The sequence below is a fragment of the Aurantiacibacter spongiae genome (assembly GCF_003815535.1).
Taxonomy (GTDB): domain Bacteria; phylum Pseudomonadota; class Alphaproteobacteria; order Sphingomonadales; family Sphingomonadaceae; genus Alteraurantiacibacter; species Alteraurantiacibacter spongiae.
Genome location: NZ_RPFZ01000001.1, coordinates 1,133,846 through 1,189,129, shown reverse-complemented (window position 1 = coordinate 1,189,129; position 55,284 = coordinate 1,133,846). Strand labels below are relative to the sequence as shown.

56 protein-coding genes and 1 tRNA gene (2 of these 57 only partly in view) are annotated in these 55,284 nt (G+C 67.7%); 31 read left to right on the top strand and 26 right to left on the bottom strand.

Annotation, left to right across the window (positions count from 1 at the left end):
* A protein-coding gene (locus EG799_RS05770) for a glycosyltransferase family 4 protein (protein ID WP_123879362.1) crosses the window boundary here: on the bottom strand, positions 1-743 show its 5' portion. Its footprint begins 424 nt before the window's first position; only the first 743 of its 1,167 coding nucleotides appear in the window; it begins with the start codon at positions 741-743; its stop codon lies off the left edge, out of view.
* 289 nt (positions 744-1,032) lie between these two features.
* Between EG799_RS05770 and EG799_RS05765 the strand changes: the two genes are divergently transcribed.
* From EG799_RS05765 to EG799_RS05715, 11 genes are all read left to right on the top strand, one after another.
* A complete protein-coding gene (locus EG799_RS05765) occupies positions 1,033-3,219 on the top strand; it encodes a polysaccharide biosynthesis protein (RefSeq protein ID WP_123879360.1) in 2,187 nt (728 codons plus the stop codon).
* Entirely contained in the window at positions 3,216-4,463 is a 1,248-nt protein-coding gene (locus EG799_RS05760) for a DegT/DnrJ/EryC1/StrS family aminotransferase (protein WP_123879358.1), read from the top strand. The genes EG799_RS05765 and EG799_RS05760 overlap by 4 nt, the downstream gene beginning before the upstream one ends.
* A complete protein-coding gene (locus EG799_RS05755) occupies positions 4,453-5,322 on the top strand; it encodes a sulfotransferase family protein (RefSeq protein ID WP_123879356.1) in 870 nt (289 codons plus the stop codon). The genes EG799_RS05760 and EG799_RS05755 overlap by 11 nt, the downstream gene beginning before the upstream one ends.
* Positions 5,323-5,490: 168 nt before the next feature.
* Complete coding sequence (locus EG799_RS05750; RefSeq protein ID WP_123879354.1) at positions 5,491-6,066, top strand: polysaccharide biosynthesis/export family protein; 576 nt, start codon at positions 5,491-5,493, stop codon at positions 6,064-6,066.
* Positions 6,063-7,307, top strand: a complete 1,245-nt coding sequence (locus EG799_RS05745; RefSeq protein ID WP_123879352.1) for an outer membrane beta-barrel protein — start codon at positions 6,063-6,065, stop codon at positions 7,305-7,307. Before EG799_RS05750 ends, EG799_RS05745 begins: the two co-directional genes overlap by 4 nt.
* A gap of 16 nt (positions 7,308-7,323) precedes the next feature.
* Positions 7,324-8,469 (top strand): glycosyltransferase family 4 protein, encoded by a 1,146-nt coding sequence (locus tag EG799_RS05740; protein ID WP_234029042.1) that lies wholly within the window; start codon positions 7,324-7,326, stop codon positions 8,467-8,469.
* On the top strand, positions 8,466-9,323 hold the full coding sequence (locus EG799_RS05735) for a sulfotransferase domain-containing protein (protein WP_123879350.1): 858 nt from the start codon (positions 8,466-8,468) through the stop codon (positions 9,321-9,323). The genes EG799_RS05740 and EG799_RS05735 overlap by 4 nt, the downstream gene beginning before the upstream one ends.
* Before the next feature lie 6 nt (positions 9,324-9,329).
* A complete protein-coding gene (locus EG799_RS05730; protein WP_123879348.1) occupies positions 9,330-10,463 on the top strand; it encodes a glycosyltransferase in 1,134 nt (377 codons plus the stop codon).
* Position 10,464: 1 nt separating this feature from the next.
* Positions 10,465-11,181 (top strand): metallophosphoesterase family protein, encoded by a 717-nt coding sequence (locus tag EG799_RS05725; protein ID WP_158611025.1) that lies wholly within the window; start codon positions 10,465-10,467, stop codon positions 11,179-11,181.
* Positions 11,163-12,179 carry an ATP-grasp domain-containing protein gene (locus EG799_RS05720; RefSeq protein WP_234029041.1) on the top strand — a complete coding sequence of 339 codons (1,017 nt, stop codon included), beginning with the start codon at positions 11,163-11,165 and terminating at the stop codon, positions 12,177-12,179. The genes EG799_RS05725 and EG799_RS05720 overlap by 19 nt, the downstream gene beginning before the upstream one ends.
* Positions 12,161-13,057, top strand: coding sequence for an NAD-dependent epimerase/dehydratase family protein (locus EG799_RS05715; protein ID WP_123879345.1), 897 nt, complete (start codon positions 12,161-12,163; stop codon positions 13,055-13,057). Before EG799_RS05720 ends, EG799_RS05715 begins: the two co-directional genes overlap by 19 nt.
* Positions 13,058-13,074: 17 nt before the next feature.
* Here the strand turns inward: EG799_RS05715 and EG799_RS05710 are convergent, their stop codons facing one another.
* Together EG799_RS05710 and EG799_RS05705 are read right to left on the bottom strand one after the other, a co-directional pair.
* Positions 13,075-14,418 (bottom strand): UDP-glucose dehydrogenase family protein, encoded by a 1,344-nt coding sequence (locus EG799_RS05710; protein ID WP_123879343.1) that lies wholly within the window; start codon positions 14,416-14,418, stop codon positions 13,075-13,077.
* 156 nt (positions 14,419-14,574) lie between these two features.
* Positions 14,575-15,474: an ROK family protein gene (locus EG799_RS05705; protein ID WP_123879340.1), complete on the bottom strand. Its 900-nt coding sequence runs from the start codon at positions 15,472-15,474 to the stop codon at positions 14,575-14,577.
* A 111-nt stretch (positions 15,475-15,585) separates the two neighbouring features.
* Between EG799_RS05705 and EG799_RS05700 the strand changes: the two genes are divergently transcribed.
* Together EG799_RS05700 and trxB are read left to right on the top strand one after the other, a co-directional pair.
* Entirely contained in the window at positions 15,586-15,834 is a 249-nt protein-coding gene (locus EG799_RS05700; protein WP_123879338.1) for a hypothetical protein, read from the top strand.
* Between the two features lie 127 nt (positions 15,835-15,961).
* Positions 15,962-16,942, top strand: coding sequence for a thioredoxin-disulfide reductase (gene trxB, locus EG799_RS05695; protein ID WP_123879336.1), 981 nt, complete (start codon positions 15,962-15,964; stop codon positions 16,940-16,942).
* A 78-nt stretch (positions 16,943-17,020) separates the two neighbouring features.
* Here trxB and EG799_RS05690 read toward each other — a convergent pair whose 3' ends face one another.
* Complete coding sequence (locus EG799_RS05690) at positions 17,021-17,434, bottom strand: hypothetical protein (protein WP_123879334.1); 414 nt, start codon at positions 17,432-17,434, stop codon at positions 17,021-17,023.
* 378 nt (positions 17,435-17,812) lie between these two features.
* Here EG799_RS05690 and EG799_RS05685 point away from each other — a divergent pair, with 378 nt between their 5' ends.
* On the top strand, positions 17,813-18,265 hold the full coding sequence (locus EG799_RS05685) for a DUF4402 domain-containing protein (RefSeq protein ID WP_158611024.1): 453 nt from the start codon (positions 17,813-17,815) through the stop codon (positions 18,263-18,265).
* Here EG799_RS05685 and EG799_RS05680 read toward each other — a convergent pair.
* Complete coding sequence (locus EG799_RS05680) at positions 18,256-19,203, bottom strand: prephenate/arogenate dehydrogenase family protein (RefSeq protein ID WP_123879330.1); 948 nt, start codon at positions 19,201-19,203, stop codon at positions 18,256-18,258. The two genes, EG799_RS05685 and EG799_RS05680, sit on opposite strands and share 10 nt — an antisense overlap.
* Entirely contained in the window at positions 19,200-20,327 is a 1,128-nt protein-coding gene (gene hisC, locus EG799_RS05675; protein WP_123882846.1) for a histidinol-phosphate transaminase, read from the bottom strand. The genes EG799_RS05680 and hisC overlap by 4 nt, the downstream gene beginning before the upstream one ends.
* A gap of 74 nt (positions 20,328-20,401) precedes the next feature.
* Between hisC and metX the strand changes: the two genes are divergently transcribed.
* The gene (gene metX / locus EG799_RS05670; protein ID WP_123879328.1) at positions 20,402-21,514 is read left to right on the top strand and encodes a homoserine O-acetyltransferase MetX; all 1,113 of its coding nucleotides are present in this window, start codon (positions 20,402-20,404) and stop codon (positions 21,512-21,514) included.
* Positions 21,511-22,119: a methionine biosynthesis protein MetW gene (metW, locus tag EG799_RS05665; protein ID WP_123879326.1), complete on the top strand. Its 609-nt coding sequence runs from the start codon at positions 21,511-21,513 to the stop codon at positions 22,117-22,119. The genes metX and metW overlap by 4 nt, the downstream gene beginning before the upstream one ends.
* Before the next feature lie 6 nt (positions 22,120-22,125).
* On the opposite strand, the gene EG799_RS05660 is transcribed toward metW, so the two are convergent.
* From EG799_RS05660 to EG799_RS05620, 9 genes are all read right to left on the bottom strand, one after another.
* Positions 22,126-23,256, bottom strand: a complete 1,131-nt coding sequence (locus tag EG799_RS05660) for a GGDEF domain-containing protein (protein ID WP_123879324.1) — start codon at positions 23,254-23,256, stop codon at positions 22,126-22,128.
* A 111-nt stretch (positions 23,257-23,367) separates the two neighbouring features.
* Complete coding sequence (locus tag EG799_RS05655) at positions 23,368-23,853, bottom strand: VTT domain-containing protein (protein ID WP_123879322.1); 486 nt, start codon at positions 23,851-23,853, stop codon at positions 23,368-23,370.
* A 73-nt stretch (positions 23,854-23,926) separates the two neighbouring features.
* Complete coding sequence (gene fdhD / locus EG799_RS05650) at positions 23,927-24,721, bottom strand: formate dehydrogenase accessory sulfurtransferase FdhD (RefSeq protein WP_123879320.1); 795 nt, start codon at positions 24,719-24,721, stop codon at positions 23,927-23,929.
* Positions 24,702-25,229, bottom strand: coding sequence for a molybdenum cofactor guanylyltransferase (mobA, locus tag EG799_RS05645; RefSeq protein WP_123879318.1), 528 nt, complete (start codon positions 25,227-25,229; stop codon positions 24,702-24,704). Before mobA ends, fdhD begins: the two co-directional genes overlap by 20 nt.
* Complete coding sequence (gene fghA / locus EG799_RS05640; protein WP_123879316.1) at positions 25,226-26,059, bottom strand: S-formylglutathione hydrolase; 834 nt, start codon at positions 26,057-26,059, stop codon at positions 25,226-25,228. Before fghA ends, mobA begins: the two co-directional genes overlap by 4 nt.
* A gap of 15 nt (positions 26,060-26,074) precedes the next feature.
* Entirely contained in the window at positions 26,075-26,806 is a 732-nt protein-coding gene (locus EG799_RS05635; RefSeq protein ID WP_123879314.1) for a CPBP family glutamic-type intramembrane protease, read from the bottom strand.
* 52 nt (positions 26,807-26,858) lie between these two features.
* Entirely contained in the window at positions 26,859-27,254 is a 396-nt protein-coding gene (locus EG799_RS05630; protein ID WP_123879312.1) for a VOC family protein, read from the bottom strand.
* Between the two features lie 15 nt (positions 27,255-27,269).
* Entirely contained in the window at positions 27,270-28,376 is a 1,107-nt protein-coding gene (locus EG799_RS05625) for an S-(hydroxymethyl)glutathione dehydrogenase/class III alcohol dehydrogenase (protein ID WP_123879310.1), read from the bottom strand.
* Between the two features lie 161 nt (positions 28,377-28,537).
* Positions 28,538-30,601 (bottom strand): YadA-like family protein, encoded by a 2,064-nt coding sequence (locus tag EG799_RS05620; RefSeq protein ID WP_123879308.1) that lies wholly within the window; start codon positions 30,599-30,601, stop codon positions 28,538-28,540.
* 316 nt (positions 30,602-30,917) lie between these two features.
* Here EG799_RS05620 and EG799_RS05615 point away from each other — a divergent pair, with 316 nt between their 5' ends.
* From EG799_RS05615 to EG799_RS05600, 4 genes are all read left to right on the top strand, one after another.
* Positions 30,918-31,325: a hypothetical protein gene (locus EG799_RS05615; protein ID WP_123879306.1), complete on the top strand. Its 408-nt coding sequence runs from the start codon at positions 30,918-30,920 to the stop codon at positions 31,323-31,325.
* Positions 31,326-31,387: 62 nt separating this feature from the next.
* Positions 31,388-32,059 (top strand): glutathione S-transferase family protein, encoded by a 672-nt coding sequence (locus EG799_RS05610; RefSeq protein ID WP_123879304.1) that lies wholly within the window; start codon positions 31,388-31,390, stop codon positions 32,057-32,059.
* 313 nt (positions 32,060-32,372) lie between these two features.
* A complete protein-coding gene (gene msrB, locus EG799_RS05605; RefSeq protein ID WP_123879301.1) occupies positions 32,373-32,780 on the top strand; it encodes a peptide-methionine (R)-S-oxide reductase MsrB in 408 nt (135 codons plus the stop codon).
* Between the two features lie 104 nt (positions 32,781-32,884).
* The gene (locus tag EG799_RS05600) at positions 32,885-35,122 is read left to right on the top strand and encodes a PBP1A family penicillin-binding protein (RefSeq protein WP_123879299.1); all 2,238 of its coding nucleotides are present in this window, start codon (positions 32,885-32,887) and stop codon (positions 35,120-35,122) included.
* 72 nt (positions 35,123-35,194) lie between these two features.
* On the opposite strand, the gene EG799_RS05595 is transcribed toward EG799_RS05600, so the two are convergent.
* The 3 genes from EG799_RS05595 to hflK all read right to left on the bottom strand — a co-directional run bounded on the left by EG799_RS05595 (position 35,195) and on the right by hflK (position 38,933).
* Positions 35,195-36,742 (bottom strand): Do family serine endopeptidase, encoded by a 1,548-nt coding sequence (locus EG799_RS05595; protein ID WP_123879297.1) that lies wholly within the window; start codon positions 36,740-36,742, stop codon positions 35,195-35,197.
* Positions 36,743-36,910: 168 nt separating this feature from the next.
* Positions 36,911-37,747: a protease modulator HflC gene (gene hflC, locus EG799_RS05590; RefSeq protein ID WP_123879295.1), complete on the bottom strand. Its 837-nt coding sequence runs from the start codon at positions 37,745-37,747 to the stop codon at positions 36,911-36,913.
* Position 37,748: 1 nt separating this feature from the next.
* Complete coding sequence (hflK, locus tag EG799_RS05585) at positions 37,749-38,933, bottom strand: protease modulator HflK (protein WP_234029040.1); 1,185 nt, start codon at positions 38,931-38,933, stop codon at positions 37,749-37,751.
* Positions 38,934-39,026: 93 nt separating this feature from the next.
* Between hflK and EG799_RS05580 the strand changes: the two genes are divergently transcribed.
* The 3 genes from EG799_RS05580 to hemH are packed head-to-tail and all read left to right on the top strand — an operon-like array spanning position 39,027 to position 43,307.
* Positions 39,027-39,998, top strand: a complete 972-nt coding sequence (locus EG799_RS05580) for an Mrp/NBP35 family ATP-binding protein (protein ID WP_123879293.1) — start codon at positions 39,027-39,029, stop codon at positions 39,996-39,998.
* Positions 39,999-40,008: 10 nt separating this feature from the next.
* The gene (locus EG799_RS05575) at positions 40,009-42,288 is read left to right on the top strand and encodes a molybdopterin cofactor-binding domain-containing protein (RefSeq protein WP_123879291.1); all 2,280 of its coding nucleotides are present in this window, start codon (positions 40,009-40,011) and stop codon (positions 42,286-42,288) included.
* Complete coding sequence (gene hemH / locus EG799_RS05570) at positions 42,285-43,307, top strand: ferrochelatase (RefSeq protein ID WP_234029039.1); 1,023 nt, start codon at positions 42,285-42,287, stop codon at positions 43,305-43,307. Before EG799_RS05575 ends, hemH begins: the two co-directional genes overlap by 4 nt.
* A gap of 12 nt (positions 43,308-43,319) precedes the next feature.
* Here hemH and EG799_RS05565 read toward each other — a convergent pair whose 3' ends face one another.
* Positions 43,320-43,517, bottom strand: a complete 198-nt coding sequence (locus tag EG799_RS05565; RefSeq protein ID WP_123879289.1) for a DUF1674 domain-containing protein — start codon at positions 43,515-43,517, stop codon at positions 43,320-43,322.
* A gap of 54 nt (positions 43,518-43,571) precedes the next feature.
* On the opposite strand from EG799_RS05565, the gene EG799_RS05560 reads away from it, so the two are divergent.
* A complete protein-coding gene (locus EG799_RS05560; RefSeq protein ID WP_123879287.1) occupies positions 43,572-44,813 on the top strand; it encodes an RsmB/NOP family class I SAM-dependent RNA methyltransferase in 1,242 nt (413 codons plus the stop codon).
* Between the two features lie 92 nt (positions 44,814-44,905).
* Positions 44,906-45,652: a hypothetical protein gene (locus EG799_RS05555; RefSeq protein ID WP_123879285.1), complete on the top strand. Its 747-nt coding sequence runs from the start codon at positions 44,906-44,908 to the stop codon at positions 45,650-45,652.
* Positions 45,653-45,940: 288 nt separating this feature from the next.
* Here the strand turns inward: EG799_RS05555 and msrA are convergent, their stop codons facing one another.
* Positions 45,941-46,468, bottom strand: a complete 528-nt coding sequence (gene msrA / locus EG799_RS05550; RefSeq protein ID WP_123879283.1) for a peptide-methionine (S)-S-oxide reductase MsrA — start codon at positions 46,466-46,468, stop codon at positions 45,941-45,943.
* A 188-nt stretch (positions 46,469-46,656) separates the two neighbouring features.
* Between msrA and aguB the strand changes: the two genes are divergently transcribed.
* Complete coding sequence (gene aguB / locus EG799_RS05545) at positions 46,657-47,532, top strand: N-carbamoylputrescine amidase (protein WP_123879281.1); 876 nt, start codon at positions 46,657-46,659, stop codon at positions 47,530-47,532.
* Complete coding sequence (gene folK / locus EG799_RS05540; protein WP_325051123.1) at positions 47,472-48,014, top strand: 2-amino-4-hydroxy-6-hydroxymethyldihydropteridine diphosphokinase; 543 nt, start codon at positions 47,472-47,474, stop codon at positions 48,012-48,014. Before aguB ends, folK begins: the two co-directional genes overlap by 61 nt.
* Here folK and EG799_RS05535 read toward each other — a convergent pair.
* On the bottom strand, positions 47,986-48,597 hold the full coding sequence (locus EG799_RS05535; protein WP_123879280.1) for a hypothetical protein: 612 nt from the start codon (positions 48,595-48,597) through the stop codon (positions 47,986-47,988). The genes folK and EG799_RS05535 overlap by 29 nt on opposite strands.
* A 127-nt stretch (positions 48,598-48,724) precedes the next feature.
* Between EG799_RS05535 and EG799_RS05530 the strand changes: the two genes are divergently transcribed.
* A tRNA-Lys gene (locus EG799_RS05530) sits at positions 48,725-48,800 on the top strand.
* Between the two features lie 426 nt (positions 48,801-49,226).
* On the opposite strand, the gene EG799_RS05525 is transcribed toward EG799_RS05530, so the two are convergent.
* Positions 49,227-49,715 (bottom strand): hypothetical protein, encoded by a 489-nt coding sequence (locus EG799_RS05525; protein WP_123879278.1) that lies wholly within the window; start codon positions 49,713-49,715, stop codon positions 49,227-49,229.
* A 191-nt stretch (positions 49,716-49,906) separates the two neighbouring features.
* On the opposite strand from EG799_RS05525, the gene EG799_RS05520 reads away from it, so the two are divergent.
* Genes EG799_RS05520 through EG799_RS05510 form a run of 3 tightly spaced genes read left to right on the top strand, consistent with a single transcriptional unit; the run spans position 49,907 to position 52,325 of the window.
* Entirely contained in the window at positions 49,907-50,626 is a 720-nt protein-coding gene (locus tag EG799_RS05520; RefSeq protein ID WP_123879276.1) for a hypothetical protein, read from the top strand.
* Between the two features lie 57 nt (positions 50,627-50,683).
* Entirely contained in the window at positions 50,684-51,679 is a 996-nt protein-coding gene (locus EG799_RS05515) for an ImmA/IrrE family metallo-endopeptidase (RefSeq protein ID WP_123879275.1), read from the top strand.
* On the top strand, positions 51,660-52,325 hold the full coding sequence (locus EG799_RS05510) for a hypothetical protein (protein ID WP_123879273.1): 666 nt from the start codon (positions 51,660-51,662) through the stop codon (positions 52,323-52,325). The genes EG799_RS05515 and EG799_RS05510 overlap by 20 nt, the downstream gene beginning before the upstream one ends.
* On the opposite strand, the gene EG799_RS05505 is transcribed toward EG799_RS05510, so the two are convergent.
* The 4 genes from EG799_RS05505 to EG799_RS05490 form a co-directional block, all read right to left on the bottom strand.
* Complete coding sequence (locus EG799_RS05505; RefSeq protein ID WP_123879271.1) at positions 52,311-52,883, bottom strand: hypothetical protein; 573 nt, start codon at positions 52,881-52,883, stop codon at positions 52,311-52,313. The genes EG799_RS05510 and EG799_RS05505 overlap by 15 nt on opposite strands.
* On the bottom strand, positions 52,880-53,761 hold the full coding sequence (locus EG799_RS05500) for a bis-aminopropyl spermidine synthase family protein (RefSeq protein WP_199798270.1): 882 nt from the start codon (positions 53,759-53,761) through the stop codon (positions 52,880-52,882). Before EG799_RS05500 ends, EG799_RS05505 begins: the two co-directional genes overlap by 4 nt.
* A gap of 196 nt (positions 53,762-53,957) precedes the next feature.
* On the bottom strand, positions 53,958-54,599 hold the full coding sequence (locus EG799_RS05495) for a hypothetical protein (protein ID WP_123879269.1): 642 nt from the start codon (positions 54,597-54,599) through the stop codon (positions 53,958-53,960).
* Positions 54,589-55,284, bottom strand: the 3' portion of a protein-coding gene (locus tag EG799_RS05490; RefSeq protein ID WP_123879267.1) for a hypothetical protein. The gene runs 156 nt beyond the window's last position; the window shows 696 of its 852 coding nt (coding positions 157-852); the start codon falls outside the window, past its right edge; its stop codon occupies positions 54,589-54,591. The genes EG799_RS05495 and EG799_RS05490 overlap by 11 nt, the downstream gene beginning before the upstream one ends.

The following is a 55,284-nucleotide window of genomic DNA, read 5'->3' as shown; positions in this document are numbered from 1 at the left end:
CGGGCGAGGTCTTCCGGGCTCAGACCCGTGGGGTTGGCGGGTTCGGGGCGACCGAGCAGGAGGAAACGGGCATCGGGCCGGTCTGCGCTGATGGCGCGGGCCGCAGCGATGTATTCGTGCACGCCCTTGTCGCGCATCAGGCGGCCTACCATCAGAAAGGTCGGCGGACCTTCGGGAAGCGGCGCCTGCGCGAAGCGAGCCGTATCGACGCCCGATCCGGGCACCTGCAACACGCGCTGCCCCTCGTCCACGATACCTTCTTCCAGCATCATCCGGCGATCATCGGAATTGAAGACGAATATCGCCCGCGCCCGGGCCACGCCCGCGCGGTAGACGCGCGCCACCAGGCGGCGCAGCATCCGCTTGTCGTCGGCGACAGGACTGAAGACGTAGCCCAGGCCGCTCATGATGGCGTAGAAGGGCACGCGCGCCATGCGCGCGGCGAGGCCGCCGAAGACGATCGGTTTCTGCGTGTAGGCCACCACCATGTCGATCCGCTCGGCCGAGATGAGCCGGCGATAGGCGGCGAGCGTCCGCAGATCCTCGAGCGGAGCGAGCGAGGCGCGCGCCATCGGCGTCAGGCGGAAGCCAATGCCCCATTCTTCCAGCTGGCCGACCACGCCGGGTTCGGCGTCCGGGGCGCAGGCGATCACGTCGTGCCCGGCATCGCGCATCGCGCACAGCAGCGCCCCGCGGAAGTTGACGAGCGACATCGACAGGCTGGAGAGGACGAGGATCCTCACGCGCGCCGCGCTCGCACGGCGGTAACGGATCTGATGGGCAGCGACATGGCCCAAAGGTGTACACGCCCGGCCGCGCCGATGGGCGGGGCAAAGGGATAGGCAGCGCACGCCGGCGGTCATCCCCTTAGATTTGCGTGACCTCTCGAAAGGATAGGTGGGTGCCTACGCATCGGGACAGGCCGAGAATAAAGGATAGTAGTCCGGCGGCCAATGGCGGCGCCGCCCCCGCAGGGCCTACAATCGCCCGCAGGCGGCCATGTCCCGGTCGCCGGACGAAAGGGAACGCACGATGTCCGAACAGGCTGCAACGGCAGGATCGGCACCCCCCCGCCGCGACGCGGTCGAAAGCAGGTCTTTCACCGAGCGATTGGGAGAGCAGTTGGCGCAGAAGACCCGCGTCCTCGCCGTGCGCCACCGTACCGCTTTCGCGATCGTCCGGCTGATCGTCGTGCTGTCGCTCGACGCCGCAGCAATCCTGCTGGCCTTACGGTTGTCCCGCGCGATACTGCCGGGCGTGCGCACCCTTTCGTCCTTGCCCGACTGGCTGTTCATCTCGGGCCTTACCGCGGCGCTCATCGTCAGCATGCTGGTGTTCGGCGTGTACCGCCGCAGCTGGCGCTTCATCTCCGTGCTCGACACCGCCTACATCGCAGCGGTGCTGCTGGGCAGCTCGACGCTGATCTGGCTGGCGACGGCGGCCTTCATCTTCCCGCAGCGCGTCTACGGACCCGAGCTCGCCCTGTTCGTGGCGGTGCACGTCGCGCTGACGCTGGTGGCGATGATCGCCGTGCGCGCCGTTCGCCGGGGCCTGCGCGAACAGCTGGCGATGCACCGGCGGCGCGCGGCGCTGGCCCCGCGGCGGCGGGTGATCCTTCTGGGCGAGATAGACTGGGCGCGCATCATGATCGACCTGGTGCGCACCGATCCCGATTCCGGGCTGGAGATCGTGGGCGTATTGACGCCCGGCGGCCAGGACGAGAACCTGCGTATCGGCGGCGTGCGGATCGAGGGCGCGCCCGAGGATATCCACCAGGTCGTCGAATCGCTCGACCGGCGGGGCCGGCGGCCGGCCCATCTGGTGGTGCAGGAAAGCGCCAGCCTCATCACCCCGCAAGACATCGTCGCCGTGGCTTCGGTGGCGGAGGAACTGGAATTGAGCGTATCCCGCTTCCAGCCGCCCTGGGCGCGCAGCCAGCGCGGCAGCGACGCGGTCGACATCGAGCGGATGCCCCTCGCCGACCTTCTCGGCCGGCCCGAGGTTCACATCGAACACAGCTATGTCGAGCAGATGGTCGCGGGTCGGCGGATCATGGTGACGGGCGCTGGCGGCACGATCGGGGGCGAACTGGTGCGCCAGATCGCCCGCTACGATCCGGCCGAGATCGTGCTGCTCGATCATGCCGAATACAGCCTCTACGCCGCCGAGATGCGCACGCGGGAGGAATTTCCCGATCTCGTCATTCATCCCGAGCTGTGCTCCATTCGCCAGCGCACGGCGCTGTGGCAGGTGTTCGAACGGCGCCGGCCCGATATCGTCTTCCACGCCGCAGCGCTCAAGCACGTGCCGATGGTGGAAACCAATCCGGCGGCGGGCATCCACACCAACGTGCTGGGCACGCGCAACGTCGCCGATGCGGCCTGCGCGTTCGACGTTACCGCGATGGTGCAGGTCTCGACCGACAAGGCGGTCAATCCGGTCGGCCTGATGGGGGCGACCAAGCGGCTGGGCGAACTCTATTGCCAGGCGCTCGACCTTATCGGCAGTTGCGACGAGGATTCGCCGCGTTTCCTGACCGTGCGCTTCGGTAACGTGCTAGGTTCCAGCGGCTCGCTGATCCCCTTGTTCCAGCGGCAGCTTGCCGCGGGCCAGCCGCTGACGGTCACGCACCCCGACATCGAGCGTTTCTTCATGACCGTGCAGGAGGCCGTGCTGCTCATCCTGCAAAGCAGCGCACGGGCGCTTCAGACCGAATCCGATCGTGGCACGATCTTCGTCCTGGACATGGGCGAACCAGTGCGGATCGTCGACATCGCCAAGCGCCTCATCCGGATGCACGGCCTGCGCCCCGATGTCGACGTGCCGATCAACTTCATCGGCCTGCGCCCCGGCGAAAAGATGTTCGAGGAGCTGTTCGACGAAAGCGAATCGAAGATCGAGAGCGCCATTCCGGGTATCTTCGAGGCGATGCCCTCCCCGGTCGCGCTCGAACATCTGGTCGAGGGCTTCCGCGAACTGGAGAAGCTGCTCGAAAGCGGTGATGCCGATGAACTGTGCGCGCTGACGCACAAGATGGTGAAGGCCTCCGCCCTGTCACGGTGGTCGCAGATGCTGGCCCAGATCACGGCGCAGGTGCGCGCCGATGCGTGGCAGCCCGAGGCGCTCGCTGCGGAGGAAAGCCTGATCGAACGGGTCATGAACCCGCGCGCGGATGGCAGGGCCTCCGCCTTCCCGCAGCTCGATGGAGCGGGCGCGTGAACGGGCCGGCCAGCCTCCGCGCGGCAGCGCCCGACGATACCGCGAAATCCGGCCCGCTCGACGATCCTGCCCTGCGCTGGCCGCAATTCGACGACGACGAACGCGACGCGGTGGCCGAAGTGCTCGCCACCGGGCGGGTCAACGCGCTGGTCCATGGCGATTGCAACCGCCGCTTCGAAAAGGCCTTCGCCGACTATGTCGGGGCGCCCCACGCGATTGCGCTGGCCAACGGCACGCTCGCCCTCGAACTCGGGCTGCGCGCGCTCGGTATCGGGCCGGGCGACGAGGTCATCGTGCCGGCTCGCAGCTTCTTCGCGAGCGCCGCGGCCGTGGTCGCGGTCGGGGCGGACCCGGTCTTCGCCGATATCGCGGCGGACAGCCAGGGAATGCACGCGGCCTCGGCGAGGGCGATGATCAGCAGCCGGACGGCGGCGATCCTGTGCGTGCATCTGGGCGGCTTCCCCTGCGACATGGACGCCCTGGTCGCGCTCGCTGACGAGCACGACCTGTTCCTGATCGAGGATTGCGCGCAGGCGCATGGGGCCGAATGGCGGGGCTGCAAGGTCGGCAGCTTCGGCGACGCGGCGGCGTTCTCGTTCTGCACCGACAAGATCATGTCGACCGGCGGCGAAGGCGGCATGCTGCTGTTGAAGGATCGCGATCACTGGGCGCGTGCCTGGGCCTACAAGGATCACGGCAAGAACCCCGAAAAGGTATTCGCCGCGCATGGCGGAACGGGGTTTCGCTATATCCACGACAGCTTCGGCACCAACTGGCGGCTGACCGAAATGCAGGCCGCCATCGGTGAAGTGCAGCTCGCCAAGCTCGACGGCTGGCTGGGGCGGCGGCGCGGCAATGCCGCGATCCTGGCCGAGCGGCTCGGCGCCGATGCGCGGCTTGTCGTGCCCCCTGTGCCCGACCACGCGGCGCATGCCTTCTACCGGTTCTACGTCCGGCTCGCCGATGGTGAGGGGGATGCCACGCCGGTGATCGCGGCAATGAACGCGCGCGGTCTTCCCGCCGCCGCCGGATCGTGCCCCGACATGTCACTCGAGAGCGCCTTCGCCGACCGGCCGCCGCCCCGCGACGGAGATCTGGCCACCGCGCACGCGGTCGGTCGCACGGCCATCGCGCTGCCGGTGGATCATCTGCTGGACGCGAGCGACATGCATCGCCTGGCGGACGGTCTGCGCGACGCGCTCGATGCTCTCGAGGCGCAGCAGGAGATGCGCCATGCCGTCTGATACCCTTCCCGGCTTCGTCATAATCGGCGCGGTCAAGGGCGCGACGACATGGCTGCATCATCAGTTGCAGCACCATCCCGACATCTTCCTGCCCGCGCCGGAGCCGCATTATTTCAGTCAGGATTACGAACGCGGTCTCGACTACTATCGCGGCTTCTTCAGCGACGCCCGAGAGGGTCAGCTGATCGGCGAGAAATCGGCCGATTACCTCGCCCATCCCGACGCCGCGCGCCGTCTGGCCGACGTCTTGCCGGAAGCACGGCTGGTGGTGCAGCTGCGCGATCCGGTCGCGCGGGCCTATTCGGATTACAAGATGCTCTACCGGCGCGGCACCGTGCGCGAGGGGCCGGAGCGTTATCTGCATCCCGGCAACCGCGAGCAGCCGCGTTTCCTGGAAGACGGCCTCTACGCCCGCCACCTGGAGCGCTGGCTGGAATATTTCGCTTCGGAACAGCTCGCCGTGCTGCTGTTCGAGGACGTGAAACAGGCGCCGGTCCCGACCGTTCATCGCATATGCCGCCATATCGGCGCGCGCGAACATTACGCGGACGATATCGGCACGACGCCGCAAAACGACAGTTCGGACCGGTTCCTGCCGATGGGCATGCGCCTGGCGCTGGCACCGCTCAAGCAGGCGGTCCGCCCGTTGCGGGGCAACGCCGCGTTCGAGGGAATGCGCGCGATGCTGGCGCGCGCCATCGACTATCCGGCGATGACCGACGATCTGCGTGATCGGCTGCGCGACTACTACGCCGATGACGTATCGCGCCTCGAACGAATCATCGGGCGCGACCTTTCCGCGTGGAAGCCGCACGCCGAGCCAGCGACGGGCGCCGCGCCTATCGCGCGAAAGGCCTAACCCACAGGGGGTAAGGCTTCAGGGTAATGGACGGGGATATTCAGGCGGTGACCGGCGCGAAAATCGACGAGCGCTTTCCCGTTTTCGCCCTGTTTCTGCACCCAATAGCAAAAGTGCCGCCGGGGAGGCGCGGGTAGGATCGGGCGCAGGTAAATTTGGAGCAGGTCGATGGCCAAGAAACTTTCCCTTCTCGCTATGTGCGCGCTGGCGCTCGCGCTGGCCGGGTGCACGAACAAGCTGTCCGGGCTGGAGATGCTGCCCCCGGCAACCATCAGTTCCTACGAGCTGGCCCCGGGTGACGAGCTGCGCGTCCTCATCCCCGAACTGAGCGACGCCGAACCGCAGGGCATGGCCTACACGATCAACGAGAGCGGCATGCTGTCTCTGCCCGTTCTGGGGGATATCGACGCCAGCGGACGCACGGTGCCGCAATTGCAGGAAGAGGTCGCGGTGCGGTTGCGCGATGCGCAGATCCTGCGCAACCCGACCGTCAGCATCCAGCCTGTCAGCCTGCGACCGGTCTATGTCATGGGCGAGGTTCAGCGGCCCGGCGAATATCCGTTCCGCCCCGGCATGTCGGTTCTCGCCGCGGTCGCCGCGGCGGGGGGCTACACCTTTCGTGCGCAGGACGAGCGGGTTCGCGTGACGCGCACCATCGACGGGCGCTCCGTCACCGGGATCGCGCGGGAGACCGACATGATCCAGCCCGGCGATGCGATCATGGTCGCGGAGCGTTTCCTGTGAGGTTGCCGACGCGGGGCCTGGGGCACGCCGCGCGCGGTGCGCTGGCCGCGAGCCTTGCCGCATGGCCGCTGACCGCGGGCGCGCAGGACATAGAGCCGATCGCGCCCGCGCTCGGCATCGAGGTGCCCGAATACGAACCGCTGCCCATCGTCGCGGGCGGTTTCAACATCACCGCGGGGGCCACCCTGCGGCTCGAATACGACAGCAACGTCTATGCCTTGTCGGACGATGCGCTGGACGACGTCCATCTCGACGCGCGGCCGTTCGTGGTCGCGCGCCGCGATTCCGGCACCACGGCCATCACCCTGGCGGCCGACGCCCTGGCGCGTCGCTTCGCCACCTACAACCAGGAGGACTCCCTTTCGGGCGGCGGCACGGTGCAATTCGCCTGGCGTCCGACATCGGCGCAGGAATTCCAGATCGGCGGCGGCTATCGTCACGCGGTGGAGGATCGCGGCATTCCCGAAGGGCTAAACGACTTCACCAGAGGCCCGCGCGAGTTCGACATTCTCGATGCCAATGTCGGCTACACGCACCGTTTCGCGCAACTCGGCGTGACGCTGAAAGGCGACGCCTTCCGCTACCGTTACGACCGGGCGGCGGATGAATACCGCGACCTCGACAGTTACAACGCGGTGCTGCGCCTGTCGCATCCGATTTCCCCGTTGCTGCGCGCGACGGCGGAGGGCGGGGTGACGTGGCGCGACTATCGTCTGCCCGATCCGCTCACCGGCCGCTCGCGCGATGCCAACACCTATGCCGGCAGGCTCGGCCTTGGTATCGATCCGGGCGGCCTGATCCGTGGCGAGGTGGGTGTCGGCATCTATCGCTTCGACGCCGACGACCCGCTGCGCGACGACCGCACCGGTTTCTCCGCGCGCGCCAACGTCATCTGGCAACCGCGCCGGCGAACGGCGGTGATCCTCGAGGGGTTTTCGGGCGATGTCGCCACCTATCGCAACGGCGTCAGCTCGCGTCGCGACGCCAGCCTGCGCCTGGGCGTGCAGAACGAACTGCTACACAATCTGCGCTGGCAATCGAGCGTGTTCGTGCGGCGGACCGATTTCTACGGCACCGATACCGGACAGACGACCTACGGCGCCTTTTACGAGGCCGAATATCTCGTCAGTCGCAATGCCCGGCTGGGACTGGCGCTCAGCTATGCCGATCGCAACAGCGACCTGCCGTTCGAGGATTTCGAGCGCTTTCGCGGGGCCGTTACCCTGCGGGTGACGTTGTGACGAAAGCGGCCCTGCCATGCTGATGCGACGCTCCGACGAGGGCGGCGGGGCCGCGCATATCGTGTTCGTGCTGCAGGGGCTCGGGGCCGGCGGGTCCGAGCATATCGTCAGCCGGGTGAGCAGCCACTTCGCCGCGAAGGGCAACAAGGTGACGGTGCTGGCGTTCGAAGAGCGCGGGGCGGAGCCCTATTACGACCACCACCCCTCTGTCACGATCATGCCGCTGGGGCACAAGTCGAAGCGGATGGGATCGGTCGCGGCGATCCGTTACATGCTGGAACGGCGGCGCCTGCTGAAAAGCGCCTTTTCGGTGCTGCAGCCCGATCTCGTCGTAAGCTTCCTGACCCGGACCAATATCCTCTCGGTACTGGCCGCCGGCCGCGACGGACCGCCGGTGATCGTGTCGGAGCGCAACAACCCCGCCGCGCAGAAAATCGGAACGGTATGGGAAGCCCTGCGACGCCATACCTACGCCCGCGCCAGCGCGCTCGTTACCATGACGCGCGGCGCGATGGCCCTGTTTGCACCGGCGGACGGGCGGCGCGATCACGTCATACCCAACCCCGCCACCCTGCCCGACGAGATTGCCGGCCCGCGCGTGGGCGGCACCAATCTTGTGGCGGTGGGCCGCTTCGTCCCGCAGAAGGGGTTCGACCGTCTGATACGCGCTTTCGCCCGCGCGAGTCAGGCGATACCGGACTGGAAGCTGACGATCTGGGGCGACGGGCCGGATCGGCCCGCGCTGGAAGCGCTGCGCGACCGTCTCGGCCTGACCGACCGGATCGCGATGCCCGGCATCAGCGCCGAGCCGGGAGCGTGGCTCGACAGTGCCGACGTGTTCGTTCTGTCCTCCCGCTTCGAGGGCTGGGGACTGGTTCTGAGCGAGGCCATGGCCGCGGGCCGCCCGGTCATCGCGACCGATTGCGACTTCGGACCCGCCGACATGATCGCCGATCCTTCGCAGGGGCTGCTGGTGCCCGACGGGGATCTCGATGCGCTGGCAGGGGCGATGGAGCGGCTCTGTTCGGACGCAGCCCTGCGCGAGAGGATGGGCGCCGCGGCGCGCCAGCGGATGCGCGCGTTCGATCCGGACCGCGTGCTGGCCATGTGGGAAGAGGTCATCGACGGTGCGCTCGCCAGGCACCGGGAAGGCGCGGCATGAAGCGCGCCGTCGTCCAGCTGATCAAGTCGGCGCGTCGCCGCTACGTCCACGAACCGCACCTGCGGGCCGCGGCGAGGGAGGTCGACGCGTTCCTCGTCTCCTATCCCAAGAGCGGGCGCACCTGGCTGCGCTTCCTGCTGTCCTGCTATTTCGCCGAAACGGCGGGACTGGGCTTCGCTCCGGACCTGACGACGACGTTCCGGGTGCTGCCGAATTTCGACCGCGACCCGGTGCGCGGCCTGACCGCCTTCGTCGGCCCGCGTCCGGGCCTGCCTCTGATCGCGGTTTCTCATCTTCCCTACCGAGAGCGTCTGTTCGCCGACGCGCCCGTCATCTTCCTGGTGCGCGATCCGCGCGACGTCATCGTTTCCGCCTACTTCCACGCGACGCGGCACAAGCACACGTTCGAGGGACCGATCGACGGCTTCCTCGACGATTCGCAATACGGGTTGCCGGCGCTGATCGCCTATCTCAACGGCTGGGCCGAAGGGCTGGCGGGGCGGCGCAGCCTGACCGTCACCTACGAACGCATGCAGGACGATCCGCACGCCGAGATCTCGCGCATCATCCGCTTTCTCGGGCACGAAGTCGACGAAGGGGCGCTGACGCGCGCCATCGACGCTGCGGCGTTCGACCGGATGCAGAAGACGGAGCGCAAGAGCGGCATTCCGGGGCACGATTACGATCGGTCGGACCGCAATTCCCTGCGGATGCGCAAAGGGCGCGCCCACGCCTTCGCCGATACCCTGAGCGACGGGCAGGCCGATGTCGTGCTGGCGCGCTGCGAGGCGGAACTGACCCGGGACGCGCGCGACCTGCTTGCCCAGTCGCTGCGCCAGCCCGCCGAGGCGTAGCCCGCCATGCGCGTCCTCTCGATCCTCACCACGCTCACCACCGGCGGCGCGGAAACGCTGGTGACGAACCTTGCCGGCGAATTCGTCCGCCGGGGTCACGATGCGCTCGTCGTTTCGCTGAGCGATGCGGACCAGGTCGGCAATCCGGTCGAGATCGAGCGGAGCATGAAGACGCGGTTGAGGTCGGATGGTGCATTGTTCACCTCGCTGGCGCTTGCCAGCCGCGCCAATCTGGCGAAGGGCGCATGGCGTCTGCGCCGGGCGATCCGCGACTTCGCTCCCGATGTGATCCATGCCCACACCGCGCGGGCCGTGCCCATGCTGGCGCTTGCCGGGGTGCGCGTTCCCGTCGTGCTGACGCATCACAATACCAGGCTCAGCTTCCCCCCCTGGGCCTACCGGCTGTTCGACCGGACAGTGACCGGCAACGTCGCCATCAGCGCGGAATGCGAGGCACAGACGCGCGCACTCTCGCGCCGACCCGTGCGCCGCATCGCCAACGCCGCCGATCCGCGCTTCCGCGTCGAGCGCCCGCGGATCGCGCCGGCGGACCGCCCGCTCGTGCTGGCGGTGGGCACGCCGTCGCGGCAGAAGGATTATCCGACCCTTGTCCGCGCCGCCCGCCCCTTGCGCGAAGCGCTGGGCCGCGACGTCACCATCCGCATCGCCGGCGGCGGCGCCGAGCTTCCCGCCCTGCGCGCTCTGGTCGAGGAGGTGGGAGCCGGCGACATCGTCGAGCTGCTCGGCCCGCGCAGCGACATGCCCGACCTCATGCGGCAGGCGGACCTGCTGGCCAACAGCTCGCTGTGGGAAGGATTCGCCATCGCCATGATCGAGGCGTCGATGGCGGCGCTGCCGATCGTCGCGACCGACGTCAACGGTTCGCGCGAACTGGTGGAGAACGGCCGCAACGGGTTGCGCGTGCCGGTCGGCGATCCGCAGGCGCTGGGCGAAGCCATCGCCCGAGTGCTGGGCGATGCCGACCTGTACGCAGCGATGTCCGCCGCGGCGCTCGAGGCGGGCAAGGCGTTCGGCATCGAACATTGCGCCGCCGCCCATCTCGACTGGTATCGGCAGCTTTCGGGCAACGCGTCGCAGCGGGCCTCGCGCCGGGCGTTCGAAAGCGCGGCGGGGGCCTGAGGTGCGTATCGCCGCCATAACCGACATTCACGCGCTCGCCGCCCCGTTCGAGAGGGCGCTCGCGGCCGCGCGCGCCGATGGCTTCGACACGCTCGTCGTGATGGGCGACCTGCTGACCTACGGAGTGGAACCGCAGCGCACGCTGGATGCGGCGAGCGAAGCCGCCGCGACCGACGGTGCGATCTTCCTCATCGGCAACCACGATGCTCTGTATCGCGATCTCGCGCACGGGGAGCGCGCCTATTACGACCGCCTGCCGGGCTGGCTGAAGGAAACCGTCGACTGGACCGCGGCGCACGCCGACCTGACGCAGCTCGAGGCTTTGCCCTGGCAGGACGAATGGCAGCACGGCGATCTGCTGGTCGCGCATGCCAATCCGTTCGGCGCGCGGGACTGGACCTACCTCACCGATGACTCCGCGCTTGCCCGGGCGTGCGAGACGCTGGCGGAGCGGGGGCTGCGCCACGGCGTGTTCGGCCATTCGCACCGCGCGCGTGCCCATGACGACGGGACGGCCAGCGTCACGACCCTGCCTGCCCTGGGCCAGCCGCGCGATCGCGACGATCGCCGTCCGCAATGGTCGGTGATCGAGGTTTGCGATAGGCTGAGCATCGAATCGCGACCCGTTCCGTTCGACGCCGACGCGCATTGCGCCGCCATCGGGGCCACCACCATGTCGCCAGCGACCAAGGAGCGTCTATGCAGCTATTTCCACTGACCGTGCTGGTGACGGGTGGCGGGGCCGTGCTGGGGCAGGGCATCATCAAGTCGCTGAAGGCCTCCTCGCTGGATGCGCGCATCATCGTTGCCGATCCCAATCCGCTGTCGGTCGGCCTCTACTGGGGGGACGAGCGCGCCGCGCTGCCGCTGGCGAGCGATGCTTCCTACGGCGATGCCGTGCGCGCCCTGCTGACCCGCTACCGGCCCGACGTGGTGCTGGTCGGTACCGATGTCGAACTGCCCTTTTTCGCCGCCGAACGAGAGGCGCTGGAACGCGCTTTCGAGACGAAGGTGCTGGTGAGCGATCCGTGTGTCGTGGCCATCGCCGATGACAAGTACGCAACCTTTCGCTTCATGCGGGACGCCGGTTTCCACCCACCCGCCTCCGCCCTTCCCGAAAACGGGGAGGACATGGCGCGCCTGATCGAGGATGTGGGCTTTCCGCTGGTGGTCAAACCGCGCATCGGTGCGCGCGCCGTGGGCGTTTCCGTGGTTCGCGACCGCCAGGCGCTGGCCGACGCGCTGGAGGGGCGCGAGGGGCTGGTCGTGCAGGAATGCGTGGGCACCGACGCGACCGAGTACACCGCCGGCACGCTCAGCTTCGATGGCGAGACACGCGCCAGCATCGTGCTGCGCCGCGACCTGCGCGACGGGAACACGCACCGGGCCTTTCACGAACCGGACGAGGCGCTTGATACGCAGGTTCGCGCCTTCGCCGATGCGCTGCAACCCTATGGTCCCGCGAATTTCCAGTTCCGTACCGACGCCGACGGCCGGGCCCGGGTGTTCGAGATCAACGCGCGATTTTCCGGCACCACGCCGATGCGCGCGATGATGGGATTCAACGAAGTCGAGATGTGTATTCATCATCTGCTGTCGGGTCGCACCGTCGAGCAGCCTGCCATCCGCCCCGGAACGGTGCTGCGCTATCTGGACGAGATCTTCGTCCCGGCCGACACCGATACGGAGCCTGCGCAATGCGCCGTGTCGCGCTGACCGGGGGGACCGGTTTCGTCGGTCGCAACCTGGCGGCGGCACTGCGCGAAGCGGGGCTGGACATCCGCTTTCTCTCGCGCAGCGAACCGGACGGACTGAGCGGCAATGACGACTACGCTCCCTGCGATCTGACGAGCGACATAGACAGCGCGATTTTCGATGGTTGCGACGCGCTGCTCCACCTCGCCTCGCACATCCCGTCCAACCAGTCCGACCCGGCGGCGGCGGAAGTCTGCCTGACAGTCAATGCGCGCGGGTCGCTGCTGCTGGCCGATGCAGCCTGCCGCGCGGGGGTGCGCCGCCTGATCCATCTGACGAGCGGCAACGCCTACGATCCGAGCGACTATTCGCTGCGCCGCGAAACCCACCCGCTCGGACCGATCAGCCGGCAGTACTATCTCGGATCGAAGGTCGCGCAGGAGCTTTACCTGGCACAGTTCGCCATGGCGCATGATCTCTCGGTCACCGCTCTCAGACCCGGTGCGATCTACGGCGCCGGCCGGGGCGGGGGGCTTCTGAACGTCTGGATGGAAAGTCTGATGCAGGGGCGGGGAATCACGGTGACAAACGGCGGGCGCTACGGCGCCGACTTCGTGCTGGTGGACGACGTGGTGCGCGCGGTGATGCTGACGCTGCAACTGGGTGCGGAAGGAACGTTCAACGTCGGGACCGGCCAGCGCTGGGAACTGTCGGGCGTGGCGCTGACGGCGGCCCGCGTCGCCGGTCTGGGCGAGGACAGCATCACGGTCCTTCCCGCCGAGGGGCCGCCCGACCCCGGCTTCGCGCCGCTCGATTGCAGCCGGCTGGCCGCGCTGGGCTTCGAGGCGACGGCGCTGGCCGACGGTCTGGAGACGATGCTGCCGCATTACGGCAGTTGACGCTCGCGCCCCCGCGCCTACTCCGCCGCCTGCCGGTGGCGGTCCAGCGGCAGCGGCTGCGGCATGCCTGTGCCCACCCGCACCAGCCCGGCTGCGGCGACCTCCTCGTCATCGAAGATGTTCCTGAGATCGATCAGGCCCGGGCCGCTCATCAGGCGCGCCAGCACCTTGAGGTCGAGCCTGCGAAACTCCGCCCAGTCGGTGACGATCACGCATGCCGCCGCGCCGCGCACCGCGTCATAGGCGGTGTCGGCATAGGCAATGTCGGGGATCAGGCGCCTGGCTTCAGCCATGCCCTGCGGATCGTAGGCGCGCACCTTTGCGCCTGCATCCCCGAGCGCCTGCACGATGGCGATCGCCGGAGAATCGCGCATGTCGTCGGTATCGGCCTTGAAGGTGAGGCCCAGCACGGCGACGGTCATGCCGTGGATCGAGCCACCGAACAGCGCCATGACCTTGCGCGCCATCGCCCGCTTGCGCGCATCGTTGACCGACACGCACATCTCCACCAGCCGCATGGGCGAATCGTGGTCCTGCGCCGTCTTCATCAGTGCCAGCGTATCCTTGGGGAAGCACGATCCGCCATAGCCCGGTCCCGCGCTCAGGAAATCGGCGCCGATGCGGTGATCGAGGCCGATCCCGTAGGCGACGTCGCGTACGTCGGCCTCCACCTTCTCGCACAGGCTGGCGACCTCGTTGATGTAGGTGATCTTCAGCGCGAGGAAGGCATTGGCGGCATATTTCACCAGTTCGCTCGTCCGCCGTCCGGTGAACAGCAGCGGCGCGCCCCTGTCGGTGATCGGGCGATAAACATCCTCGATCACGGCACGGGCGCGCGCGTCGTCACTGCCCGCCACGATGCGGTCTGGACGGAGGAAATCGTCGATCGCGGCGCCTTCGCGCAGGAATTCGGGGTTGGAGGCAACGGCGATGTCGGCATCGGGCCGCTCCTGCGCCACCAGCCGTTCGACCCAGTCGCCCGTGCCCACGGGAACGGTGGATTTGGTGACGATGACGGTGAAGCCCGATACGTGGCGCGCGATCTCGCGCGCCGCTTCCCCGACAAAGGTGAGATCGGCGTGGCCGTCGCCGCGCCTGGCGGGCGTGCCCACCGCGATGAAGACGACGTCGGCCAGGGGTACGTGCGCCGCCAGGTCGGTTGCGAAGGACAGCCGACCGGCCGCCACGCCGCGTGCCGCCAGCGCATCGAGCCCCGGCTCGAAGATGGGTATGCCCCCCTGGCGAAGGGTGGCGATCTTGCCCTCGTCGGTGTCGATACACGTCACGGTGTGGCCGATCTCGGCAAAGCAGGCCCCCGATACCAGGCCGACATAGCCCGCGCCGATCATCACGATGTTCATGGCTTGGATTCCCTCATGCGCTCGAACGTCCTGCAGCCGTTCTACGGTGCGGGGGCGCGGTGCGTCATTGGGGAAGCGGCTAGCGGCGCGGCAATTGCGAAGCACCGCTTCCGGATAGGGCGCGCGGTTCGGGATTTCCTGCGCTAGTCAAAGGACTTAAGCAGCGCTTTCGCACAATGCCTGGCGGCCCAGTTCGACCGCGCCGGCCAGTCCCGCCAGATCGCCCAGAGCCGGCGGGACGATATGCGCGCCGAGATCCGTGTCCCAGCTCTCGACGTATCCCGCGAGTTTCGCGCGGGTCTTCGCCCGCACTGCCTCGATCAGGCCCGGCGCCTTGGCGACGCCGCCGCCCAGGATCGCGATGTCGGGCATGTGCAGCAGCACGAGCGCCGCGTGCATCTCCGCCAGGTAATCGGCGATCAGGCCGATCTCTTGCGCGCTACCGGCCGACAGGTCGTGTTCCCAGCGCGCCATGATGGCGGGACCGCTCGCGAGACCTTCGAGGCAATCGCCATGATAGGGGCAGATGCCGGGCCAGTCGTCGCCCGCGCCGCGTGCCGGGCGAATGTGGCCCGCCTCGTAATGCCCGCTGCCGGCGAGCGGCCTGCCGCCGCTGATCACGCCGGTGCCGATGCCGGTGCCCACCGTGGTATAGACGACGGTGCCGCGGCCCGCCCCGGCGCCCCCCAGCCATTCGCCCAGCGCGGCCCCGGTAACGTCGGTATCGATGGCAAGCGGCACGCCGAACGGCCCGAGCGCGCGGGCGAAGCTCGCTCCGCTCCAGTGCGGTTTCGGCGTCGTGGTGATCGTGCCCCAGTCGGAGGCGCTGCGGTCCGTGCGCAAGGGGCCGAAACTGGCGACGCCGAGCGCGGCGATCCGTCCGTGCCGGTCCGCCGCCGCGCGCAGCCAGCTTGTCATCGCGGCGAATGTTTCGTCCGGCGTGGTCGTGGGCAGGCGGTGCGTGTCGATCAGTTCCCCGTCCGCCCGCGCGAGGCCGAGCACGAATTTCGTACCGCCCGCCTCGATCGCGCCGATCAGCCCGTCCTCGTCGCTCACGCATCTTCCTTCCGCTGGCCATCGTGGCCGCAACCGCGCCTCCGCGCAAGCCGCGCCCGGGCGGAACAATCGGGGGGCGAACGCGGTTGGTTGGACAAAGGAGATTTACAGATGATCGGCAAGTTGATCGGAGCGGCGGCGGGCGCCGCGGCAGGCAAGGAAGCACGCAGCATCGGCGGAACCACGGGGGCCGTGCTCGGCGCGCTGGCCGTGCCGCTGGTGCGCCGCTTGCGAATTCCCACGATCCTCGCGCTGGCAGGTGGCGGCTATCTTGCCAAGAAGCTGAGCGAAAAAAGCGACCTTACCCGTGATCCGGGCACGACCGAAACGGTCCCGCCACGGGTCGACACCACGATCTAGCGCCCCGCGCGGTCGCATCGCCCGACGGGAGGCAATGGCAACGGGCGACAGGGCGGGCACCTCGCTTGAACAGGCCGGCGCGTGCCCTTACGTCCCGAAGCAACAGCTTCAGGACCGATTCGCCGCCATGACCACCCATACCACCCGCATGCTCATCATCGGTTCCGGCCCCGCCGGCCTGTCCGCCGCGATCTACGCCGCGCGGGCCGGGATGGAGCCGATCGTGGTTCAGGGTCTGCAACCGGGCGGACAGCTCACCATCACCACCGATGTGGAGAACTATCCCGGCTTTGCCGACGTCATCCAGGGCCCCTGGCTAATGGAGCAGATGCAGAAGCAGGCCGAGCATGTCGGTACGCGGATGATTTGGGACACGATCACCGATGTCGATATCGCCGGCGGCTCGCCCTTCCGCGCGACGGGCGACAGCGGCGACGCGTATGTCGGCGACGTGCTGGTGATCTCCACCGGCGCGCAGGCGAAATGGCTCGGCGTTCCCGGAGAGCAGGAGCTTGGCGGCAAGGGCGTGTCGGCCTGCGCGACCTGTGACGGATTCTTCTATCGCGGCAAGAAGGTCGTGGTGATCGGAGGGGGCAACACCGCGGTCGAGGAAGCGCTCTACCTGACCAATCATTCCGACGACGTGACGTTGATCCACCGGCGCGACGAGCTGCGTAGCGAGAAGATCCTCCAGGATCGCCTGTTCGCCAGCGAGAAGATCACACCTGTGTGGAACAAGGTCGTCGAACGGTTCGTCGCGGGAGAGGACGGCAAGCTCGACCATCTCGAACTGGTCGATACGCAGACACAGGAAAAGAGCACTATAAGGGCCGACGGGGCGTTCGTCGCTATCGGCCACGCTCCGGCAACCGAGCTGTTCCGGGGCAAGCTGCCGATGGACGATGGCGGCTATCTGCTGGTCGAACCGGGCACCCCCAAGACGAGTGTTCCGGGCGTGTTCGCCTGTGGCGACGTCATGGACCATACCTATCGTCAGGCGGTGACGGCGGCGGGTACGGGGTGCATGGCCGCGCTCGATGCGGAACGGTTCCTCGCCACTCTCGAATTCGCCGAACGCGAAGCGCGCACCGCCGAAGCCGCGGAGTAGCGACCCAGCGACAAAGCAAAAAGGGGCGGGGAAGCCGGTTCGCTTTCCCGCCCCTTTTCGCGACTTCGGTTGTCGGCGCTACATGGCGCGGGTCGAAGCTTCGGGCAGGGCGGCGAGTTCCTCGGCGGTCAGCGTCGTTTCCAGCGCGCGGTCGTTGCCCTCGCCGGTCATCGAGAGGTCGTCCATCCGGACGAGAACGGCCTTGCCGCCATCCTCCAGCCGCGCGAGGACGCCGTTCGCCTCGCCCATCGCGCCGCGACGCACCTGCATCACCTCGCCCGCGACTTCGCCGTCTGCGGTGACGAGATTCATGTCGAGCAGATCGCGCTCGCTTACGCCGAGTTCCTCCACCTGGTTGTCGAGCGTGGAGGCGGTTTCCGAAGGCGTCGGCAGCGCGGCCTGGGTGGCGGCGGCGTCAGGTTCCGCATCCGAACCGCAGCCTGTCAGGCTGGCGAGGGCAAGCGGAAGCACGGCGTATTTCGCGAATTTCATCATAGGCTCCGGGGGGTTGTCGTCACGTTAGGTCAATTCGCGATTGCAGCATCGGTTTCCCGATACAACTGAAAAGTGCGGCGCGCATTCAAGCGGGCGCTACCGAAGGCGCCGTTTGCGCGATGTCCTAATTTTTCGTAAATCCGACCTTGTGTATTTCGGACCCGAACCGCTTGAGGCGCGTATAAGATCCCAAGAGCTACGCCGATGCGTATGTCGACGATCACGACCTAGAAGCCGCCTGCCCGAACGATGAAGAAAGAACAGTCAGCAGTATCGAAATCGGTCTTCCGGGCGAGATTGGCTGGTTCGATATTGGCGGTATTGTTTCCGGGGTGCTCCCTACTTGCGCAGCAAGGCGGCGATACGGCGGAAGGGTTGGCGACCGCGGAAGTCGTCGAGCCAATCCGGGCCACCAAACTGTCCGACCTCGCCTTCGGCGGCGTTGTCGTGGAGCGCGATTCGGGCGGTGCGGTGCGTGTTCCCGCCGACTCGAGCGGGGTCGTTCATTCGGGTTCGGCACGCCCGCAGTGCCGGGCCGGCGGGTGCGAAACGCATCCCGCGCGCTTCCGCGTCTCCGGCGAGGCTGACCGCGTCTATCGCATCCACGCACCCGCTGCCGTCACCGCGACCGGCGCGCTGACGGGCGCAAGCCTGGCCGTTACCGACCTTACCATCCGCAGCGACAACGCGCCGGACCTGGCCGCTGGCGGGCGGCTCGATGCCGAGGGGCGCGACCGCTTTGCCCTGGGCGGGACGCTCGCCGTGCCGGCCGGCACGCGCCCGGACTATTTCCGCGCCGACATCGCCGTGACGGTCAGCTACGACTGAGGGGGCGGCTCGGCTTCGTCTCCCTGCCGCTCGTCATGGTCGCCTCTCCCGAAATCGGGGCGGGCGTCGTCCTGCCCCATGGCGAGGATCCCGCGGCGGATGGCCCGGGTGCGGCTGAACAGATCGTGCATCGCCTGACCGTCTCCCTCGCGGATGGCGCTGGTCATCGCGTCGAGATCGGCGGTGAAGCGCCCCAGCATGGCCAGCACCGCGTCGCGGTTATGGAGAAAGACGTCGCGCCACATGGTCGGATCGGATGCGGCAATGCGGGTAAAATCGCGAAAGCCGCCGGCGGAATACTTGATGACCTCGCTGCGCGTCACCTCCTCGAGATCGCTGGCCGTACCCACGATGGTATAGGCGATGAGGTGCGGGATGTGACTGGTAACGGCGAGAACGAGGTCGTGATGCGCCGGCTCCATCACCTCGACGGTAGCCCCCAGCGCGCGCCAGAACGCGGCCAGCGCGTCCACCTGCGCGGCCTCGGCGTGGGCGGGCGGGGTGAGGATGCACCAGCGATGATGGAACAGGCTGGAAAAGCCGGCATCGGGGCCCGATTGCTCGGTGCCTGCGACGGGGTGGGCGGGGATGATCGCGTGGTTCGGTAGCGCCTGCTCCAGCGCGCCCGCCACGCCCTGCTTCGACGATCCGACGTCGCTGACGAGGCAATCCGGGGACAGGCCGGGCGCGACGGCGTGCGCCGCCTGGGCCATCGCGCCCACCGGTACGCACAGGATGACGAGATCGGCGCCGCGCACGGCCTCGGCGGGATCGTCGGCGATAGTGGCGACAAGGCCGCGTTCCCGCGCCCGCTCGCGCACCGCCGGGTCCGCATCCCAGCCAGCGGAGGCGACGCCGGGAAGATGTTCGCGCATGGCGAGGCCGATGGACCCGCCCAGCAGGCCCAGCCCCACGATGGCGACGCGGGAGAAGGTCACCCGGCCTCTCCGCACAGGCGGCGCAACGTGGCGGCGATATCGGCCATCTGCGCGGTCGTGCCGATGGTTATGCGCAGCGCGTGGGGAAGGCCCTGCCCCGGCAGGTGCCGCACGGCGTAGCCGTCGCGCGCCAGCGCGGCGAGAGCGGCGTCTGCGGTAACCTCGCCCTCGAACAGCACCAGCACGAAATTCGCCTCGCTCGGCACGGCACGCAGCCCGTGATTGCCGAGGCTCTCGATCACGTTCACGAAACGGGTCCGCTCGGCGGCGTTGTGGTCGCGCGAGCGGGCGACGAAGTCCCGGTCGCCAAGCGCCGCTATCCCCGCGCGTTGACCGCTGGCGGTGACGTTGAACGGCCCGCGGATGCGGTTGAGCGCATCGACCAGATGCGGCGCGCCGGTCGCCCAGCCGATGCGCTCGCCGGCAAGCCCGTGGATCTTGGAGAAGGTACGCGTGACGAGCACGTTGCCGGCTCCGGCGGCCAGGGCCATGCCGCCATCGTCCTCGCCATCGGGCAGGTACTCGGCATAGGCCTGATCGAGCACCAGCAGGATATCGGGGCGAAGGCCCGCATGGAGACGCTCGACCTCCGCGCGCGGCAGCCAGGTGCCGGTCGGGTTGTTGGGGTTGGCGAGGAAGACGACGCGCGTATCCGCATTCACGCAGGCCAGCAGCGCGTCCACATCCGTGCCGTAATCGGCGTCGGGCGCTACCACCACTTGTGCCCCGCAGCGGCGTGTGGCGATGTCGTAGACAGAAAAGCCGTAGCGGACATGGACGATGTTGTCGCCCGGACCGGCGAAGGCCTGCGCCGCCAGGTTGAGCAGTTCGTCCGAACCCGTACCGCACACGATTCGCGCCGGGTCCAGCCCGTGCGCCTTGCCGATGGCCTCGCGCAGGGCGAGCGCGTCGGGGTCGGGATAGCGTTCGGGCGTCCCCGCCTCCGCCAGCACGGCCAGGGCGCGGGGCGAGGTGCCGAGCGGATTCTCGTTCGCCGACAGCTTCACCAGCTCGCGCCCGTCGACGCCCCTGGCCCGTCCGGGGACATAGGCATGGATATCCGCGATCCACGGCTTCACGTGCGGGCGGTCGGCGGAGTGCGGCACGGGTGCGTCGTCAGTCATCGGCTCTGCCGATAGCGGCGCTTCGCGGCGATTGACAGCCCGCACGACCTCGCGCATCGCGCCTTCCATTCGCGATGGCCAGCACGAAAACCCCCCATGCCCCTCGCGCGGTGCGCCTGCCGCATCCGCTTCCGCTCGATAGCGGGCGCGAACTGGCGGATGTGCATGTCGCCTACGAAACCTACGGCGAACTCGCGCCCGCCCGCGACAACGCCATCCTGCTGTGCCACGCGCTCACGGGCGACCAGTATGTCGCCAGCACCCATCCGCTGACGGGCAAGCCGGGCTGGTGGGAACGCATGGTCGGCCACGGCCGGCCGATCGACACGAACCGTTTTCACGTCGTGTGCGCCAACGTGATCGGCAGCTGCATGGGGTCCACCGGTCCGGCCAGCGCCGGGCCGGACGGCGAACCATACGCCATGCGCTTCCCCGTGATCACCATCCGCGACATGGTGCGCGCCCAGGCCGCGCTGCTCGACGTACTGGGAATCGACACGCTGCTTGCTGTAATCGGCGGGTCGATGGGCGGGATGCAGGCGCTTTCGCTGGCGGCGAATTTTCCCGAGCGCACGAACCGGGTTCTCGGCATCGCAACGACGGCGCGGCACAGCGCGCAGAACATCGCCTTTCACGAGGTCGGGCGGCAGGCGATCATGGCCGATCCGGGCTGGAACGGCGGCGACTATTACGGGGCGGCGGGCGGACCGGAAAAGGGGCTGGCCGTGGCCCGCATGGCGGCGCACATCACCTATCTTTCGGAAGCGGGCCTGACCGACAAGTTCGGCCGCCGGTTGCAGGATCGCGACGCCAAGAGCTTCGGTTTCGACGCCGATTTCCAGGTGGAAAGCTATCTGCGCCACCAGGGATTGAGCTTCACCGACCGGTTCGACGCGAACAGCTATCTCTACATCACCCGCGCGATGGATTACTTCGACCTTGCCGAGGAGCATGGCGGACGCCTAGCTGATGCCTTCGGCGGGGCGGGGGAAACACGCTTCTGTCTCGTCAGCTTCGACACCGACTGGCTGTATTCCACCGCCGACATGCGCGAGGTGGTTCACGCCCTCAACGCCGTTGCCGCGCCAGTCAGCTTCGTTGAACTGGGCGCTCCCTACGGCCATGACAGCTTCCTGCTCGACGTGCCGGCGCTGGACCGGGTGGTCGCGGGGTTCCTCTCGCAATGAAACCGTCGACCGCCTACGACCTGCGGCCCGATCTGGAAAAGATCGCCCACCATGTCCGGCGCGAGGCGCGCGTGCTCGACGTGGGGTGCGGGGCGGGCGATCTGATGGCGGTGCTACGCGATGCCCGAGGCTGCGACGCGCGCGGCATGGAAATCGATGCGAAGCTGGTCGAGCGGGCGGTGGCGCGCGGACTGTCCGTGGTGCAGGGCGACGCCAATCGCGACCTCGCCGACTATCCCGACAATGCCTTCGATGTCGCCATTCTCAGCCAGACCCTGCAGACGGCGCAGCGACCCGACTGGCTGCTGCGTCAGCTCCTGCGCGTCGGACGGGAGGCCTTCGTCAGCTTCCCCAATTTCGCCTACTGGCGGATGCGCGCCGCGCTGCTGGCGAAGGGACGCATGCCGGTGACGCGGCATCTGCCGGGCAGCTGGTACGAAACGCCTAACATCCATCACCTGACCATCGCCGATTTCCGCGAGTATCTGGCGGGCAGGCGGGTTATCCTCGCCGACAGCTGGTTCTTCGCCGGAGGGCGGGAGATCGGGCGGGCGCGGGCGAATCTGCGCGCCGAGCATGCGGTCTTCCGGTTGAGCCGGGAATAGAGCGCTTCAGGCGGCAAGCGTATCGCGACGCCCGGACGCGATCCGTTCGCCCGCGATGCACACCCGGTCGCGGCCCGCCACCTTCGCGGCATAGAGCGCCCCGTCAGCCTCGGCCATGACCGCGTCGACCTCGCAGCCGGCGGCAAAGGGCGCGATGCCGAAGCTGGCGGTAATGCGATGGTCGCCGACCACCTCGACCAGGCGCAGCGTGGCGATCTCGGACCGCATTGTCTCGGCAAAAGCCCGCGCCCGGGAAATCGTCGCGCCCGGCATCCAGACGGCGAACTCCTCTCCGCCGATCCGCGCCGGCATTTCCGGCCCGTCGAACAGGTCGGCAAAGGCGCGGATCACGGCATCTCCCGCAGGATGGCCGAAGCGGTCGTTGATGGTCTTGAACTTGTCGATGTCGCACAGCACCAGCGCCCCGCCGCGCTGCCGGTTGGCGGCGGCGTAGTCCTCGAAGGCGCGGCGGTTGGGCAGGCCGGTCATGTAGTCGCGCTCGGCCTCCAGGCGATGGCTGGCGAGCGCGTTCGCGACGACCCGCGCGATCACGAGAAAGACGACGATCGGCACGAGCACGCTGAACGCCGTGACGAGGCTTGCCTGCAAGGCCATGTGCGACAGACTGGCGAAGGGCGTCTCGCGTCCGATCAGGATGGGGAAAACCGGGATGCGGGCGAGATGCACCACCGTGACGCAGGTCAGCGCTATGAACAGCGGCGTATCGACCGGATGGCGCGCGGCTCCGCGGCGGCGTACCGCCAGCGTCATGCGGACGAGCGCGATGGCGGCGGCCAGCTGGCTCGGCGCGGTCTGCAGGACGGGAGCGACCCGCTCCACCTGGAGAAGCACGGCGCTGGCGAGAACCAGCACGCCCGCGCCAGCGAAATAGCCTTTGCCCGAACGGTCCATCCCGTAGGCGAGGCGGACCGCTTCTCCGACACAGACATAGGACGCCGGAATGGTGACGGCGACCGCGAGAATGTCGAGCGTGGAAAGCCGTGCATCCCGCAAGGCCAGGCTCTCCCCCACGCCGATCAGCAGGGCCGCACCCAGCCAGAGCATCGCCGGGGCGCGTTGCAGCGCGGCGAAGGTGATCGCGCACAGCACGGCGAGACCGGCAACAAGGCCGGCCATCGCGAAAAGTGCGTTTATCGCCAAGCTGCCGGTAACTCCCTCGCGTCGGACGAGGGCGACGTTAGGGGAGAGACGTAAAGGCTATCCTTACACCAGGCTCCCGGCGGCGGCCTACATCGCCGAGCCGGCGATGGCGGCGAGCGAGATGGCCGGAAGCATCCCCAGCAGGCTGGCGCCGAGAAAGGCGCGGGCGCTGATCGGGGTGGCAGCGCAGCCTGCCGTCACCAGCAGGTGGGGCACCCCGCCGAGCCGCGCGCCCACGACATAAAGCGGCCCGCGCGCCGCCAGGTAATCGCCGATCCCGTCCAGCCTCTCTCCGAAACGCCGCTGCATGAAACCGGCAAGGTAGCGGCGCGAGGCGAGGAACAGCAGGTGGCTCCCCACGAGGGCGCCCAGCAGGACGACGGCAATGCCCGAAGCGCCCAGCAGCATTCCGCCGGTAAAGGACAGGGGCGTCAGCGTTCCGGGAAGCGAGAGGGCCACGACCGATGCCGTGGCGACCAGCAGTACCAGCGCGACCGCCGCCGTTCCGAACGGGGTAGCCGCGAAATGCGCGATCACGTCCAGCGGAAGGTAGGCGGAAAGAGTTTCTGTCATGCGTCGCCTGCGAAAAGACCAGATTGCGGACCCGGGCGTCAATGATAATGCGCTCGCAGGTGTAACCGATACGTTACCTCGTGGATCTGTCGTGAACGCGTAGCACGCTGTCGTCGCGGGCGAGGCAGAACAGCGAGAGCCCCGCCGCGCGCGCCCGATCCACCGCCATGCCGGTCGGCAGCGAGACGGTGGCGAGCGCGCTCGCCCCGGCGCGCACGGCCTTCTCGACGATCTCGTAGGAGCAGCGCGCGCTCGACAGGACGAACCCCGCCGCCAGGTCGACGCCCGCCACGGCGAGCGCGCCTATCAGCTTGTCGAGCGCGTTGTGCCGCCCGACATCCTCGCGCACCTCGCGAAGCGTGCCATCGCGCGCGCAGAAGGCGGCGGCATGCGCGGCACCCGTCGTCCGGCCGAGCGGCTGGTGTTCGCGCAGGGCCGCCGCCGCGCAAAGGACGGCGCGCGGGTCCAGCCGGGCATGGGGCGGCACCGGCGGCAGGGCCGCGTTGACCGCCTCGATATTCTCGATTCCGCACAGCCCGCACGAGCTTTCGGCGACCCGCGCGCGGACGCGCTCGGTCAGTTTTTCCACCCCCAGCCCGGTCAGCCGCGCGCGTACGACATGGCCGCCCTCGACGCGCGCGCTGGCTATGTCGGTGATGTCGGCATGGGTTCGCGCCAGCCCCTCGGTGAGCGCGAAGCCGCGCGCGAAATCGGCCAGATCGCGGGGCGTCGCCATCATGACCGCGTAGGACAGGCCGTTATATTCAAGCGCGACGGGCACCTCCGGCACCCACTGCCGGCGAACAGGCATTATGGTGCCGTCCGCGCGGAATTCGGTCGCTTCCCCGCTATCTGGCGCGGCGGTCATGGCGCGCGAGGTCGGCAGGCGTATTGATGTTGCCGGGGGGATCGCCGCTTTCCACCCCGCGCGCGCCGATCGCTTCCGCAAACGCGAGCATTGAATGGCGTCCGTCCGAATGGAGGACGGCATCTGCGGTCGCGGCACCCGCGGTCGGCCAGTGCCCGATCACGGGTTGCACGGCGAGATAGGCCGGGGCGGGGGAAAGCAGGTCGAGCAGGTCGCCCGGCAGCGCGACCGAATCCACCCCGCAGGTCAGCACGCTGTCGTAATCCTCGTCCTCCGCCAGGCGCAGGGCGGCGGCCACGCCGGCCAGCGGCCCCATGCCGGCGCGCGGCCAGTCGGGGATACAGGGCGCCGGTCCGCTCTCGCGGCCGACGATGACCACGAATTCGCACCAGCCCGACAGCGCATCCACGGCGCGCGCCAGCAGCGTGCGACCGTCCAGCCGCGCCTGTGCCTTGTCGAAACCGAAACGAGTCGACTGTCCACCCGCCAGCACCGCCCCCAGGATCATGCCTTCAGCCTCTCGGCATGCCAGGCGATGTTTCCGGCGATGAAGGTGGAGACGAAGAAATAGGAATGGTCGTAGCCTTCGTGCATGTGGACCGCGGCATCCATCCCGGCATGACGCAGCGCATCGGACAGGAGCCAGGTCTTGAGCTGTTCGTCGAGAAACTGGTCGTCGCGGCCCTGATGCACCACCAGATTGTCGATCCGCGCACCGTCCTCGATCAGCGCGACGCTGTCATAGGGTCGCCAGGCTTCGCGGTCGGGGCCGAGATAGCCGGTCATTGCCTTCTCTCCCCACGGGCAGTTCAGCGGCGAGACGATCGGCGAGAAGGCGCTGGTCGAGCGGAACCGGCCCGGATTGCGCAGGCTGACGGTGAGCGCGCCGTGCCCGCCCATCGAATGGCCGGCAATCCCCTGCCGCTCCATGTCGACGGGGAAATTCTGCGCGACGACATCCATGAACTCGTCCTCGATATAGGAGCGCATCCGGAAACTGTCCGCCCACGGATCCTGCGTGGCATCGACGTAGAAGCCGGCGCCCTTGCCGAAATCGTATGCCTCGTCGTCGGGAACTTCGTCTCCGCGCGGGGATGTGTCGGGGCATACGAAGATGATGCCGTGTTCCGAACACGCTTCCTTGTATTCGAGCTTGTTCATCGCGTTTTCGTGCGTGCAGGTCAGGCCCGACAGCCACCAGATCACCGGCAGCCTGCCCGTGCTGCGATGTTCCGGTTCGTACACGGCGAAGGTCATCGGCGTCCCGGTGGTACGGCTATCGTGCCGGTAGGCGCCCTGGGTTCCGCCGTAGCAGCGGCTTTGCGAAATGGTTTCCAAATCTCTCTCCACTTGTCAGGCCAGCCGCATGGCGAGGCCGAGAACGGTATTCCCGATGACCGGTAGCAGCAGGCTTCCGGAATTGAGGCGCATGAGCACCAGGATTGTTCCGACGAGCACGTGATAGCCGATCTCGCGCACCTGGATAGCGATGGCCGTGCCTTCGGCCCCGATACCCTGCGTCAGGGCGTAGAGCAGGGTGGTCAGCACCGCCGCCCAGCCCAGCGCGCGCACCGTACCGCCGAGGGCCGCCGCCAGCAGCGAGAGCAGCAAGCCGCGAAACGCAAGCTCCTCGGCGGGGCCGGACAGCAGCAGGGGGTAGAGCCGTCCGCCTCCCGTGGCCGGCTCGGCGCCCGCGCCTGCCAGCCAGCCCATGAGGGCGAGGAGGAGGATACCGGCGAGGGACCAGGTCAGCGAACCGGCCCTCTGTCTGATCGTCAGCCCCAGCCCTTCCGGCGTCAGCCAGCCGTGCCGGGTGCGCGCATTGGCGAGCAGCAGCAAGGCCATCGCCGCCCCCGCGGCAAGCTGCGCCAGCCTGCCGATCCAGCGCGCTTGCGCGACCGTGTCGGCATAGCCTGTCGGCAAAGAGGTGTAGCCAGCCAGGGCGTAGAGAGCATGCACCGCGAGAGCGAGCGCCAGCCATCGCCACACGATCCGGACTTGTCCGGAAACGCGCAGGATTGCGAGAACGAGCAGCGGAACGACCCACCAGCAGGCGAACAGGACGAGCGACACGGCGGGCGTCACGCGCGGGTGCGCCCGTCGTCAGTCGCGCCTGCGGGCGGGGAGCCGCACCCGCTCAACCGATCCGGTGAATGGCGCACAGCTTGTTGCCGTCCGGATCGCGGACATAGGCAAGGTTCATCGGACCGAGCGCCCCGCCGTCGCGCTGACCGGGAGGATCCTCGATCGCCGTCCCGCCGTTCTTCACCGCCGCGTCGTGAAAGGCTTTCACCTGATCGAGCGACTGGCACTTGAAGCCGACCGTCGAACCGTTGCCGCCGGTCGCCGGTTCGGCGTTGATCGGTTCGCTGATGGCGAAGGTCGACCCGTCGTGGATGTAGAAATACCGCACCTGGCCCGACCGGTTCTCGCTGCGCATTGCCTCGCCCGCTCCCAGCGTGGCCAGAACCGCGTCGTAAAAACGCTTTGACCGTTCGATGTCGTTCGATCCGACCATCACATGACTGAGCATCTGCCGCTTCCTCCTTCAGTAGATGACCACGCCGCGAATGCTCTCGCCGCTTTCCATCAGTTCGAAACCCTTGTTGATCTCCTCCAGGCTCAGCCGGTGGGTGATGAGCGGGTCGATCTCGATCTTCTTGTCCATGTACCAGTCGACTATCTTCGGCACGTCAGTCCGGCCCCTCGCGCCGCCGAAGGCGGTGCCGCGCCAGTTGCGGCCCGTCACCAGCTGGAAGGGGCGTGTCTCGATCGTCGCGCCGGCCTCGGCCACGCCGATGATGACGCTGGTGCCCCAGCCCTTGTGGCAGCATTCCAGCGCCTGGCGCATGACATCGGTGTTGCCGATACATTCGAAGCTGTAATCGACACCGCCGCCGGTCATCTCCACGATCGCGGCGACGACATCGCCGGTTTCGCGGGCGTTGACGAAATGCGTCATGCCGAACCTGCGGCCCCACTCCTCGCGATCCGGGTTGAGATCGACGCCGATGATCGTGTCCGCGCCTGCAAGTCTGGCACCCTGGATGACGTTCAGGCCGATACCGCCGAGGCCGAATACCGCCACCGTATCGCCAGGCCGCACATCGGCGGTGTTGACCACCGCGCCGACACCCGTGGTCACGCCGCAGCCGACATAGCAGGTGGTGTCGAACGGCGCGTCCTCGCGGATCTTCGCCACCGCGATTTCCGGCAGAACGGTGAAGTTGGAGAAGGTCGAAGTACCCATGTAGTGATGGATCGTGCGCCCGTTGTAGGAAAAGCGGCTGGTCCCATCCGGCATCAGACCCTTGCCCTGCGTCTCGCGGATGGCGCTGCACAGGTTGGTCTTGCCCGACAGGCACATCGCGCATTGCCGGCATTCGGGCGTGTATAGCGGGATGACGTGATCGCCTTCGGCTACGCTGGTGACGCCCTTGCCGACCTCTCGCACGACGCCGCACCCTTCATGACCCAGCACGCTGGGAAAGATGCCCTCGGGATCCTTGCCCGACAGCGTGTAGGCATCGGTGTGACAGATGCCTGTCGCCATCAGCTCCACCAGCACTTCGCCGTCCTCGGGGCCGTCGAGGTCGAGTTCGACGATCTCGAGCGGCTGTTTCGCTTCGAAGGCGACGGCGGCTCTGGTCTTCATGTCGTGGCTGCTCCGGTTGTGTCTGTTCGTAAGCGCTGCCTAGGGAAGCGCGGCGCCCGCGCCAAGGGACGCGCGCAAAAAGAAGGGGCCGGAACCCGCCATCGGGTTCCGGCCCCTTCACCGCTCCTGGTCCACAGGAGTGAGGCGTTACGCCGCCGGGCTTACCAGGTCATCTGGAAGCCGGCCCGGGCGCCGACTTCGCCTTCGTCGAAGCCGATGCCCACGCCGCCGGTGAAGGCGGCGTTGTCGCTGATGCGCGCCGCGACGCTGGCCGAGCCGGCGACGCGGTTGTTGTAGTAGCCGAAGCCGCCGGCGATGCCGAAGCTGTCGGTCGGCATGAGCACCGGCGATTCCATCGACAGCGCCATGGCGACGCCCTCATTGGCTTCGCGCACGCCGCTGGCGTTCTCGTTGGCGAGATCGAACAACGTGGCCGTCTGGCCCTGCAGCGTGCCGATCGCGGCCGAGTTGGACGCGATGCTGGCGGTGTTGGCGCTGATGAGGCCGCTGTTCACCGCGATGGCGGCGGTGTTGTCGGCCACGTCGGCGGCGCTGGCGAAGCCGGACAGGTCCGGGCCGGCCACCAGGCCGAGCGTGCCGTTGGCGTCAGCCGTCACGAAGCTGAGCGCACCCATCTGCGATGCCGTGCTGGTTCCCAGGCTGGCAATGACGACTTGGCCGTCATTGGTGGCCTGCGCGCCGTTGCCGATGGCGATCGAGTTGGTCCCTGACGCGACCGATTCGTTGCCGATGGCGACCGAGGTTTCACCCGTGGCGGAGGCGGATTCGCCGACGGCCAGCGAGCGTACACCTTCGGCCCGCGCCAGATGACCGAGCGCGGTGGCGCGTTCTTCGATCGCCGCCGACTGCCAGCCGATCGAGGTCGTGCCGGGGCTGTTGGCGAAGCTCTCTCCGCCGAACGCGGTGGACGAGGGGCCCCGCGCAACGGCGCTGTCACCCACGGCGATGGAATCTTCGCCGGTGGCGATCGCCTCGTTGCCGATGGCGGTCGAGTAGTCGGAGCGGGCATCGGCGTTCTCGCCGATGGCCAGCGAGCGCACGCCCTGCGCGGTGGCGAGGTGGCCGACCGCGGTGGCGCGTTCGTCAGTGGCCGCCGACTGCCAGCCGATCGAGGTCGTGCCGGGGCTGTTGGCGAAGCTCTCTCCGCCGAACGCGGTGGACGAGGGGCCCCGGGCCACGGCGCTGTCACCCACGGCGATGGAATCTTCGCCGGTGGCGATCGCCTCGTTGCCGATGGCGGTCGAGTAGTCGGAGCGGGCATCGGCGTTCTCGCCGATGGCCAGCGAGCGCACGCCCTGCGCGGTGGCGAGGTGGCCGACCGCGGTGGCGCGTTCGTCAGTGGCCGCCGACTGCCAGCCGATCGAGGTCGTGCCGGGGCTGTTGGCGAAGCTCTCGCCGCCAATGGCGGTGGAGGACGCGCCGCGCGCCACGGCGCTGTCGCCAATGGCCAGCGCGTCTTCGCCGGTGGCGACGGAATCGTTGCCGATGGCGGTGGACTGGTCCGAACGGGCCTGCGCGTTGTAGCCGATGGCGAGCGAATCGAGGCCGGCCGCGCTCGCGTCGCTGCCGAACGCCGCGGCGTTGTCACCGGTCGCCGCGGCGCGCACGCCGATGGCGACGGCGCTCATATTGTCGGCGCTGCTGAAGGAGCCGATGGCGATCGCATCCTGACCGAGCGCCTCGGTATCCGAACCCAGCGCGATCGAACCGATGCCGGCAGCCAGCGCGCCGGTCCCGTTGAAATCGCTGTCGGCGCCGATGGCGAGCGCTTCCTGGCCCGAGGCGGTGGCGCGGTAATTGCCGGCGAACGAGAGGAAACCCGAGGCATTCGCTTCCAGACCGATGGCGGTCGCGCCATCGTTGGTGGCGCTCGCCGCGGCGCCCAGTGCGGTCGCGCCGAAGCCGGTCGCCTCGGAACTGTGACCGAAGGCGGAGGCGTTCACGTTGGTGGCGGACGACTCTCCGCCGACGGCGGTCGAGTTGTCGCCGGCGGTCTCGGCTTCCTCACCGCAGGCCAGCGCGTCTTCGCCGACGGCGTTGGCATTGGCGGTGGTGGTGGTTGCCAGGCCGTCATTCGTCAGAACGCATTCGTATCCGTCGTCGCCGACGATTTCCTGCGCACTGGCGGCGGTGGCAAACAGTCCGGCGCCCGCAGTGCCGGCGAGCAACGCCAGCGTCAGTGTCTTTGTCTGTGAATTGTTCATCCTCATGTCCTTCCTGATGTGTGGACCAGAAATGCCGGAAACGAAGAGCGCGAGAACACGCGAAGAAAAGTGTGCGAAAGCTGTCTTGCGAAGCTTGGCAAATCCCTCTCCCGAACTCGAACGGACCCTCATCCGCGGCGTTATCCCCCCTGGGGAGACAGACACCATACGCACGAAATCGCAATTCGGCACCATCCAAAAGCAAATTAAATCGCTGGCGGGGCTTGTTCTAAGTCACTTGCAACAAAGGTTTCCGATCATAGGCAGGGGCGGGAGATCAGGCCGGGTTCATCGCGGCGCGCACACCGGTGTTGCGATGATCCGACCGTCCGCCATGCTCGCCCTGTCCGCCACGCTCGCCGCGTCTGCCGCACCCGCCCTCGCGCAAGCCGCTCCGCCGCCTGTGGCCGGACAATCATCAGGGCGCTCGCAAATATCGCTGGAACAGCGCATGCTGATGCGATGTTCGGCGGCTTTCGCGCTTGCCCACGCGCGCCGGCAGTCGGGCGAGGGCGCGGCGGCGCGCCTGCCCGATCCCGGTCCGCGCGGACGCGATTTCTTCGTGCGTTCGGCGGCGCGGGTGATGGACGAGGCGGGCCTTACCCGCGAACAAATCGCTGCCGAGCTTGCCGCCGAGGCGCGCGATCTGGCGCGCGGCGACACGCTGGCGCAGGTGATGCCCGCCTGCATGGGCCTGCTGGCGCCCGATATCGACAGGCAATAGCGACGGCGACCCGCGCCCGGCTGGACCCGAAGCCCGGGCTGAGGCATTGACGCCGATGCAACATGTGGCATCTCTATCACTTCCCGCTCTGTCCCTTCAGCCGCAAGGTCCAGCTCGCCATGAGCGAGAAGAAGGTGCAGTTCGAACTCGTCAGGGTCTATCCCTGGAACGCTCCCGACACCTTTCAGGAACTCAATCCCGCCGGCCGCACGCCCGTCCTGCATGATCGGGACAAGCAGCGCGTGCTGGTCGACAGCCAGGCGATCTGCGAATATTTCGAGGAAACCGAGGCCGCCGCGCCGCTGATCCTCGGCAGCGCCGCCGCGCGCGCGGAAATCCGCCGGCTGGTGGCGCTGTTCGACGAGTGCTTCTTTGCCGACGTTACCGGGCCTTTGCTGCAGGAAAAGATGAAGAAGCGCCTCATCGCGCGCCAGTCGCCCGACAGCCGCACGCTGCGCGACGCCATGCGGCTGGCGCACGAGCATCTCGATTATGTCGACTGGCTGATCGACAACCGCCGCTGGCTGGCGGGCGCGCAGTTGAGCCTCGCCGATTTTGCCGCCGCCGCGCAGATCTCGGTGGCCGATTACCTCGGCGGGATCGACTGGTCGGGCCACGAACAGGCGCATGGCTGGTATCGCGTGCTGAAAAGCCGGCCCAGCTTCGCGCCGCTGCTCAAGCAGAAGATGGAAGGCATCCCCGCTCCCCGGCATTATGCCGACGTGAACGCGTAGGTCGTCTTTCGCTCTTTCGTCCCGGTCCGCGGGCCGTCGCCCGTGCGATCCGGTGGCCGCGGACCTGTTTTGCAACGACACGCTGACGGATCGCGCCGATCTTTTCGACGCCGGGCGCGGACTTGCGGAACGCGGCCGCCATTCCGATATTCTGGCAGCATCAATGGCCTGAGCGAGTTCGGGCGCCAAGCGATCGCATGCGCGACGGCGCGCCCGCAGCCGCCCCGCAGTAACGGCGAAGCCGGAACGACGGGATACAGGCGAGGACAGCCAGGGCGGCGGATGCCGTCGCCGGGGCTTCGAGGAGAAAACCATGCCCAAGATCGAGATGACCGAAGCGCAGTGGCGCGAACGCCTGACGCCCGAGCAGTATCATGTCCTGCGCGAGGGGGGCACCGAACGCGCCTTCACTGGCAAGTACGAGAAGAACAAGGAGGCGGGCGAATACAGGTGCGCCGCCTGCGGCCAGCCGGTGTTCGAGAGCGAGGACAAGTACGACAGCGGCTCGGGCTGGCCCAGCTTCACCGCGCCGGCCGATGGCGACGCGGTCGACACGCACGAGGACCGCTCGCACGGCATGACGCGCACCGAAGTCGTCTGCGCCAATTGCGCCAGCCATCTGGGGCACGTGTTTCCCGACGGACCCGGTCCGGACGGGCTGCGCTACTGCATCAATTCCGCCAGCCTCGATTTCGAGCCGCAAGACAAATCGGACGATTGACCGCGCCTGCCCTGTTCATTCCGGATTACGCTTGCCCTATGTAGACGCGCTTGCGAGTGGGGAACGGTGCGCTGGCGCGCACGCAATCGGGATTGACAGGTTAGATGGCCAGACGGCGGGGCTCGCGCTCCTCAAAACGTAAGGCAAAGAAGAGCGAGCGGCCGGGCGGCTTCGGAGCCGGTCTGTGGCGCTGGACGAAGCGGCTGTTCATCGCCGGGGTCGTCGCCGCGATCCTGGCAGCGATCGGCCTGACCACCGCGGTCTATTTCGCCGCGCGCAACATGCCCTCCTATTCCGCCCTGCGGCAGAGCCAGCACGGGCAGACGATCCTGGTGCGCGCGCGCGATGGCACGCAGATCGTGGAACTCGGGCCGAGCTACGGCGAATGGCTGACCGCAGACGAGATTCCCGAGGTGATGAAGCACGCTATGGTCTCGGTCGAGGACCACCGCTTCAATTCGCATTTCGGCATCGACCCCGCCGGCCTGATGCGCGCGGTATGGAACGCGCTGAACGAGGACCGGCAGGTATCCGCCACCTCCACCATCACGCAGCAGCTGGCGCGCAACATTTTCCTCAATTCCAACCGCACCGTCGACCGCAAGCTGCGCGAGGCGGTTCTGGCGATGGCGCTGGAATGGAAGTTCTCGAAGCAGGAAATCCTCGAGCTCTACCTCAACAAGGTCTATTTCGGCGGCGGCGCCTACGGCGTGGATTCCGCCAGTCGCAAGTTCTTCAGCCACTCGGCGCGCACGCTGAGCCTGGAAGAGGCGGCGATCATCGCAGGCCTGGTGAAGGCGCCCAGTCGCTATTCCCCCACCGCCGATATCGACGCGGCCGTCGGCCGCGCGAACGTGGTGGTGGATCAGATGGTGAAATATGGCGATCTCGACCCAGCCACCGCGCGCCAGGTGAATGTCGATGCGGTCAAGCTCGCCCAGCAGGACGGGCAGAACTCGATCCGCTACTTCACCGACTGGGCGCTGCCGCAGCTCGATCTGCTGCTGCCAAATTCCACCTTCGAACCGATCGAGGTGTGGACGACCATCGACATCGGCATGCAGCGCGCGGCGACCGCGGCGATCAAGTCCAACGTGCCGGGCGACGCCCAGGGTGCGCTCGTCAGCCTGGATCGCGACGGGGCGATCCTGGCGCTGGTGGGCGGCACCGATTACGTCACCAGCAATTACAACCGGGCGACCGACGCGATGCGCCAGCCCGGCTCCGCCTGGAAGCTGTTCGTCTACCTCGCCGCGCTCGAGGCGGGCTACACGCCCGACGACGCGGTGCAAGACGTGCCCGTGACGATCAACGGCTGGAGCCCGCGCAATTCGGGCGGCTCCTATGCCGGCCAGATCGACGTGCGCACGGCATTCGCCTATTCCAAGAACTCGGTCGCGGCGCAGCTCGGCAACGAAGTCGGCTTCTCCAACGTCGCCAGCATGGCGCGCCGCTTCGGCATCAGCACGCCCATTTCCACCTATCCGGCGATGGTTCTGGGATCGAGCGAGGTGCGGCTGATCGACATGACCCGCGCCTTCGCCGCCGTGTCGGCGGGCGGGCAGTCGGTCGAACCCTATGGCATCACGCGGGTGGAAACCGCCGACGGCGAAGTGCTCTACCGGCACGAGAACCAGCGCGCCTACACGCTGGTGCCCGACTACGTCGCCGCCGGCATCACCGACCTGCTGCAGACGGCGGTCGCCACCGGCACCGGCAAGGCCGCCGATATCGGCCGGCCGGTGGCGGGCAAGACGGGTACCACCAACACCAATCGCGACGGCTATTTCGTCGGCTTTTCCAGCGGCATCACCACCGGAGTGTGGATGGGGCGCGACGACAACAAGGCGGTGTCTGGTCTGCAGGGCGGCACCGCGCCCGCGCGGGCCTTCGCCGCCTACATGCGCTACGCCGTGCGCGAGAGGCCGGTGGAGGAGTTCGACACCGACCTCAAGCTGCCCGAATGGCAGCTCGAGCCCGACGACCAGTACCTGTTCGACGATGACGACTACTATTACTACATCGACGATCAGGGCAATCTGGTCGAACCGGGCGGGCCGCAGGGCGAACGCAGCGAACCCTTCGATGTCGAGGGCGAACGGCCCGGCACGCGGCGCGACAACCGCGATCCGCTCGATCCGCGCGGCGGGCCGGCGCAGCCCGGCGGAGCGCAACCGGGGCAGCCCTCGCGCGGGACGCCGCAGCCGGTGCCCCGGCAGGACGCGCCGCAGGCGGCGAGCGACGACTTCCTCGAACGCGCCACCGGCCAGCGCCTGCCGCCCGACGAGCCCGCGCCGCAGCGCCGGCCGGGCGAGCGCTACATCGACCGCCGCGACCGTTAGCCGCGCCGCATGCGAAAAGGGCCGCCCCGGTCATCCCGGAGCGGCCCGTTCGCGTCGAGCGCAGGGTGTGACCTAATCCTCGAGCAGTCGCACCGGCACGCTGGTGGGCGAGACGCCGCGCGCCTGCACGCGCAGCAGGACCGCCTCGCGTCCGGCGGAGCGGGCGCTGTCGATCACCGCCTCCAGTTCCTCCACGCTGCCGACCCCGCGACCGTTCGCGCCAAGGATGATGACGCCGCGCGACAGGCCGCGCCGCGCCGCGTCGGAATTGGGGTCGACACCGGTGATGGCGAGACCCTGCGTATCGGCGGCGACGCCCAGCTGACGCGCGATCTGCGGCGTGACGGGCACGGCGGATACGCCCAGCGTATCCTCCAGCACGCCGTTCTCGCGCGCCTCGGGCATGGCATTCTGGGCCTCGTCGTTGTTGTTGAACATCTGCTGCTGCGCCAGCGTCTCCTCGCTGGGGCGGCGACCTACGGTCACGTTCACCCGGCGGCGATCGCCGTTGCGAATGAAGGTAACGGGCACGGTCGTGCCGGGCGCGATGTTGGCGACGATGTAGGACAGCGTGCTGTCGGGCGTCACGTCCTCTCCGTCGACGGACAGGACCACGTCGCCCGGTTGCAGGCCGGCCTTTTCCGCCGCCTCTCCGGGCTGCACGCCCTGCACCAGTTCGCCGCGCCGCTCGGGAATGCCGAGGGCTTCGGCGATGTCCTCGTCCACCGGCTGGATCTGCACGCCCAGATAGCCGCGCAGGATTTCCTCGCCGTTGATGAGCTTGTTGACGATCGGCGCGGCATCCTCCGCCGGGATGGCGAGGCCGATGCCCACGCTGCCGCCCGAAGGCGAGAGGATGGCGTTGTTGATGCCGATGACGTTGCCCTGCATGTCGAACAGCGGGCCGCCCGAATTGCCGCGGTTGATGCTGGCATCGGTCTGCAGATAGCGGTCATACGCGCCGCCCGATCCGGTGTTGCGATAGACGGCGGAGACGATGCCGCTCGTCACCGTCCCGCCAAGGCCGAACGGGTTGCCGATGGCGATCACCCAGTCGCCCACGCGCGCCTGGCTGGAATCGCCGAAGCGCACGAAGGGGAAGGGCGTGCCGCGCTGGATCTTGAGCACCGCGAGGTCGCTCTGCGGATCGGTGCCGACCAGTTCGGCCGGGTATTCGGTGCCGTCGGGCAGCGTCACCGTCACCTCTTCCAGCTCGGCCCGCGCATCGGGGCTGACGACGTGGTTGTTGGTGACGACGTAGCCATCCGCGCTGACGATGAAGCCCGATCCCAGCGACTGCGCCTCGCGCGTTTGCGGACCGCTGCCGCCGCGCTGGCGCCCGAACCGTTCGAACGGAGTGCCGGCGAAGGGATTGGTGTTCTCCACCGTGATCGACTGCCGGGTGGAGATGTTGACCACCGCCGGCTGCAGCGCCGCGGTCAGGTCCGCGAAGCTGGCGGGCGCGCCGCCGCGCGGGACGACGTCGTTCAGTTGCAGATCGTCGTTCTGCGCGACCTGCGCGCCGGCCGGATATCCGGTCAGCAGAGAGATGGCCGCCCCGCCGGCAAGCAGGGCCGAGGTGATGCCGTAGGAATAGCGCACTGGCTTCACGTCCTTCATGTCCTTTTGTCACGTCTCACGCAGTCAACGGATGATCGGCTGCGAACTGGGTTCCGCCCCGCGCCCGCGACCTGCTCCCAACCGGCTGAACTGCCGTTTAACGACAGTTGTAATCGTTTGTCGCAGGCCGCGGTTTTCCGCGGGTTCTCGCGCCATTCCCGAAGACCGTCAGCGACCGCCGCGGAACTGGCGCAGATATTCGTTGTCCGGGCTCATGATGATCGAGCTTTGTCCGTCGCCCGTCTCGAAGGTGCGGCGATAGCTCTGCATGGCACGGTAGAAATCGTAGAATTCGGGATCCTTGTTGTAGGCATCGGCGAAGATCCGCGCCGCCTGCGCCTCGGCTTCGGCGCGGATGATCTGCGCATCGCGCTCTCCGCGGGCGCGGATCGTGCCCGCCTCTTCTTGGCGATCCGATTCCATCCGGGTGAAGGCGGCCTGCAACGGCGTGCCCTGCGGCAGGTCGGCGCGCTTGATGCGCACGTCGATCACCTGCGCCCCGTATTGCCGGGCCTGCCGGTCGAGCGCGTCGCGAATGTTCTCCATCGCGTTGCCGCGCTCGGGTGTCAGCAGGCTGGCGAAGGTGCGCCGGCCCAGCTCCTGCCGCAGCACGGAGGTGAGGATGGGTTCGAGCTGGTTGCGCAGCTGGTCCTCGCTACCCGCGCGCTGCACGAACAGCACGGGGTCGAAGATGCGGTAGCGCGCATAGGCGTTCACCTCCAGCCGCTGCTGATCGTTCGACAGCACCGTCTCTCCGCGCATGTCGAGGTCGAGGATGCGACGGTCGACATACTGGATCCGGTCGAGCAGCGGGATGCGGTACCACAGGCCCGCCCCGGTCGAGCCGTAGGGCTCGTCGGGATCGAAGCGGTTGATGACCGCCACCGGTTCGCCGGTGCGGATCTTCACCGCCTGCTGCGTCTCCGGCACGATGACCAGCGAGCTGAGCAGCGCGACCGCCAGCACGACGACCGCGATGATCGAGAATTTATGCCGTTCCCACATGCTACTGGCCTCCCGCCGGCGGCGCGGGCACGGCGGCGGCGTCGCCGTTCGCCTGGCCACGCCGTGCGCGCCGCTGCACTTCCGGGAGCGGCAGGTACGGCGTCACGCCATCCGCTTCCACGATCGTCTTGTCGGTATCGGCCAGCACGCTTTCCATGGTTTCGTAATAGAGCCTGCGCCGCGTAACCTCGGGCGCGAGGCGGTATTCCTCGTAGATGTTGTCGAATTCGGCGGCACCGCCCTGCGCCTGCGCGAGAAGCTGCTGTTCATAGCGGCGCGCGTCGTTCAGGTTGCGCTCCGCATCCTGACGCGCGGCGAGCACGTCGTTGAACGCCTCGATCACCTGCTGCGGCGCCTCTGTCCGCGCGATTTCCACGCCCTGCACGGCGATGCCGGCATCGTAGGCGTCGAGGATTTCCTGCATCCGGCTGCGCACGCGCTGTTCGACCTGCTGGCGTCCCGCGCCCGACAGGATCGTGTCGAGCTGCGTCTCGGCCACGGCGGCCCGCATCGCGGCTTCCGCCACCTCGTTCAGCGTCTCCTCCGGCTCCGCCAGTTCGAAGCGGAATTGCACCAAATCCTTGATGTTCCAGCGCACCAGATAGGACAGGTCGACCAGGTTCTGGTCGCCGGTGAGGATCAGGTTCTCCCCGCCCTCGCCGATCTGATTCTGGCGGATCTCGCTCACATTGGTGACGTCGACCGTCTGGATCGGCCAGGGGAAGGTGAAGTTCGTGCCCGGCTGCATGGTGCGCGAATACTTGCCGCCAAGCCACATGACGATGCCCTGTTCGCGCGGCTGCACGAAATGCACGCTGGTGACGGCGAGCCACAGCAGGACGATGGCCCCCATCGCGACGGGAAACCAGCTCTTGCCGCCGGGCCGCTGCGGAAGGCGGAAGTTGGGGCCGCCGGGCCCGCCGGTGCGACGCGGACCTTCCGGTCCCCGGTTCTTGAAGATATCCTCTATGCTGGCGGAGCGGCGGGGCCGTTCGCCCCGGTTGCCCACGCCATTGCCGGGCAGCCACGGATTGCGCGGCCCGCGCGGCGTTTCGCCAGAGGGCGTATCGCCCGTATCGCCGTCATCCTCGCCATCGCCGGACTTGCCCGAAGGCCTGCCCCACGGATTGCGCTTGCCGGCCATCGCCAGCCCGATCCTGTCAAAAAACCCGCCCAGTCGTTCCATGCCTTTCTCTATAGGAAGCGCGCGCGCAAAAAACAGGGGGGAAACGGGCAAAAATGCTGACCTTCGCGCGCGCAATCGCTAGCAGGGCGAGCCATGAGCAGCGAAGCCGACATCCGTGAAGCCGTCCCGCCCGAATTTCGCGAGCGACTGCGCTCGGTCAGGGTGGCGGACGGAACCGTGACGCTGGTGGTGGATGCCGGCGGCCTGGGGCGCACGGCGCACGAACCGCTGCGACGCGAGCTGCAAGCGGCGGTCGGCACGGTGCAGGGGGTGGATACGGTGCGCGTCGCGCTGATGGCAGAAAAGCCGCAGCGGCAGGTGATCGTCGTCGGATCGGGCAAGGGGGGCGTGGGCAAGTCCACGCTTACCGCCAATCTCGCCGTCGCGCTGGCGCGGGCCGGGCGCCGGGTCGGGCTGGTCGATGCCGACATCTACGGCCCCAGCCAGTCGGTGCTGATGGGGGAGGAAGACAGCAGGCTGGAGGCGCGCGACAAGGTGCTGATCCCGCACGAGACGCGCTATGGCCTGTGCTTCGTCTCGATGGGACAGCTGGTGGAAAAGGGCCGCGCGATCGCCTGGCGCGGGCCTATGGTCGGCAACGCGCTGGGCCAGCTGATGAATGCCGACTGGGGCGATGCGGAGTTGCTGCTGGTCGATCTGCCGCCCGGCACCGGGGACGTGCAGCTGACCATGATGCAGAAGTTCAGGCCGGCGGGCGCGGTGGTCGTCTCCACCCCGCAGGATCTCGCGCTGATCGACGCGACCCGCGCGCTCGACCTGTTTTCTCAGGCGGACATCCCGGTGGCCGGCCTGGTCGAGAACATGGCCGGCTTCGTCTGTCCCGAATGCGGCGCGACCAGCCATCCCTTCGGCGAAGGCGGCGCGCAGGATGCGGCGCGCGATCTGGGGGTGCCCTTCCTCGGCCGCGTGCCGCTGACCATGGCGATTCGCGAGGCCAGCGACGCCGGCACCCCGCCCGCCGCCGGCGACGGGCCGGAGGCCGCGCCCTTCGCCGCCATCGCCGCCCGGCTGGACGATTGGCTGACGGCGGGGGCCGGGACATGAGGCGCGGCTGATGACCATCTCGCGCAGGGGGTTGCTGGCAGGCGCGGCGGCGGGCGGCGGCCTGCTGGTCGCGTGGTCGCTGATGCCGCGAAGCTACGACAACCCGCTCTCCCCCGGTCCGGGGGAGGCGGTGTTCGACGCCTGGGTCAAGATCGGCGCCGATGGCGTGGTGACGGTGGCCGTGCCGCAGCTGGAAATGGGGCAGGGCGTCACCACGCTCCTGCCGCAGATCGTCGCGATGGAAATGGGGGCGGACTGGCGGCAGGTGGCGGTGGAGCCGGCGCCCGTCAGCGGAGCCTACGCTAACCTCCCGCTCGCCGCCGCCTGGGCACCGCTGTGGCGTCCGCTGATCCCCGCGCTCGCCGGGGATGCGGACGACATCCTGCTCGGCCGCTGGGCACGGGGGTCGCGCTTCAACGCCACGGCGGCGGGAACCACGCTGGCCGCCTACGAGCAGAGCTGCCGGCAGGCCGGCGCGGCGGCGCGGGCGATGCTGGCGATGGCGGCGGCGGACCGGTGGGATGTCGACTGGGAGCAGTGCCGGGCCGAGAACGGCGTCGTCACCCACGACGCGAACGCCGCCTCCTTTGCCGAGCTGGCGCTGGAAGCGGCGGCCTACGATCCGCCCGACCCCGCTCCCCTGCGGCCGGAACCGGTCGCCGAGCCGGCCCCGCTTCCCGGTTACGGCGGCGCGGCGGAGGATCTCCCCCCCGCCTTTCCGCGACTCGATCTGCCGTCAAAGGTCGATGGCAGCTTTACCTTCGCCGGCGACGTGCGCCTGCCCGGCATGGCCTTCGCCGCCATCCGCCACGGCCCGCTCGACCGTACCGAACTGCTCGATTTCGATGTCGGGCGCGCCGCCGCGCAGCGTGGACTGGTGCGCATCGTGGAAGGCCGGCGCTGGCTCGCCGCGGTGGCCGACACCTGGTGGGCCGCGGAACAGGCGCTCTCCGCCATCGCCCCGCGCTTTTCCACCGCGCGCCCCGTCGACAGCGGCGCCATCGCGGGGGCGCTGGACGATGGCGTGCGGCGCGGCGCGGCGACCACGGTGGAGACGCGCGGCGGGGGCGATGCGAACTACGTGCCGACCGAGGCGCGCCGCTACGACGTGGCGCCCGCGTTCCACGCCACGCTGGAGACGAGCACCGCCACCGCGCGCCTTGCCGACGGCACGCTCGAACTGTGGCTGGCGACGCAGACCCCCGAACAGGCGCGCGAGGCGGCGGCGCGGGCGCTGGGCATGAACGCCGGCCGCGTCGTGCTTTACCCGGTGGCGGCGGGCGGCAGCTTCGACCGGCGGCTCGACAACCAGATCGCGGTGGAGGTAGCGCTGATCGCGCGCGAGGCGGGGCGGCCGGTGCAGCTCACCTGGTCGCGCTGGCAGGAGACGCTCGCCAGCTACCCCCGCGCGCCCGCCGCCTGCCTCATGGGCGCGGCGGTCGATCCCGCGGGCACCATTCGCCAGCTGCGCGCGCGCATCGCCACCCCGCCCACCATGCTCGAATTCGGCCGCCGCCTGTTCGACAACCAGGTCAGCTGGGCGGCCATCGACGCGGTGGCGGGGGAGGCCGATCCGATGGCAGTCGAAGGCCTGCTCGCCAGTTATGCCATTCCCGATGCCGCCGTGCAGCACATCCCCGTCGCCACCGCCCTGCCGACCGCCCGGCTGCGCGGCGGGGCGCACGGCCTGACCTGCTTCTTCCGCGAAAGCTTCATCGACGAGATCGCCGCAACGCGCGAGCGCGAGCCGCTGTCCTACCGCATCGCCATGCTGGGCGGCGATGCGCGGCTCGCCGAATGTCTGCAACGCGCCGCGCGACTGGCCAGCTGGGACGGCGGGCGGCGCGGCAGCGGGCAGGGGATCGCCTGCCACCGGATGCAGCTGGGCGAGGCGGTGGGTCGCATCGCGGTGGTCGCCGAGGCCGGCGCGGGCGAGGGCGGGGTGCGCGTGCGCCGGCTGTTCGCCTGCGTCGATATCGGGCGCGTGGTCAATCGCGACATCGCCATGCAGCAGATCGAGGGCGGGCTGCTCTACGGTCTCGGCCTGACGCTGGGATCGGCTGTCACCTACGACAGCGGCCTGCCCGCCAGCGGGCGGCTGGCGGGGCTCGACCTGCCCCGGCTGGCGGACGCGCCGCAGATCGTCGTGGAGCTAGTGGCGAGCGAGGCCGTGCCGTTCGATCCCGGGGAGATCGGCGTGCCCCCCGTCGCCCCGGCCACCGCCAACGCATTTTTCAGCGCGACGGGGCTTCGCCTTCGCACGCTGCCGCTGCTATCGGCGCTCGCATGACCATGCAAGCGCAACACCTGCCGCCAGACCATCCTTTGGTGAGGAGCGGAGGCACGGGCGTCCTGCTCGTCAATCTCGGCACGCCCGACGCACCCGAAACGGCGAGCGTACGCCGCTATCTGCGTGAATTCCTGTCCGATCGCCGCGTGATCGAAATTCCGCAGCTCGTCTGGCAGCCGATCCTGCGCGGCATCATCCTCAACACCCGCCCCAAGAAGAGCGCCCATGCCTATCGCCAGGTCTGGACCGAGCAGGGCTCGCCGCTGGCCGCCATCACCGCGCGACAGGCGGAGAAATTGCAGGCGATGCTGGGCGCGGGGGTCCGTGTCGACTGGGCCATGCGCTACGGCGAGCCGGCCATCGCGGAGCGGCTTTCGGCCATGCAGGAAGCGGGCTGCGAGCGCATCCTGCTCGCCCCGCTCTACCCGCAATACTGCGCCGCGACGAGCGCCACCGTGGTCGATGCGGCGGGCGACTGGCTGCGCGCGCAGCGCTGGCAGCCGGCGCTGCGGACCCTGCCGCCCTATCACGACGATCCGGCCTACATAGAGGCGCTGGCGAGCGATATCGGGCGTCAGCTCGGCGCGCTCGACTTCGTTCCCGAGGTGCTCATGCTGAGTTTCCACGGGATGCCGAAACGCACGCTTGATCTCGGCGATCCGTATCACTGCCACTGCCGCAAGACCGCGCGGCTGCTGGAGGATGCGCTGGCCCGCCCCGGGTTGCGGATCGTCACCACCTTCCAGAGCCGCTTCGGCCCCGCCCAGTGGCTCGAACCCGCGACCGACGCCACGCTCGCCGAGGAGGCGGCGAACGGCACGAGGCGTCTCGCCATAGCCGCGCCCGGCTTCGCCGCCGATTGCCTCGAAACCCTGGAGGAGCTGGCCATTCGCGGACGCGAGCAGTTCATCGAGGCGGGGGGCGAGCATTTCGCCACGCTGGACTGCCTCAATGCGGGCGATGCGGGCATGACCATGCTGGAGGCGATCGTGCGGCGCGAACTGTCCGGCTGGATCTGACTTCGCCGATCGTCAGAAGTCGATCGCGATGCCCTTGATGACCCAGTCGCCGTAGCGCGTCGGGCTGAGGCCGTCCTTGCTGTCCTCCGCCTGCGCCTTTTCCTCCGCCCGCTCGGCCGGCGTGGCGGGGTTGGGTCGGGGCGGCGGATCGTCGGTCCAGTAGTCCGGCTTGACGAAACCCTGGGGGCGCTTGGCGGATCGGTCGGTCATCTGCCGGACATGGGGAGGCTGGCGTGCGCGCGCAACTGCGCCTATCGCGCCCCCATGTCCGACAATCCCGGTTTCCCCGCGCGCCGCGCCGCGCTCAAGATGCTCGACGCCGTGCTGCGCCGGGGCGAGACGCTGGAGCAGGCGGGCGGCGCGGCCAACGGATTACCGCATGTCGCGGACCGCGCGCTCGCCCACGCCATCGCCGGCGAGGTGCTGCGCTGGCTGGTCGATCTCGACCGGCTGATCGACGGGGCGACAAGGCAGCCGCTGCCCCCGGATGCGAAACCGCGCGCCGTGCTGCGCCTGATGCTGGCGCAATGGCTGCGGCTGGGCACGCCGCCCCACGCGGTGATCGCCACCGCCCTGCCGCTGCTGGACGGCGGTCCGCGCCGGCTGGCACACGGAGTATTCTCCACGCTGACGAAACGCGGTGCCGCGCTGCCGGAAGCTCCGACGCTGCCGTCCGAAGTCGCCGCCCGCTGGAACGAACGGGCCCGGCCCATCGCCGCCGCGCTCGGCGAACCGCCGCCGCTCGACCTGACGCTGCGCGATGGCGGCACGACCGCCGACTGGGCGCGGCGGCTGGGCGGGGTCAGTCTGGCGCCCGGTCACGTTCGCCTGCCGCGCGGCGCGCGGGTCGAGGAGCTTCCCGGTTTTGCCGAAGGCGCGTGGTGGGTGCAGGACATCGCCGCGGCGATCCCCGCGCGCTTGCTGGGGCCGGGCGAGGCGGAGGGGCGGCAGCGCAGCGTGCTCGACCTTGCCGCCGCGCCGGGGGGCAAGACGCTGCAACTCGCGGCCGCCGGATGGGACGTGACCGCCCTCGATGTCAGTGCCCGGCGGATGGAACGCCTTTCCGCCAATCTCGCACGCACCGGGCTGAGCGCCGAGATGTTGGTGGAGGACGCGCTCGCCTGGGAGCCGGACCGGCATTACGACGCGATCCTGCTCGATGCGCCGTGCACCGCGACAGGCACCTGCCGCCGCCATCCCGACGTCCTCCACCGCATCGGGCCGCGCCAGATCGAACAGATGGCCGACATCCAGCGCCGGCTGCTGGAGCGCGCGAGCGGCTGGCTGCTGCCGGGCGGGCGGCTCGTCTATGCCGTCTGTTCGCTGGAGCGCGCCGAGGGCGAGGCCGTCGCCGCCACGGCCACGCTGAGGCCCGATCCGGTTGGCCCGGGGGAATTGCCCGCTGGCCTGGCACCGACGCCGGCTGGGCATCTCCGCACCGACCCGGGGATGCTGGCCGAAGCGGGCGGCATGGACGGCTTCTTCGCGGCACGCTGGATGCGTTGAGCCGATCCCCGGCGCGAGCGCGCGCAATTCTGCCGGGGGGCATGCTCCCGGCGGATGGACAATCGCCAGCCCGTGCCGCATCGTCTGCGTCCATGTTCGCCCTCTTCAAACGGCACTGGCTGCGCGCGCAGCCGCTCAAGTGGATCGGCCTGTTCGCCTTCGAGTTCCTTGTCGTGCTGTCGGGCGTGCTCGTCGCGCAATCCCTGCAGGAGCGGTTCGAGCAGCGCCGCGAGCAGGAGCGGTTCGCCGCTACGCGCGTCGTGCTGGACGAACAGGTGGAAGCCGCGGTGACGAACTTCCTCTCCCGCGCCCTGCAGGCGCGGTGCGTTCGCGCCAACCTCGCGACAATCCGGCAGGCGGTGAGCCAGGGGACCGCCGCCGATCTGTCGGCGATCGTCCGGCATCCGCCCCATTCGCAGAGCGCGATCAACGTGTGGTCTGGCGACACCGCGCGCGAGGCGCGGCGCCATCTCGATCCCGACGAGGTCCGCCGCTACGATTTCCTCGCGTCCCTGTCCCAGGACGTCATCGACTTGCGCCGGCAGGAAGAGGAATGGTGGGCGGCCGTGCTGCTGGCCTCCGATGGCGGGGCGGGGCTGAACGAGCAGGAACGGACCGAGGCGATGCTTGCGGCCTACAAGCTCGATCACGCCTACGAGGGCTGGGACCAAGCTGTTCCCACCCTGGTCGGATCGCTGCGCGTCTTCGGGCTGGAACCGGATGTCGATGCGATCGAACGCAGCCATCAGGGCGACGGCGTGTGCGCCGCTGAGGTGCGCGCGCTTCTCCCCCGGCTGCGAACCTATGTCGAACAGGTAAAGGCCATGCCGCTCCCGTGATCGCGATCCCCCCGGAGGGGCCGGCCTTTCCTACCTCACGGGCACCGTGCTGGGGATCGCGCCATGACCCAGCCCGTTGCCCGATTCATGACGCTCAGCCCGCCCCGGGTAATGGATCGTCCCTGGAAGGGTGACGATCCGCGCGCCGGCGGGGTAACGGTGGCGGCATGCAGGGTGACGACCGGGCGGGGCGGGGGTGACGGATCGGGCGTTGCGGGTGACGGCTTCGGGCACAGTATGACACGCCGGCGGCTTTTCGCCCCGGACCGTGTCACACCTGTTCCACCTTCAGCCCTTCACCCGGTTGGCAAAGCTCTTCCTCAGCTTCATCAGCTTGGGCGGAATGGTGGCCTGGCAATACGGATTGCGCTGCCCTTCGCCCTGCCAGTACTCCTGATGATAGTCCTCCGCCTTGTACCACTCACCGCTCTCGATCGTGGTCACGGCGTCGGCGTCGTGGGCCGCGTTCCAGCGGTCGATGGCGGCCCGGGCCTCGGCGTGCTGGTCGTCGTCGAGCGGGAAGATGGCGCTGCGATACTGGGTGCCCACGTCGTTGCCCTGCCGGTTGAGCTGGGTCGGATCGTGCGTGCCCAGGAACATGTCGTAGATCTCGGGCAGGCTCACCCTGCCCGGATCGTAGGTGATGCGCACCGCCTCGGCATGGCCGGTCGTGCCGCTGCACACCTGCTTGTAGGTCGGGTCCGGGGTGTCACCGCCGATATAGCCGCTCTCGACGCTCTCGACGCCGACGACGTCGTTGAACACCGCCTCGGTACACCAGAAGCAGCCGCCTGCCACGATTGCCTGTTCGCTCATGATTGGTCTCCTTTGCGAATGCAGATGGGGTGCCGGACCGCGCTTGTCATCCCGGGCCCGACCGCGAGGCGTCGCCCCGATCTGCCGGCCCCTTTCCGCAGGGGGCGCGCCCGTCATGCCTGGGCGGACGACGAGCGCGGTCACGGCGCAAGTGGACTTCGCGCTGAAGGGAACCTAACTCGGCCCGCATGACCACACTCACCGTATCCGCCCTGCAATGCGAGCTGTCCTCGGCGGACGAGAAGGCGAACATAGCGGCCATCTCTGCCTTGGTGGAGCAGGCGGCGGGCGAAGGAGCGCAGGTGGTGCTGCCGCCCGAGCTGTTCTCCGGCCCGTACTTCTGCCGCGAGGAGCGCGACGAGTTCTTCGCCCTCGCCCGCCCGACTGCCGAACACCCCTCGGTCATCGCCATGCGCGAACTGGCACGATCGCTCGGGATCGCGATACCCACGAGCTTCTTCGAGAGGGACGGGCACCATTACTACAACACGCTCGCCATGATCGGCGCCGACGGAGAGATCGCCGGCACCTATCGCAAGAGCCACATTCCCGATGGGCCCGGTTACGAGGAGAAGTTCTACTTCCGCCCCGGGAACGACGGGTTCAAGGTGTGGGACGTGTCCGCCTCCGGCGGAACCGCCACCATCGGCATCGGCGTGTGCTGGGACCAGTGGTATCCTGAAACCGCCCGCTGCCTGGCGCTGAAAGGCGCGCAGGTGCTGTTCTACCCTACCGCCATCGGATCCGAACCGAAGGATGCCGACATGGACACCAGCCGCATGTGGCGCCGGGCGATGATCGGACATGCCGTGTCGAACTGCATGCCGGTAGTCGCCGCCAACCGTATCGGACACGAGGGGTCGCAGGACAGCGGCAACAGCTTCTATGGCCACAGCTTCATCTGCGACGAATGGGGAGACATGCTCGCCGAATACGGGCGCGAGGAAACAGGCGTGCTGACCGCAACGCTCGATCTCGACGCGGCGCGTCAGCACCGGGCCAGCTGGGGCTTCTTCCGGGACCGCCGCCCGCAGCTTTACACTCGCATCTGCGAGGACATCTGAGCGCGCCCCGATTTCTGATCGCGCTGGGCAGCAATTGCCGGTTGCCGGATATCGGCCTGCCGCGCGCAGTCGTCGCGCATGCGATGGATCGGCTGGAGGAAACGGCGGGTCAGGTCGTCGCCCGTTCACCGATCATCGACAGCCGGCCGGTCGGCCCGTCGCGGCGGACCTTCGCGAATTCCGCGGTCGTGATCGAAAGCGAGCTGGCCCCGCCCGCCATGCTCGCGCTGTTGCAGGACCTGGAGGTACAGATGGGCCGCAAACGGCGCGGGCAGCGATGGGGTCCGCGGACGCTCGACCTTGACATCGTGCTCTGGTCGGGCGGCCTACATGCCTCACCTGGCCTTCGGATACCGCACCCCCTCTTCGGTCAGCGATTCTTCGTCACCGGTCCGGCAGCAGCGATCGCGCCGGATTGGCGAGACCCGGCAACCGGGCTGAGCGTGGCACAGATCAATTCACGATTGTCGAAACCCCGCTGACGACGATGGCCTGACCGATCTCGAGCGTCTGGCGCTGCAGGCCGAATTGCAGCGCGACGATGGCGTCGCGCCGGATGTCGCGGTCTGCCACGGCGCTGACCTCGTAGAAGTTCCAGTCGGGGCCGATCGTGACCGTGCGATCACCGAAACCGGGATAGGGTTCCCGGTTCTGCTGAAACCGCACGCCCACCATGGCCGTGCCGGCGGGCGCATCGGTATCGATCGCGCGGGCGAAGAAACCGATAGTCACTCGCTCGCCTTCCTCGATCGGCGCCAGGATCGGAATGTTGATCCCGCTGTCGTACACGGGCCCGGCCGTCCCTTGCACGATGCGCAGGGCCGCCCCGCCGCCGGGATAGGATTCGTCCGTCACCATTTCCCTGGTCATGTCGGAACCGTAGCCATCCCAGGCCAGCGTGGTCGGATCGTTGAGCAAGCCGCCGGTCAGCACATCGTCGATCGCGGCAAGCTGCGAAGGCAATCCCGGCGTATTGCGTGGCTGCGGTGCCTCTTGTGGCTGGGCGAATGCAGCCGCTGCGGGCAAAGCCAGGCCAACGCACGCCGATAGAATGGCGATTTTCATGAACATGTCCCCTCCACGATCGATCTCGAGCCGAATACGCGCAGGTCCGGTCTACAGCCATTGCCGGGAGGTCCGCAAGCCCGCTTGACCCGTGCGCCACCGGTGCCTAGTGCCGCCATTCGAAATGGGGCCCTTAGCTCAGTCGGTAGAGCAACTGACTTTTAATCAGTAGGTCGCTGGTTCGAACCCAGCAGGGCTCACCACCAGGTTTCAAGCCGCTGGCACATCCTGTCATTGTCATTAAAGCGGGCCGAATTCTGTCAGTGACCTATTTCCGCCGGTAATTGCTCCGGTTTTATGACACGTTACGGTAGTCGGAATCAGCGTGCTCTGGGCGTCTCCCTTGTCAATGGCGCGGTCGACCAACGAGAGGATGTGGCTCTTCGGTGCTCCAGCGCCTTGAAGCACATCATCGCGAAGACGGCCGTGAATCACCCACGAGGGACGTTATCGCGCCGGTTCACCCGTTGTCTTGGCTACAGCTATCGCCCCGTGCTTGGCGATCATCCACAGGTACGCGTAAGACCCCATACGACAATCTAATGAATGTCAGGGGCGGACAGCCGATCGAAGTCTGCGGGTTGCCACCATCATTCGCAGGGCGATCAACAGTGGGGTCCCGATTCGGCTTACCTCGACGTACCGGGAGTCTCATTACTCGCTATGGCCGCTTCCAACGAGGCTACGCCGCGGGTGAATGCCCCCGACCACGCGGCTTCCGACCAGAGGGTAATGGACTCGCGGTAGGCACCGACCCAGATCACCCCATCCTTCTTAGCGTCGAGCGCATGCGCGAGTAGGGGGGAAAGACGCAATCGACCATCGGGCTGCAACGTAACACGATTGTAGGTCGCCATGGCGGCGAAGACGAGCGTCTCGCATTCGTCGGGCTCGCACTCCGATAACGTCTGCGAAAGACGGTCGAGATCCGCCCGGCGGTCCTTTAGCGGAGACATGCACACACTGCCATCACTCGACAGGACCGCGAGGAGCGCGAGGCTCGCTTCGGGGGTCGCCCACGACACGCGCCGTCGAAGCACCATGGGCAACTGCACCTTCGCTTTGGACGTGATCGTCACAAGGTCCAGCCAGAACGGCTTCCCCTGCTCCGCGATCACATTCCACTCAGGCGTCCTTCCAGGCTTCATGGAACGTATCTGTAAAAAAAAGAAACGATCTTGTCCCCTCCCGTCAACCGACCGTCCACCACCTCCAACCAACCTTGTAAACACAGATGTCCACAGGCGGAGCGGAATTCGGTAGATCGCTGCTTTGGTATATGATACGATTCTGTAAAGAGGAGAACGACGTGGTTGCAACGCTTCAAACCGATCTCGACCGGATCTGCTGGACGCGTATGCAGGCCGAGTCCGGGCAGGGGCTGAATACCATCGTGTGCCGCAAGGAAATGGAACGGCGTATCGGCGATGGGCTGTTCTTCTGGGGAGTCGGCAATGCCCCGGCCAGAGCCATTCCTGCCCTAGCGCGCATGGGCGCAACACTGGACGTCGTATTCTCGATGATGAAGTCGAAACCGAAGGCGAAAGACGTAGCTCCCGCGAAGGTGCACGCCTGGCGTCGATACATCGATCAGTTCGGTGCGGTCCGGGACCTGCCGAGGCATGTCCTCGTGACGAGCCGCGCCGGGTCCAGAAACTGCCACTACGCTCTGGTCTGTCGGTCGGAAAAGGAGCTCGCGGTCGCGGACGAAGGCCCCTTCGACCCCAGCGCCTATCGCAATTTTGGCGCTGGCAAGGCGGTTGGCGCTTCGCAGACTACCGCCTTGCTCGAACGGCACTCACTATTCGGAGATCCCGACTACAGGATTGCGATGCGTGCACGAATGACAGGTGGGATGTGGGTCAAGCTGGTCGATCCCGTGGAACTGTCCTCGTCGATGAGGGCGCTGCTCGACGAAACTCCAATGGACGAGCAGGAATGGCTGGAGATGGTCGATGCGGCAAGGCGCACGGTCCGGCCCGCAATCCCGGCGCGGCACGATCAGCAGGATTACCTGTTCGTGATTTGATCCGGCCCACTTCTCCCGCTATGCCTTCGGGCAGGATTGAACCGGGGGACGATCCCAATGACCGATAGCGCGTCGAAACTGAGGCAGGATCTGCGCGCTGCCGGTCTGAGTTCGGCAGTCATCGACGCTGCCTGGCCCGCCTGGTGGAGCGACGCCGCCGCCAGCTCGACCTCGGCTCAGGTGGAACTCCGGCTTTCACTTGCCCGTAACCTCGGCATCGCCCCGAAGGCCCTGATCGGGGAGAAGGTCGATTTCGTCTGGCACGATCGGGCGCGCTTCAAGCACCTGAAGGCCAGCGAGACGTCCGAACTCGGCGCTCTGGAGTCCTTCGGGACTAGTATGGCCGGATCGCTCATCCAAGCCGCGGGCGACGGTCCCGGACTTGTTGGCCTCTCCGCCGCGAACCTCAGGAGCATCCTGCTGACGGAAAGTTCGACAGTCGATCTGCCGAGCCTGATCACCGCCTGCTGGGCCCTTGGCGTCCCGGTAGCCCACCTCAAGATCTGGCCGCTGGATCGCAAGGCCATGCACGCCATGGTCGCTTCCCGCGATAAGCGCCACGCCATTCTTCTGGTGCGGGAAACCTCGTTCCTCTCCCCTATGGCCTTCACCCTCGCGCATGAAATAGGACACATCGCCCTCGGCCATGTTCGCTCCGATGAGCTTCTTGTCGATGCTGAGGATCCCGGTGCTGCTGTCGAAGACGATGAAGAGGAACGCGCCGCGGACCGGTATGCCCTCGAAGTCCTCCTAGGCGATCCCGATCCTGATATCCGGCTTAATCTGGACACCTTCAACCATGCCATGCTCGCAGAAGCGGTAAAGCGCCAGGGTCCGGAAATGGGTATCGATCCGGGAGCGCTCGCTCTCGCCGTAGGCTACCGTCAGAACGCCTGGCCTGTTGCGATGGCAGCCCTGAAGCTCATCCAGACCGAACCTGCTCCGGTCGGCGATCTGGTCAACGCCGTGGCCCGGAGTCAGCTCAGTTTCGAGAGCCTAGGCTCCGACAACGCCTCGTTCGTCAAGAGAATTCTTGGTTTCGACGATGAGTGAAGGACCCTGCCTCGATACCGACATCGTCCTGAAATGCGCTGCCTGGAATCTCGAGGGAGAGCTGCTCGGAATATTGTCCGCGAACGGGAAACCGGCCACGCTTGGTCTCGTGCATCTCATCGCAGCAAGGCAGATGTCACGCCTGAGGCTGAATGATCGGGAGGCCGGAGGCAGGAACCTCGATATCCTCCTGTCCCAGCTGGAATGCCTGGAGCCTGACCAGCAAGAGGCCGAACTGGCGGCGGAGATCGTTGAGGTCGCCCAAGTGCGGAATCTGCCGATCGATCCCGGAGAGGCGCAGCTGTTCGCCATCGCAGCGAACAGGTGCATCCCGCTGCTCCTCACCGGCGACAAACGCGCCATACGCGCGATGTCCGAGATCAACGAAGACCAAGGCCTCGCGCTCGAGGATCGCCTCGTGTGCCTGGAGCAAGCGATCCGAGCGATCGTCGCTGCGACGCAACCCCTCACGGTGCGTGACAAGATCTGCGCCGAACCAGAAGTCGACGGTGCAATGCGCCTCATCTGTTCTTGCGGGCGCCAGGATTGGGACCCGGGGCAATTGGACGAGGGCCTGGAAAGCTTCATCGCCGAGATCAGGCGAGGAGCAGGCCCCCTCCTGCACGACGGCTCACTTCTCGCTTAGGAAGACCGCATAGGGATCCACGAGTTCCGCGACGAGGTCGATCTTCACGGGCCTTCTTTCCTCGTTGACCAGCTCAGGCTCGGTGACCAGGAGACAGGCCTTGTCCGCCTGTCCCTGGACATAGCGGCTTCCGAGGCGGCCTTCATTGCGTCCTACGCCAACCCTGGTGGCGGCCAGATCCAGCTCATCCTCGTGTTCACGCAGATCCTTAATCATCAGGGCGAACCGCGACCCCAGCACATTGATCGCCTTGGGGATGGTCTCCCACTTCGTGCCGTCGATCGAATAGCGCTCGGCCCGCACCTGCTCCGCATAATGGCGAGAGTTCATCTCATGCATTACGAGATGGATCGGTTGCCCCTTCTCGGCGATGCTCTTCGCAAATGGCTGGACCATGGAGCGCGGATGGCAGGTGTTTCCCCCATAGCCCCACATCGCGAACCCGGCGTCGTCGATCTCCTTGCGCTTGCGCGCGATGATCTCCTCGAGGCCTTCACGTGCGTGGGTCCCCACCTTCATATACAGCAGTCCGGCGCCCGGGTGGATTATCTCGCTCATTCGGTGTCCTCGTAGAATTCTGGCTTCCAATCATCCTCGTCCGCCGCTTCGAACGTGAGGGGGCGGCTGGACCTTATATAGCGCATCCGGAGATTCTGGTCGCGTCCGTAGAAATTCGTCAGCCGCTCCTTGTCCACTTCCCTGCTTTCCGCCGGTTGGCGGTTCCCGGGGAGAGCTTCGACGAAAAGATTACAGGACCTGAGAAGCGCGTCGTCGTCGAGGTGATAGGAATGCATCAGCGGCTGCATCCGGCTGACGAAATAGCCAAGTTCGGAAGCGCGCTTCTGGGTGGTATAGAGGACGCGCTTGGGCCATTCGAGCTCCTCGTCGTCGGCGATGACGATCATTCCCTGACCACCGTGACCGCAGGCCTCCATCCCTCTTTCCATGAAGATATGGACGCTCTCGCCATCGTTCGACTGCCCCCAAGGCGGATTGGTGTAGAAGCGCTCAAAGCGATTGGTCATCGGGAAAGGGTCGCGAGCATTATACAACTCGGCATTGAGCAGCCGGATGTGCTTGCGCTCCGCGAAGCTCTTGATGGAATGGACCTGCCGCTCGTCGAAGTCGAAGACGGTTATCTGCGACGGGCCATACGGCAGAATGCCGCGTTCCTTGAGGTGCGCCACACACACGCTGATTGCATCGCCGTCCCCGATGAAGGCCAGCTTCTTGCCGTTAGCCCAATAAGCGACCAGCTCGGCCTGCATGACCATGTCCCCGGCCTTCATGTAGATCTGATCGATGCTCCGGATCGGCCGGGGCCGATTCTGAACGACGTCCGAGATGGCGTTGATTGCTTCCTGTAGATCAATCTGCGCCCGTTCGACAGTCATAGCGCTGCTCTCCCGCCTAGACCGATAGACATACTGCAGCATCGGTACTGCGCAAGGAGGGCAACGGACTTCTTCACGATCAACTTACGATGCAGGAAGATAGCCGGCACAATGCCGGAAAAAGGGCAATCCTCGACCCCAAAGCGCCACGGAGCCATCATGGGAGCCGTGTCGCGAAAGAAGCTTCCCTGCATGATCAAGATACCAGCCGGCGCAGGCGTGATATCGACCCACACCGCTAGAACGGGATCGGCCGCGCATCCTCCAGCGCCTTCCACGCTCTGAACGCGGCGAAGAGGTCTCTCGCCTCCCTCTTCCCCGCCCTGCTCGCCACGTAAGCCAACCACACCAGTTGCGCGCGTACTTCCGCGCATCGCGCTTGGCGCAGGATGTCGCTCCCGCGACATTCACGCAGGCCGAAGACCGAGGCGAGCTCGATCATCGCTTCCTCCGGCGTCCCGACGAGAACCAGGTCCGATGGCCGGGCGTCCCCGAACCCGACCATCGCATCAAAGAATCCGACACCGGCGCGGAACAGGTGACGACGGTCCCAGAACGTCTCGTACGCGTCCGGGGAACCCAGCACCACGATCCGCCGGTCACAGAGCCCGGCGAGTCCGCGCAGGAGGCCCAGCCGGTCGGCGGGCCGCCCGCACGAGACATGGTGGCTGGAGAACACGGGGTCGCCATCCACGATCCGGACATCGAGCGCACCGTAGCAGGTGATGGGCCGGTCGCTTCCGTCGACGGAGCAGATCGCGTCGACCAGAACGACCGCGATCAGATCGCCCAGGGGACGCGATCGGCGACCTCTCGCTTTGGCGAGGAACAGATGCCGGAGGGTCCTGCCAGAGCGGGATGGGCGATCGTCATCCCGCATCGTCGGACCCCAGTCCCGGTTGGAGCAAGCGATCGCAGAAGGCCAGGCGCATCAGGTGTTCGGTCAGGGCGCGTGCCCCGTCCCGCGTCACCATGGCGCTCCAGTCGTCCCAGCGGTCGATCCGCTCGAGCAGCCAGAGGTAGAAACGATCGCGGGCGAAGCGATCGCCGTCGGACCAAGACATCGACCACAGCGTGGACCGTACCGGTATCTCCGTCGTGATCCTGAGGCCGATCAGCTTCACCACCGGTCGGCCGCCGATCGTATCGGCGGCAAAGCGATGGGCCATGCGGGAAGCGACGTGCTCGGCCCGCTGAACCCGTTCCGCAGCCGCGGCGCGCTCCGACGGGCGGGCCGCGGTCCTGTTGGCCACGATCCAGTCGAGACCGACATCGCTATCCGCATCCTCGCGCGTCCGCGTCGCGATGAGCATCTTGAGCACCGCCCACCCTTCAGCGGTGGGCCTGCTGTCGTACTCGTGCACCAGACCGGCCGCCAGCATATACGTGTGGAAGAACCGGTCGAGGTGACGATCTCCAGCGAAGACGTCCCTCACCCGTTCCTCGGGGGCCACGAAGCGCCCGTCGAGGATGGCGAGGTAGCTCGCCATGAACTCCATGATCTCGTTCGCCCAGTGGTCGCGGACCGAAGGGAGGCCGAGGCGCCCGGTCCAGAACGCTTCGCG

What these genes read in the sequence shown, in the direction of transcription:
- EG799_RS05765 (WP_123879360.1), top strand. Translation starts at nt 1,033, where the DNA reads ATGTCCGAACAGGCTGCAACGGCAGGATCGGCACCCCCCCGCCGCGAC.
- EG799_RS05755 (WP_123879356.1), top strand. Translation starts at nt 4,453, where the DNA reads ATGCCGTCTGATACCCTTCCCGGCTTCGTCATAATCGGCGCGGTCAAG.
- EG799_RS05750 (WP_123879354.1), top strand. Translation starts at nt 5,491, where the DNA reads ATGGCCAAGAAACTTTCCCTTCTCGCTATGTGCGCGCTGGCGCTCGCG.
- EG799_RS05740 (WP_234029042.1), top strand. Translation starts at nt 7,324, where the DNA reads ATGCTGATGCGACGCTCCGACGAGGGCGGCGGGGCCGCGCATATCGTG.
- EG799_RS05735 (WP_123879350.1), top strand. Translation starts at nt 8,466, where the DNA reads ATGAAGCGCGCCGTCGTCCAGCTGATCAAGTCGGCGCGTCGCCGCTAC.
- EG799_RS05730 (WP_123879348.1), top strand. Translation starts at nt 9,330, where the DNA reads ATGCGCGTCCTCTCGATCCTCACCACGCTCACCACCGGCGGCGCGGAA.
- EG799_RS05720 (WP_234029041.1), top strand. Translation starts at nt 11,163, where the DNA reads ATGCAGCTATTTCCACTGACCGTGCTGGTGACGGGTGGCGGGGCCGTG.
- EG799_RS05715 (WP_123879345.1), top strand. Translation starts at nt 12,161, where the DNA reads ATGCGCCGTGTCGCGCTGACCGGGGGGACCGGTTTCGTCGGTCGCAAC.
- EG799_RS05710 (WP_123879343.1), bottom strand. Translation starts at nt 14,418, where the DNA reads ATGAACATCGTGATGATCGGCGCGGGCTATGTCGGCCTGGTATCGGGG.
- EG799_RS05700 (WP_123879338.1), top strand. Translation starts at nt 15,586, where the DNA reads ATGATCGGCAAGTTGATCGGAGCGGCGGCGGGCGCCGCGGCAGGCAAG.
- trxB (WP_123879336.1), top strand. Translation starts at nt 15,962, where the DNA reads ATGACCACCCATACCACCCGCATGCTCATCATCGGTTCCGGCCCCGCC.
- EG799_RS05690 (WP_123879334.1), bottom strand. Translation starts at nt 17,434, where the DNA reads ATGAAATTCGCGAAATACGCCGTGCTTCCGCTTGCCCTCGCCAGCCTG.
- hisC (WP_123882846.1), bottom strand. Translation starts at nt 20,327, where the DNA reads ATGACTGACGACGCACCCGTGCCGCACTCCGCCGACCGCCCGCACGTG.
- metX (WP_123879328.1), top strand. Translation starts at nt 20,402, where the DNA reads ATGGCCAGCACGAAAACCCCCCATGCCCCTCGCGCGGTGCGCCTGCCG.
- metW (WP_123879326.1), top strand. Translation starts at nt 21,511, where the DNA reads ATGAAACCGTCGACCGCCTACGACCTGCGGCCCGATCTGGAAAAGATC.
- EG799_RS05660 (WP_123879324.1), bottom strand. Translation starts at nt 23,256, where the DNA reads ATGGCCGGCCTTGTTGCCGGTCTCGCCGTGCTGTGCGCGATCACCTTC.
- EG799_RS05655 (WP_123879322.1), bottom strand. Translation starts at nt 23,853, where the DNA reads ATGACAGAAACTCTTTCCGCCTACCTTCCGCTGGACGTGATCGCGCAT.
- fdhD (WP_123879320.1), bottom strand. Translation starts at nt 24,721, where the DNA reads ATGACCGCCGCGCCAGATAGCGGGGAAGCGACCGAATTCCGCGCGGAC.
- mobA (WP_123879318.1), bottom strand. Translation starts at nt 25,229, where the DNA reads ATGATCCTGGGGGCGGTGCTGGCGGGTGGACAGTCGACTCGTTTCGGT.
- EG799_RS05630 (WP_123879312.1), bottom strand. Translation starts at nt 27,254, where the DNA reads ATGCTCAGTCATGTGATGGTCGGATCGAACGACATCGAACGGTCAAAG.
- EG799_RS05625 (WP_123879310.1), bottom strand. Translation starts at nt 28,376, where the DNA reads ATGAAGACCAGAGCCGCCGTCGCCTTCGAAGCGAAACAGCCGCTCGAG.
- EG799_RS05620 (WP_123879308.1), bottom strand. Translation starts at nt 30,601, where the DNA reads ATGAACAATTCACAGACAAAGACACTGACGCTGGCGTTGCTCGCCGGC.
- EG799_RS05615 (WP_123879306.1), top strand. Translation starts at nt 30,918, where the DNA reads ATGATCCGACCGTCCGCCATGCTCGCCCTGTCCGCCACGCTCGCCGCG.
- EG799_RS05610 (WP_123879304.1), top strand. Translation starts at nt 31,388, where the DNA reads ATGTGGCATCTCTATCACTTCCCGCTCTGTCCCTTCAGCCGCAAGGTC.
- msrB (WP_123879301.1), top strand. Translation starts at nt 32,373, where the DNA reads ATGCCCAAGATCGAGATGACCGAAGCGCAGTGGCGCGAACGCCTGACG.
- EG799_RS05600 (WP_123879299.1), top strand. Translation starts at nt 32,885, where the DNA reads ATGGCCAGACGGCGGGGCTCGCGCTCCTCAAAACGTAAGGCAAAGAAG.
- EG799_RS05595 (WP_123879297.1), bottom strand. Translation starts at nt 36,742, where the DNA reads ATGAAGGACGTGAAGCCAGTGCGCTATTCCTACGGCATCACCTCGGCC.
- hflC (WP_123879295.1), bottom strand. Translation starts at nt 37,747, where the DNA reads ATGTGGGAACGGCATAAATTCTCGATCATCGCGGTCGTCGTGCTGGCG.
- hflK (WP_234029040.1), bottom strand. Translation starts at nt 38,933, where the DNA reads ATGGAACGACTGGGCGGGTTTTTTGACAGGATCGGGCTGGCGATGGCC.
- EG799_RS05580 (WP_123879293.1), top strand. Translation starts at nt 39,027, where the DNA reads ATGAGCAGCGAAGCCGACATCCGTGAAGCCGTCCCGCCCGAATTTCGC.
- EG799_RS05575 (WP_123879291.1), top strand. Translation starts at nt 40,009, where the DNA reads ATGACCATCTCGCGCAGGGGGTTGCTGGCAGGCGCGGCGGCGGGCGGC.
- hemH (WP_234029039.1), top strand. Translation starts at nt 42,285, where the DNA reads ATGACCATGCAAGCGCAACACCTGCCGCCAGACCATCCTTTGGTGAGG.
- EG799_RS05565 (WP_123879289.1), bottom strand. Translation starts at nt 43,517, where the DNA reads ATGACCGACCGATCCGCCAAGCGCCCCCAGGGTTTCGTCAAGCCGGAC.
- EG799_RS05560 (WP_123879287.1), top strand. Translation starts at nt 43,572, where the DNA reads ATGTCCGACAATCCCGGTTTCCCCGCGCGCCGCGCCGCGCTCAAGATG.
- EG799_RS05555 (WP_123879285.1), top strand. Translation starts at nt 44,906, where the DNA reads ATGTTCGCCCTCTTCAAACGGCACTGGCTGCGCGCGCAGCCGCTCAAG.
- msrA (WP_123879283.1), bottom strand. Translation starts at nt 46,468, where the DNA reads ATGAGCGAACAGGCAATCGTGGCAGGCGGCTGCTTCTGGTGTACCGAG.
- aguB (WP_123879281.1), top strand. Translation starts at nt 46,657, where the DNA reads ATGACCACACTCACCGTATCCGCCCTGCAATGCGAGCTGTCCTCGGCG.
- EG799_RS05535 (WP_123879280.1), bottom strand. Translation starts at nt 48,597, where the DNA reads ATGAAAATCGCCATTCTATCGGCGTGCGTTGGCCTGGCTTTGCCCGCA.
- EG799_RS05515 (WP_123879275.1), top strand. Translation starts at nt 50,684, where the DNA reads ATGACCGATAGCGCGTCGAAACTGAGGCAGGATCTGCGCGCTGCCGGT.
- EG799_RS05505 (WP_123879271.1), bottom strand. Translation starts at nt 52,883, where the DNA reads ATGAGCGAGATAATCCACCCGGGCGCCGGACTGCTGTATATGAAGGTG.
- EG799_RS05500 (WP_199798270.1), bottom strand. Translation starts at nt 53,761, where the DNA reads ATGCTGCAGTATGTCTATCGGTCTAGGCGGGAGAGCAGCGCTATGACT.
- EG799_RS05495 (WP_123879269.1), bottom strand. Translation starts at nt 54,599, where the DNA reads ATGCGGGATGACGATCGCCCATCCCGCTCTGGCAGGACCCTCCGGCAT.